The organism is Sphingopyxis sp. USTB-05, from assembly GCF_023822045.1.
GTDB lineage: Bacteria > Pseudomonadota > Alphaproteobacteria > Sphingomonadales > Sphingomonadaceae > Sphingopyxis.
Genome location: NZ_CP084712.1, coordinates 4,394,190 through 4,448,907 on the forward strand (window position 1 = coordinate 4,394,190; position 54,718 = coordinate 4,448,907).

A 54,718-nucleotide genomic window follows, 5' to 3' on the forward strand; every position below is an offset into this window, starting at 1 on the left:
GGGCAACGCCGCGCAATTGATGCTTTCGCGTTTACCGATTGGTATCAAGTCGCGGCTAGGGTTGTTGCACGATATCCGTCGGCATCCGGCTGGCGGAGGGTAGGGCGCGCCGGGGACAAGGCATGGATAGCGTAGGGGGGGCGCGGCTGGCGGTCGACCATTTCGGGACCGTCGCTGTTGACTCCATCGAGGACCAACTGCGTGAAATACGCCGGGAACGTGACGCATTGCGCCGCGAGAACCGCGTATTGAAGATCGCCGTCGCCGAGCTCGAACGCGTGTCCGAGCGCGATACGCTGACGCCTTTGTTCAATCGCCGCTATTTCCTGACCGCGATCCATCATCGCATGGCGCGTTTCGAACGCCACGCCGAACGCGCGGCGGTCGTCTTCATCGACGTCAACCAGCTCAAATATATCAACGACAGTTTCGGCCATGCCGCGGGCGACTTCGCGCTGATGGAGATCGCCAAGCGGCTCGCCAGCTCGATCCGCGCGACCGACGTCGCGGCGCGCATCGGCGGCGACGAATTCGGATTGATCCTCGACCAGTCGAGTGAGGATGGCGCGCGCGCGCAGGTCGACCGGCTGTGTGCCGTGCTGACCGCGGCCCCGGCCGAATATGACGGGCATGAAATTGCGCTGTCGGCGTGCTTCGGGATCGCGATGCTGCAGACGGGGATGACCGAATCGGACATATTGGCCGCCGCCGACCGCGACATGTATCGCAGCAAGCAGGGACTGGGCGGCCTTCCCGGCCATCGCTGACCGCCGCTAACCGCGCGTTAACCAAAAAAGCGCATCGTTCCCGATACGAACAGGGGGTGGACGATGCGGAACCAGACCGACCCATATCTCGATATTCAGAACCGGATTACCGGACAAATCGGGGCGCTCGCCGAAGCGTTGCCGCATTGCGCACTCGCGCAGATCGTGCAGGGGATCGACGACATCCGCTGCCTCGCGCGCGATAACGGCTTTGCCGCAGTGGAAACGCTCGCCAGCCGGCTCGAATCGGCGGTTGCGGGTGGCGGCTATCGCGCCGCGATCCTGACCTACCTCGACGCGATGAGCGATGCTGCGGCGGTGCCGCGGGGAACGCTTTCCACTGCGGCGCACGAGGCCTGGCTGGCATCGGTTGCGGTGCGCCTCGGTCATTGACCGCTTCCGCCTGACGCTTCAGACCTGCCGTCATGGATGCAATCATGCTTGCGCTGGTGGCGGTGCTGCTCGCCAATGCCGACGGGCGTAGCGGGATCGCGCTATCGCGGCTGCTCGGCGCGCGGGGCGACCGGCGCGTGACGGTCGTGATCGCTTTCGGGGCGTTTATCATCAATGCCGTCGTCGCGGCGATCGCGGGTGCGGTCGCCAATGCGATGATCGGCCAGGGCGTGGCCGCCTTGCTCGTCGCGCTGGCGATGCTGTCGGCGGCAGTCGCCTTGTTGTGGCGGATGAAACCGGCGGTCGATACGGGCGCCGTCGATGCGTCACCCGCGATGCTCGCGGGCCGGATGCTGGTGAACCAGTTTGGCGACCGCAGTCATTTCCTGATCGGCGCGCTCGCCGCGACGAGCGGTGCAGGACAATGGGCGGCGGCGGGCGGGTTCGTCGGTTGGGTGCTCGCAATGTTGCCTTTCCTCGCGTTCGGCCCAGCGCTCGCCGAACGCAGCATGGCGCGAAATCTGCGCTGGTTTGCGGCGGCGATCCTGACCCTCTGGGGAATACGAACCGCGCTGGGAGCGTTCGGACTGATCGGATAGATTGTCCGTACGAATGCGTTTCATCGTTTTTGTCGATGAAGCTTACCCAAAGGTTCAATGGGAAAGCGGCGCGCCGCTTCGCTATATCGGCGGGACAACAGAAAGGATGCTCCCATGTCCGACAAGAATAACAACGCTCCCGCCGTCGCCGATGCGCTGAACGCGCTGCTCGCTGACAGTTTCGCGCTCTATCTGAAGACGAAAAATTATCACTGGCACGTCCAGGGACCGCAGTTTCGCGAACTGCACCTGTTGTTCGACGAGCAGGCGGCCCAGATTTTCGCGACGACCGACCTTATCGCCGAGCGCGTGCGCAAGAATGGCGCGCCGACGCTGCGCTCGATCGGCGACGTCAGCCGCCGCGCGTCGATCCGCGACGATGATGCCGCGGGCGTGGGCGCCGAGGCGATGATCCGCGCGCTTGCAGGCGACAACAAAATCCTGCTCGCGCAATTGAAAGAGGTGAAGGCGGCCGCCGAAGCCGATGGCGATATCGCAACCAGCGGACTTGTCGACGGCTGGGCCGACGAGACGCAGCAGCGGATATGGTTTCTGGAGGCGACGCTGGGATATTGATCCCGGCCGTCACCTCTCTCGCTTGCGAGGGAGGGGGGGGCTTTGGGGTGGTGAGCGGTCATCCCGGCCCCCACTTCCGTCATCCCGGGCTTGACCCGGGATCCCGCTTTTACGCGCATCGACCGGCCTTCGAAATCAAGCGGGACCCCGGATCAAGTCCGGGGTGACGAAGTGTAATATCCTCCCTGTCGCGAAGCGATGGGGAGGTGGCAGCGCGCAGCGCTGACGGAGGGGCTTCTGGCGCACCGTCCCGGGCCCCTCCACCACCGCTTCGCGGCGGTCCCCCTCCCCACGGCTGCGCCGCAGGGAGGAGCTTAAGGTCAGCTTCCGGTCGATTTCCGCCGGTCGTTTCGGCCCGCGACTCCAAACAAAAAAGGGCGGCCCTAGAGCCGCCCTTTTCATTTGTCCGGTTGTCCGGCCGATCAGTCCTGATGCGGCTGGATGTTCACCGCCGCGAACTTGCCGCGGTCGTCGACTTCGATGTCGAACGCGACGCGGTCGCCTTCGTCGAGGCCCGCCATGCCGGCGCGCTGCACCGCGCTGATGTGGACGAAGGCGTCGGCCTGTCCGTCGTCGCGCGCGATAAAGCCGAAGCCCTTCGTCGTGTTGAAGAATTTGACGGTGCCCGAGGTGCGTTCACCGGTCAGCTGACGACGGCCGCGGGCGCCGCCGGGCGCACCGCCGGGGCCGCGATCGTCACGCTGGCGCGGAGCGAATTCCTCGATCGGCATCGGTTCGCCTTCGATCTTCAGATCGATGGCCGACACCTTGCCGTTGCGTTCGACGAGCGTGAAGCCCAGCGGCTGGCCCGAGGCGAGGCCCTGGAGACCTGCCTGTTCGACCGCGCTGATGTGCACGAACACGTCTTCGCCGCCGTCGTCGCGAGCAACGAAACCGAAGCCCTTCGCCGCGTTGAAGAATTTCACCGTGCCCTGGCCTTCGCCGACGACCTGCGCCGGCATGCCGCCGCCACGTCCGCCGCCGAAACCGCCGCCGCCGCCACGATCGCCGCCGCCAAAGCCGCCGCGGTCGCCACCGCCGAAGCCGCCGCCGCGATCACCGCCGCCAAAGCCGCCGCGGTCGCGATCGCCGAAACCGCCACGTCCGCCGCCGTAGCTGTCGCCGCCATAGGGTGCAGGTTCGAAGCTGTCGAAATTGCCAAAATCATCGCGCTTGCCGCGTCCACGCTGGCCGCGCCGATCCTTGTTGAAACTCATAGTCTATTAGTCGCTTTCGGTCGTCCACACCCCATTCAACCGGCTCATTGCGCCGGACGGGGACGCAGTTCACCACAGGCACGGACTCGCCCCATGCCACCAAGGGCGTAAGATATAGCCTAATAATCCACAGGCTGCGAACAGAAAATTTCACAAAGGTGATGCGGAATTTTGCACGGTTTGCCGCAGGCTGGAGGGGCCCCGGCACGGTCGCGAAAACCAGTCATTGAGCGGCAAGGCCGCTTGGCCTAAGGCGGGCTGCATGACAGTCTATTTCCACGAAGAAGATTTGCCCGAGGGCGCACTGGGTCCCGGTGCGGTCGCGATCGATACGGAGACCATGGGTCTGAACCCGCTGCGCGACCGTCTGTGCCTCGTCCAGATCAGCGACGGATCGGGCGACGAACATCTTGTCCGCTTCAAGCCCGGCAGCAGCTATGACGCGCCGGTGCTGAAGGCGATATTGACTGATCCCAACCGGTTGAAATTATTTCATTTTGCTCGCTTTGATATCGCGGCGATGCAACAGGCGCTCGGTGTCGTCACGGCGCCGGTCTATTGCACCAAGATCGCGTCGAAGCTGGTCCGCACCTACACCGACCGCCACGGGCTCAAGGAACTGGTCCGCGAACTTCTGGGGCAGGAAGTGTCGAAGCAGCAGCAGTCGAGCGACTGGGGCGCTGCCGAACTCAGCGACGCGCAGCGCGACTATGCCGCGAGCGACGTGCGCTTCCTGCACGCGATGAAGAATATCCTCGACGTGCGTCTGGCACGCGAGGGGCGCACCGAACTGGCGCAGTCCTGTTTCGACTTCCTGCCGACACGTGCCGCGCTCGACCTCGCGGGTTGGCCCGAAGTCGATATTTTTGCCCATACGTGAGAGTGATTCGCGAAGACCATGTCCGAACGCGCCGATCTTGACCGCACTATGCGCCGCATGTGGGCGGCGAGCGGGTCGAACCACGACCGCGTCGTGCGTATCCTGCGCTATGGATTGCCGCTCGTGATCGGTGTGGTCGCCGCGGTGCTCGTCTTCTCGCCCTTCACCCAGCGCACCGAGATCAGCTTCCTGCTAGCCAAGGACAAGGTCGATATGGCCAGCGAGCGAATGAAGGTGACGCGCGCCGAATATCGCGGCCAGGACGCAAAGGGGCAGCCCTTCGCCCTGCTTGCGGGAAGCGCGGTTCAGAAAAGTTCTGCCGAGCCGATCGTGCGCATGACCGATCTGTCTGGAGCGATCCGGCTCAACGACGGGCCGGCGACGATCGTCGCGAAAGAAAGCGCCTATAATATGGACACCGAAAAGGTCGCGGTGCCGGGGCTGGTGCAGGTGCGCAGCGCGAACGGATACCGGATCGATGCGAGCAATGTCGCGGTCGACCTAAAGACGCGCAGCCTTGTCGGGCAGGACGGTGTCAACGGCGCGTTGAACATCGGCCAGTTTTCCGCGAACCAACTGTCTGCCGACCTCGACCAGCGGGTCGTGCGCCTGCAGGGCAATGCGCGGCTCAGGATCAATCAGGGAGTGCTCAAATGAACCGGCTTTGGACGATGAAGAGCACGGCGCTTGCGGGCGCGGGCTTTGCGCTGACCAGCCTTGCGATCCTGTCGGCCGGCGGCGGCGATGCCGCGCAGGCGCAGGCGCTCGCCAATCACAATAGTAATGCGCCAGTCGATTTCGCGGCGGGCAGCATCGAGGTGCAGGATCGCGCCGACCGCGTCGTCCTTGCCGGTAATGTTCGCGTCACGCAGGCGGGGCTGACAGTCACCGCGCCGCGGATGACGGTCGCCTACACGCGCAGCGGGGGCACCGACGTCAACCGGCTCGACGCGACCGGCGGCGTGACGGTGGTCAAGGGCGACGAGACGGCGAAGGGCAATGTCGCGATCTATGATCTCGACCGGCGGCTGATCACGATGGTCGGCAATGTCGAACTGCGCCAGCGGGGCAATAATCTGCGCGGCGGACGGCTGGTCATCGACTTGAGCAGCGGCCGCGCGACGGTCGACGGGCGCGGTGCTGCGCGCGGCCCCGATGGCAATCCGGTGCAGGGCGGCACGGGCGGGCGCGTCACCGGCACCTTCACGGTACCGGAAAGAAAGCAGTAACCAACTGCTTTAACCCGGTTGCAACCACGCGCCTGCACCTAGGATTTGGGACCAGATCACCAGCGGAGCCGGGGGGCGACGCCGCATAGTCGAAAGCCGTCCCCATGCGCTTTTCCCCCATCGTCCCGCCCCGACGTCCGCTGTTCGGCCGCCGTCAGGAGCCCCCGGCCGCGATCGCGCCGACGCCGACATCCGAAGAACGCCGCCTGATCGACCGTATCATCCGTCACGCGGGGTATCGCGAGTCGCGGTAGTCGTCACCGAATTCACATCGCCGTGACGACGGATCAGTTGAAAAGCCCGTAAGCGCCAGGAGCCGCTTGGCGTTGCGGCGTCGCGCCCCTACATGGGGCGCGCATGCCGCCTGACACCTCCACTTCCGCCGAAGCCTCGCGCGAACCGCCCGTCCTTGCGACGCTGCGGCGTTTCTTCCCCTATTTGTGGCCGGCGGGGCAGGCAGAAGCGAAGGTTCGCATCGTCATCGCGGGGCTTGTCGTGCTCGCGTCAAAGGGCGTGCAGCTATCGATGGGCTTCCTCTATGGCGCCGCGATCGACCGGATGGCGCCGGGGATGGAAGAGGGCGTGGCGCTGGCGATCGGACTGGTGCTCGCCTATGCCGGTGCGCGCTTTGCAGGGGTGCTGTTCGACAACCTTCGCAATGTCGTGTTCGAACGCGTCGGGCAGGATGCGACGCGCGAGCTTGCGATCGCGACTTTCAGCCATCTTCACGCGCTGAGCCTGCGCTTCCACCTCGCGCGGCGGACGGGCGAGGTCACCAAGGTGATCGAAAGGGGCACGAAGAGCATCGACACGATGCTCTATTTCCTGTTGTTCAATATCGCGCCGACGATCGTCGAACTCGCCGCGGTGCTGATCATCTTCTGGACCAAGTTCAGCTTTGGCCTTGCGAGCGCGACCGCGCTGATGGTCGTCGTCTACATCATCTTCACGCGCAAGGTGACCGACTGGCGCAATGCGCTGCGTACGCGGATGAACGATCTCGACACGCTGACGATCGGGCGCAGCGTCGACAGCCTGCTCAATTACGAGACGGTCAAATATTTCGGCGCCGAGGAGCGCGAGGAAGCGCGCTATCGCGACGTCGCGGATCAATATGCGCGCGCCGCGGTGAAGAGCGAAAACAGCCTTGCCTGGCTGAATATCGGGCAGAGCCTGATTACCAATGCCGCGCTCGCGGGCGCGATGGCTTATACCGTGTGGGGCTGGTCGATCGGCGAATATAAGGTCGGCGACGTCGTGCTGGTGAACACCTTGCTTGCCCAGCTCTTCCGCCCGCTCGACATGCTCGGCATGGTCTATCGCGTGATCCGTCAGGGGCTGATCGACATGGAGGCGATGTTCCGCCTGATCGATACGCCGCCCGAGATCGCCGACGCGCCCGATGCGTGGCCGCTCGTCGTGAACGGCGGAGCGGTGGCGTTCGAGAATGTCGTCTTTGGTTACGAGCCCGACCGGACGATCCTGAACGGCGTCAGCTTTGCCGTCGGCGCCGGCGAGACGCTGGCGATCGTCGGCCCCTCCGGCGCGGGCAAGTCCACGATCGCGCGGCTGCTCTTCCGCTTCTATGATCCGCAGGGCGGACGCGTGCTGATCGACGGGCAGGATATCGCCAAGGTCACACAGAAAAGCTTGCGCGCGGAGATTGGCATCGTCCCGCAGGACACGGTGCTGTTCAACGACAGCATCGGCTATAATATCGCCTATGGCCGGGAGGGCGCGAGCGCCGACGCCATCGCGGCGGCGGCGGAGGGAGCGGCGATCGACGGCTTTATCGCGCTGCTGCCACAGGGTTATGATACCGAGGTGGGCGAACGCGGCCTCAAGCTGTCGGGCGGAGAGAAGCAGCGGGTGGCGATTGCGCGTACTTTGCTCAAGAACCCGCCGGTGCTGATCCTCGACGAAGCAACCAGCGCGCTCGACAGCCGGACCGAGGCGGCGATCCAGGATACGCTCGAACGCATCGCGGCGCGGCGCACGACGCTGGTGATCGCGCATCGCCTGTCGACCGTGGTCAACGCCGACCGGATCATCGTGCTGGAGCGCGGGCGCGTCGCCGAGACGGGGACGCACGACCAGTTGCTCGCGATGCACGGGCTTTATGCCGACATGTGGGCGCGGCAGCAGGCCGAGCGCGACGAGGGCACTGTCGACGCCTGAGTTTGCCGGTTACCGTCTTTACAATTTTGTAAGTGATTCCCGCCAATTGGCGCTTTTGGGGACCAGTCCGTCCCATGGGCGGACGTCAAGGCGAAAGGTGGGATTTTGATCAGGCTGGCGATGTGTATCGCGATCGACCACGATCCGTGGCTCGTTGCGCTGGCGGTCGCGATCTGCTGCGTCGGCGCCTTTGCGATCGTCCAGATGTTCGAACGCGCGCGCGACGCCGAGCGAAAGCAGGGGATCGCCTGGGCTTTCCTGGTCGCGGTCGCCGCCAGCGCGACGATCTGGTGCACCCATTTCGTCGCCATGCTGGCGTTTGAAGCGAAGGCGCCGGTGACGCTCGATCCCGTCTTGACCATCACCTCGCTGATGGTCGCGATGGTCGGCTCCTTCGTCGGGTTCGCGGTCGCGGCGTGGGGCAAGGACGAGGTTTATGGCACCATCGGCGGGGCGCTGTTCGGCGGGGCCATCGCGGCGATGCATTTTACCGGCATGACCGCCTATCGCGTCGATGGCATCGTCGCTTGGGACGATGCCTATGTCGCCGCGGCGGTGATTTGCGGCATGATCTTTGCTGCGGCCGCGCTGACGGTGCTCCGTACCAGCCGCGAGGTGCGATATCGTGTGCCGCTGGCCACGTTGCTGATCGTGCTCGCGATTGCCTCGCTTCATTTTCTGGCGATGACAGCGATGCGGATTACGCCAATGGCGCTCGATGAAACGCCCTTGCGTCCGGCGGAGTTCAGCGCGCTGGCGCTCGCGACGGTACTCGTCGGCGGGATTGTGATCTCGGCAGGCGTCTTCGCCGCGATGCTCGATCGCCAGACGCGCTCCGACGCGATGCGCGAGCTGACCCATATGGCGATGACCGACGCGTTGACCGGGCTTCCCAACCGTGTCGCTTTTCGCGCCGAACTGACGCGGCAGATCGGCGGGGCGATCGTGAAGGGAGAGCGCGTCGGATTATGCGCGATCGACCTCGACCGCTTCAAGGAAATCAATGACGTTCACGGCCACAAGGCGGGGGACGAGGTACTCGCGCGGATTGCGCAGCGGATGCGCGATACGCTGGGCCATAATGAATTTTTCGCGCGGCTCGGCGGCGACGAGTTCGTCGCGCTGACGCGCTTTACCGATCGCGCGCAGTTGGGGGCGTTCGCGGCCCGGCTCGACGCCGAGCTGAAGACGCCGATGATCTTTCCCGAATTCGAGGCGCGGCTGGGCGCAAGCATCGGCGTGGCAGTCTTTCCCGACGATGCGGCGACGGCCGAAATGCTCGCGAACAACGCCGACCTTGCGATGTATCGCGCCAAGGCCGACGCCGCGACCGCGCCGTGCCATTATGATTGGCAGCTCGACGAGGCGATCCGCGACCAGCGCGAGCTTGCCACCGATCTGCGCGGCGCGATCGATCGCAATCAGCTCGACGTCCATTATCAGGTCCAGACATCGGTCACGACGGGCGAGGTCACGGGTTACGAGGCGCTGCTGCGCTGGACGCACCCCGTGCGCGGGCCGATCCCGCCGACGGTGTTCATCCCGCTCGCCGAAGCGAACGGCTTTATCCTGACCCTCGGCGAATGGGTGATGCGGCGCGCCTGCGCCGATGCGGCGGCGTGGCCGCACGCCTCGAAGGTCGCGGTCAATGTGTCGCCGCTGCAGCTTGCGCATGTCGACCTGCCGCGGCTGTTCCACCAGATATTGCTCGACACCGGGCTTCCGCCGCGGCGGCTGGAGATCGAGTTGACCGAGACCGCGATCATCGCCGATCGCGAGCGTGCGCTGCACGTTTTGCGTCAGATCAAGGCGCTGGGCGTCGGAGTGGCGCTCGACGATTTCGGCACCGGCTATTCGTCGCTGGAGACGCTGCGCGCCTTTCCGTTCGACAAGATCAAGCTCGACCGCTTCTTTGCCGCCGAGCTGGAGGGCAATATCCAGTCGACAGCGATTCTGCGTGCGGTGCTTGCGCTCGGCAAAAGCCTGTCGATCCCGATCCTGGCCGAGGGGATCGAGACGGCAGAACAGCTCGAAGCACTTCGCCGCGAAGGCTGCGACGAGGCGCAGGGCTTTCTGATCGGCCGTCCGGGGCGCTCGGTTCCGGCTGGCGCCGAACAGAGTGACGCGCCCGGCCGGGAGTGCGCAGCCTGATTCGGACCACAAATCGTAACTAAATTACTTGCCTTGGGTTGACCCCTTGCGCCCGCGCCCTTTACGCAAGGGGCTATGCCGCATGACACCAGCCTGATCGGAACCATCGTCGCCGGTCTGGGCGTGGCGTTCCTGATGGGGGCGTTGGCGCACCGGCTGAAAATTTCGCCGATCGCGGGCTATTTGCTCGCGGGGGTGATGGTCGGGCCGTTCACCCCGGGGTTCGTCGCCGACACTGGGCTCGCGCTGCAGCTCGCCGAGATCGGCGTGATCCTGCTGATGTTCGGGGTCGGCCTCCATTTTTCGCTGAAAGACCTGCTATCGGTACGCAGGATCGCGGTGCCGGGGGCGATCGCGCAGATTGCGGTCGCGACCGCGCTTGGCATGATGCTCGGACTGTGGCTCGGCTGGTCGGTCGAGGGCAGCGTGGTGTTCGGGCTGGCACTGTCGGTGGCATCGACCGTCGTGCTGCTGCGCGCGCTGCAGGCGCGCGATATGGTCGAGACCGAAAAGGGGCGGATCGCGGTCGGCTGGCTGATCGTCGAGGATCTGGTGATGGTGCTCGCGCTCGTGCTGTTGCCCGCGATGTTCGGCGATCGCGGCGATGAGGGGGGCTCAGCTGGGCTGCTCCAGTCGGCGGGCATCGTGCTCGTCAAGGTCGTCGGCTTCGGCGCCTTCATGTTCGTGATCGCGCGGCGCGTGCTGCCGTGGGTGCTCCACTGGGTCGCGCATTCGGGGTCGCGCGAGCTGTTCCGGCTTGCGGTGCTGGCGATCGCGCTGGGAGTCGCATTTGGGGCGGCGGTGATCTTCGACGTGAGCTTCGCGCTCGGCGCCTTCTTTGCGGGCATGATCCTTGGCGAGACGCAATTGTCGCGACGCGCGGCCGAAGAAACGCTGCCGCTGCGCGATGCCTTCGCGGTGCTCTTCTTCGTTTCGGTCGGCATGTTGTTCGATCCCAAGGTGCTGATCGAGCAACCGGGACCGGTGCTCGCGACGGTCGCGATCATTGTCGTCGGCAAATCGGTCGCCGCTTTCGCGCTCGTCCGTGCCTTCGGTCACAATTCGGGGACCGCGCTGACGGTGTCGGTCAGCCTCGCGCAGATCGGCGAATTTTCGTTCATCCTCGCGGGGCTCGGCGTCGGACTGAAAGTGCTGCCCGAGACGGGGCGCGACCTGATCCTTGCGGGGTCGCTCTTGTCGATCCTGTTCAACCCGATCCTCTTTTCGCTCGCGGTAAAGCGCATGCGCTCCGAAGAGCCGGAGGAAGTCGAGGCAGAGGGCGAGGATGCGCCCGCGCCGTGCAACGCCGGGGTCGTGCTGATCGGCTATGGCCGCGTCGGCAGCCATATCGGCAGCCTGATCTGCGGGCGCGGTGAGGGGCTGACGGTGATCGAGGACCAGAAGGACATGGCGGCTTCGGCGCGCGAGGCTGGGGCGACGGTGATCGTTGGCGATGCGACGAAGGAAAGCATATTGCGACAGGCGGGGCTCGACACCGCGGCGACGCTGTTGATCGCGATTCCCGAAGGGGTCGAGGCGGGCGCAATCGTACGGCGCGCGCGGGCGATCAATCCGAAGCTGGTGATCGTTGCGCGCGCGCATTCGGACGAGGAAGTCGAGGATCTGGTGCGCCGCGGCGCCGACCATGTCGTGATGGCCGAGCGCGAGACCGCATCGCGAATGGCCGAGCGGGCGATGCTGACTTTGGCTTGATGCCTATTTTCGTCATTCCCGCTTTCGCGGGGATCGCGAGCAGGGCGTTTGCCGCCACAATAGATGAGTCCGGGGCTTCCCCCGATCGTCCAAACTTCCTATCGCCAACTTAATGTCCGCCGGCGCTCTCCTCCCGCTTCTCAAATCCACATTCGGTTTCGATGCCTTTCGCGGGCGTCAGGGCGAGGTTGTCGATCGCGTGATGGCGGGCGCGCGCACGCTCGCGGTGATGCCGACCGGGGCGGGAAAGTCGTTGACCTATCAGCTTCCCGCAGTCGCGCTGAATGGTTGCGTCGTTGTCGTGTCGCCGCTGATCGCGCTGATGCATGATCAATTGCGCGGCGCGCGTGCGGCGGGGATCCGCGCGGCGAGCCTTACCAGCGTCGATGCCGACTGGGCCGATACGCGGCAGGCATATCGCGACGGACAGCTCGACCTCTTGTACGTCGCGCCAGAGCGCGCGACGGGCGAAGGGTTTCGCACCCTTCTCGAAGCGCAGACGCCGGCGCTGTTCGCGATCGACGAGGCGCATTGCGTTTCCGAATGGGGGCATGATTTCCGCCCCGATTACCGCTTGCTGCGCCCGCTGCTCGATGCCTTTCCCGCGGTGCCGCGGCTTGCGCTCACCGCGACGGCAGACAAGCACACGCGCGAGGATATTCTCGTCCAGCTCGGGATTCCGGCCGACGGGCTGATCCTCGCGGGCTTCGATCGGCCGAATATCCGTTATGCGGTTCGCCCGCGGATCAGCCCGGCGAAACAGCTCGTCGATTTCATCGCTGCCAATCCGGGGCCGGGGATCGTTTACGCCCCGACGCGCAATGGTACCGAGCGGCTTGCCGAACAGATCGCGGCGGCGACGGGCCGCAGTGTCGCCGCTTATCACGCGGGGCTCGACCCCGAACGGCGCGCGCAGGTGCAGCATGATTTCGTCGCGTCGGAGGATGGTATCGTCACCGCGACGGTCGCCTTTGGCATGGGGATCGACAAGCCTGACGTCCGCTTCGTCGCGCACGCCGGCCTGCCGAAATCGATCGAAAGCTATTATCAGGAAACCGGCCGCGCGGGGCGCGACGGCGACCCTGCCGAGGCGATGATGCTATGGGGCGCCGACGATTTCGCGCGCGCGCGCATGCGGCTTTCTGAGTTGCCTGAGGTACGCGTTGCGGGCGAGCGAGTGCGATTGAATGCGCTCGCGGCGCTGGTCGAGACGGTCGAATGCCGCCGCGCGCTGCTGCTGCGGCATTTCGGCGAGAACCCGCCCGAACGCTGCGGCAATTGCGACAATTGCATCGAGCCCGGGCGCCAGGTCGATGCGACGGTGCTCGCGCAGAAATTGTTGAGCGCCGTCTATCGTACCGGGCAAAGCTTTGGCGCGGGGCATATCGAGGCGGTGCTGACCGGACGCAGCGACGAGCGGATCGCGAGCCGGGGACACGACAAATTATCGGTGTTCGGGATCGTCGCGGGCGAGGAGGCGCGGCTGATCAAGCCACTGGTGCGCAGCCTGATGGCGCGCGAGGCGCTCGATACGACCGAGCATGGCGGGCTGATGCTTGGCCCCGCGGCGCGCGCGATGATGAAGGGCGAGACCGCGGTGCTGATGGCCGAACCGCCGGTAAAGCGGACGCAGCGGGCGTCGCGCGGCGGTGCAAGCGCGACGCCTAATCCTGTCGGGGATCCCCTGTTCGACGCGCTTCGAGCCACGCGGCGCGAGCTCGCCGCCGAGGCGGGCGTCCCGCCCTATGTCATCTTCCACGACGCTGTGCTGCGCGCGATGGCGAGCGAACGTCCTGCGACGCGGAGCGCGCTCGCCGACATCCCGGGCGTGGGCGGCAAGAAGCTCGAGGCGTGGGGCGACGCGTTTCTGAACGTGATCCGGCAATATTGATGCCGGACCGGACCGGCGAGCATCGGTCAGGCGGGCGGCGAAATCACTGAAACGATGTCGCTGCGTAGCGTCCAGCCGAGCCGCTCGTAAAGCGCCTTGCCGTCTGCGGTGGCGACCAGCAGGCTTTCGGCGATGCCCCGGCGCGCGGCAAGGCGGCCTAGTTCCGCCATGATTGCCGAGCCGAGCCCGCGGCGGGCGAACTGCGGCTCGGTGACGATCTGGTCATAGACGGCGGTGGCGCCGTGGATGCCGAGGACGCCGCGCGCGGCGAGCGAGCCGTCGGTGTGCCGCGCCACCGCCTCGAGACGGTGAGCGCCTTCATCGACCTCAATCATGAAATCAGGCGTGGGCCGCTCTGCGGGTATTTCGGTTCCGGCCGCCATCAGCCACATCGGATCGCGCGGCTGCCAGTGCGGCGGAACGTGCGGCAGGATCGCGTCACGCGGGGCCGCGATGTCGACATAGATGTGCGGCGCGTCCACCGCGGCGAAGGCTGCGGCTGCGGCTTTGCCCGACGCATTCCCGAGGATGAAGCGGCCGGTCTGGTCGGGCTTGCCGGCATCGAACCACAGCGCCGAGGGAAGAGTGGCGGCAACCGGCTCTACGTATCCACGAGCCGCGCAATAGCCGAAGGCCCATTCGAAATGTTTGTTCATGGTCGTGACCATAGGCAATGCGCGAGGCAAGGAAAGCGACAACGCAACTTCATGCTCCACCTTCATGCTTGTCAGCAAGCGGGCGGCGGGAGTAGATCGCTGGCATGAGCGATTTTCGAACCCTGTCCGCCGACTTCAGCGTCGCCCCCCAAATCAGCATCGAGGATGTGGCCGAGGCCAAGGCCGCAGGCTTCGCAATGCTGATCAACAACCGCCCCGACGGCGAGGAGCCGTCGGCGCCGCAGGGTGACGAGATTGCGCACGCCGCCGCAGCCGAGGGGCTCGCCTATGCGGCGATCCCGATTGGCCATGCGGGCTTCAGCCATGCGCAGATCGACGTGCTCGACAAATTGCTGACCGATGCGACGGGGCCGATCCTCGCCTATTGCCGGTCGGGCACGCGTTCGACGCATTTGTGGGCGCTGACGCGCGCGCGCGCCGGCGACGATGTCGACGGCATCGTCGAGACCGCGGCGAAGGCGGGTTATGACCTGACGGCGTTGCGGCCGATGCTCGACGCACTTGCAGGCGAAAAATGAATCAGGCTGAGTTGATCCAGCTTGGCGCATCGCTCGCCGCCGTGCTTTTCGTTGCCTGGCTGGTCAGGAAAATAGGGCTCGGCGCCGATCCGCGGATCGAAGATGCCGACCATGCGATCCGCCTTGCCGAAGAGGCCGAAGCGGGGTTTCGCGGAACAGAAGTTGCGCGCGATCGCGCGGGCTTTGCCGCGATCGTGCGCAATGCCGAGGGGCGGATGATGCTGGTGCGCGCGCACGGCAATTTTTTCGCCGCGCGGCCGGTCGATGCCAGCGTGATCGGGCGGCTGGACAAGGATTTCCTGACACTGACGACGCCGGAGAAGACATTCGGCGCGGTGACGCTGCAATTGGGGAAGGAAGCGGGGATGTGGGCCAGCCGGATGCGCGAGTTCAGCCGTGGATAAATTGCCGGATCCCGTCGTCTATGCGGTGCCCGCCTTCATCCTGCTGCTGATCGCCGAGATGCTGATCTCGCTGCGTGCCGACAAGAGCAGGTATGAGGCGCGCGATACGCTGACCTCGCTGATGCTGGGGACCGTCAGCCAGGTTGCGGGTGCCCTCGTCGGCGCTGCGGTGATCGGCATGTCGGTGTGGGTCTATCAGTTTCGCCTGTTCGATATCGGTATCGAGTTCAAAAGCTGGTGGTGGGCGTGGATCCTCTGCTTCTTTCTCGACGACCTCGCTTATTACGCCTTTCACAGGAGCGCGCATCGCGTGCGCTGGTTCTGGGCGAGCCACGTCATTCACCATAGCTCGCAGCACTATAACCTCTCGACCGCGCTGCGGCAGACATGGACGGGCTTTTTCAGCCTGACCTTCCTGTTCCGCCTGCCGTTGTTCCTGATCGGCTTTCCGCCCGCGATGGTCTTTTTCTGCGCAGGGCTGAACCTGATCTACCAGTTCTGGATTCATACCGAGGCGATCAAGCGGCTGCCCAAATGGTTCGAGGCGGTGATGAACACCCCGTCGCATCACCGTGTCCATCATGGCGTGAACCCCCGCTATCTCGATGCGAACTATGCGGGTGTCTTCATCATCTGGGACAAGATGTTCGGCAGCTTCGTCGCCGAACGCGACGACGAGCCGGTCCGTTACGGCATCGTCAAGCAGCTCGGCAGCTTCAACATCCTCTGGGCCGCCGTGCATGAATGGGTGGGGATTGCGAAGGACGTGTGGCACGCGCCGTGGCAACACAAGCTTGATTATATGTGGCGCGAGCCCGGCTGGAGCCACGACGGCAGCCGGCAGACGAGCGCGATGATCAAGGAGCGCTGGGCCGCGGGCCGGCCGGTGGAAGAGCCGGCGGAGTAGAACTGGCCCATCTGGTAGCTTGCTTCGCCCTTTAATGACATTCATGTAAGCACTCGAGGTGACCGCCAGCGGGCGGCGCGAGGGAGAGTCGCAAGCATGGATCAGTTCGACATTATCGTTATCGGCGGCGGAAGCGCGGGGAGTGCGGCGGCGGGGCGGCTTGCAGAGGATGGCTTACGCACTGTCTGTCTGGTCGAGGCGGGCGGTCGCAATGATAATGTGCGGGTCAAGACACCGGGATTCATGCCCTTCATCCCGAAATCGTCGAACTATCGATACGACACGGTGCCGCAGCCGGGCCTGGGTGGCCGCATCGGCTATCAGCCGCGCGGGCGCGGGCTCGGCGGATCGAGCGCGATCAACGCGATGGTTTATATCCGCGGCCATGCTTTCGACTATGACCAGTGGGCCGCGCTGGGCGCGACCGGATGGAGCTATGCCGACGTGCTGCCCTTCTTCAAGCGCAGCGAGGGCAATGAGCGTGGCGACGACGAGTTTCACGGCGCGGGCGGCCCGCTGAACGTCATGGACCAGCGCTGGCCCAATGTGACAAGCAAGCGCTTCATAGAGAGCGCGGCGGCGCTGCAGCTGCCGCGCACCGCCGATTTCAACGGCGCGCAACAAGAGGGCTTCGGTCTCTATCAAGTAACGCAGAAGGGCGGCGAACGATGGTCGGCCGCGCGCGCTTATGTCGAGCCGCTGCGCGAACATGGGAATTTTGCGGTGCGGACCGGCGCGCTGGTCGAAAAGATTATCGTCGAAAACGGCCGCGCGACAGGGGTCGTGATCCGTCGCGGTTCGAAACGCGAAACGCTGCGCGCGCGCGGCGGGGTGATTCTGTCGGCAGGCGCCTTCAACAGCCCGCAGATATTGATGCTGTCGGGGATCGGGCCCGGCGCACACCTGAAGGACAAGGGGATCGACGTCACCCTCGATCGCGCCGGCGTCGGCGAAAACCTGCAGGACCATATCGATTATGTGTCGAGCTGGGAGACGCGCTCGACCGAGCCGTTCGGCGACAGCCTTGGCGGCACCTGGCGAATGGTGAAGGCAATCTTTGAGCATCGGACAAAGCGCAGCGGGATCATGACGACCTGTTTCGCCGAGGCAGGCGGTTTCTGGAAATCGCGCCCCGACCTGCCCGCGCCCGACATCCAATATCATTTCGTCCCCGCGATGCTTGAGGATCACGGGCGGACGAAGGTGAAGGGGCACGGTTTTTCGTGCCATGCCTGCGTGCTCCGGCCCGAGAGTCGCGGGTCGGTTCGGCTCGCATCGGGCGATGCCGCGGCTGCGCCCGCAATCGACCCGGGTTTCCTGACTGACGAGCGCGACATGGCGACCCTGCGTGCGGGCGTTCGGATGATGCACCGCATCGCGGCGGCGCCGCCGCTGGCGGACTATGCCGGGATCGACCGGCATCCCGTGAATCTGGAGGATGATGCCGCGCTCGACGCGCTGATCCGCGCTCGCGCCGATACCGTCTATCACCCCGTCGGTACGTGCCGGATGGGGAATGACGCGGCTGCGGTGGTCGATCCGACGTTGAAGTTCAACGGCGTCGACGGGCTGTGGGTCGCCGATGCGAGCATCATGCCGCGGCTCGTTTCGGGGAACACCAATGCGCCGAGCATCATGATCGGCGAACGCGCAGCCGATTTCGTGAAGGCGGCGCTGAACTAAGAACTCGTCATTGCGAGCGAAGCGAAGCAATCCAGGGTCGCGCAAACCGCTCTGGATTGCTTCGCTGCGCTCGCAATGACGAGGGTTAGAGGCATGCTTCGGCCAGCAACCGCCCGCTCCCCGTCAAATCATAGCGGCTTGCCGGCGGGCGCATGTCGACGATTTCGCGCGTCACCAGCCCGTGTTTGCCGAGCGCGGTCAGTCCCTGCGACAACGCACGCGGCGTCGCGGGGACCAGCAGGCGCGCGAGCGCGTTGAAGCGGTCGTGGCCCGCGCCGATCCCGGCGACGAGCGGCAGGCCCCAGCGCGTCGCGGCGCCGGGGGGCAGGCCGATTGCCTGCTGTGCGTCGGCGATCGTTGCAGCGCGCGTGGCGGCGGCAGCGCCCGCTTCGGTCAGGATATATTCGGGCCGCAGCGGGTGGCCGTGGCCGGGGTTGCGCTGGACCCATCCGGTCGCCTGTGCGGCCTCCAGCGTGCGCGTGAGACTGTCGCGCGACAGCCCCAGACGATGGATCAGCTCAACGAACCGCGCCCCTTTATGCGCCGCAAGATCGGCGAGCAACGGCACGAGCCAGCGATGGCTGCCGAGTTGCGCAAGCAGTGGGTCGGGTGTGGTTGACCGCATTTGCAACTAACTATACAAACCGGACTATAGGTGCAAGCGATATGGGCCGGGCGATTCTCGCTCGCGCTGGTCGTCTTGCGAAAAGGGAGACACGGCATGGCGCTTCAGATCGGATCCGAACTCACCTGTTCGATGGGTGTCAGGGATATGACCGCGGCGATCGCCTGGTACGAACGGGTGATGCAGTGCGAACTGCTCTATCGTGCGGACGAGATCGGCTGGTGCGAAATGAAGACACCGATGGCGGGGGTGAATATCGGGCTCAGCCAAGTGGAGAGCGTCGTTCAGGGTGGCGGCGCAACCAATGTGTTCGAAGTTGCCGACATCGACGAGGCGAAGGCCCATCTCGATGCAGAGGGTGTACGGCAGGACGGTGATATCCAGCATATCCCGGGGCTGGTGAAGCTCATCACCTTCTACGATCCCGACGGCAACGCCTTTATGTTCTCGCAGTCCGAGAGCGCGGCGTGACAGGCTTTTGGTGGGCGGTCGCGGCGCTGGTTGCGCCGGCCCCGCCCGCCACCCAGGCTCCGTCGCTTGCCGGCTGGCACGGGCGCTGGTCCGGCGAGGGCGAGGCTTTCGGCAAGCCCGCGACCGCGACGCTCGATATTACGGCGGGCGAAGGTGGGATGACGACGCTCGCCTATCGCCTCATTATCGGGGGAGCGCCGCCGGTCGCCTATTCGGCTGAGGCGGGTTACGCCCTCGACGCGAAGGGGCGCGTGCGCGGAAAATGGACCGATAGCTATGGCCGCACGCGCGCCCTTGTCGGCGGAGTGAATGCGACGAAATGGTGGACGCATTGGGGCAGCGCCGACGTCGAGATCGGCCGGTCGACCTATGTCCTTGAAGAGGGCGGCAGACTCGTCGTCAGCGATTCGATTTTGCAGGATGACGGAAGCTGGCGCGTCTTTGCCATGCTGCGCTACACGCGCACAAGCCGCTGAAAACTGCCGATTTTACGTTGGACTCGTGCTGCGCACAAAAAAAGAGGGCCGGGACTTTCGTCCCGGCCCAGCCTTTCAGGCTCTCCCCTCCTGAAACTGTTGACGCAATGAATGCCATATTAATGTCATGTTGGAAAGACTAAAATTGCGGCAATGCTGCGCAAATTTTGTGCAACATTTCAGCGCCTAAAAATGGGCCGGGCCGCGTTTGCGCCCGGCCCATTTCTCCCCCTCAGAAGCCCTTGCGAACCGTGACGCCGAATGTGCGTGGCTGGTTCGTCGCAAAGCCAAGGCGCGCGCGCCCGCCGCGCTCGCGATCGAAGGCGAGCAGCGCATTTTCGTCGAGCAGATTGTTCACATAGACCGAGATTTCGAGCTCATTGGGAAACTCGATTCCGGCGCCGATATTGACGAGCTGATAGTCGGGAAGCTTGAGGTCGAGTGTCGTGGTCGAGCCGATCGGCGCGCCGCCGAAAGTGAAGCCATGTTCGAACGTCCGCGGATTATTTTCCTGGTCGCCGGGCTGCGTGAATCGGCTGCCGACATGTTGGAAGGATGCGGTGACGAAGGCATTGGTGTCCGACGATGCGTCGAGCGGGAAGCTGTAGGTCGCGTTCGCCGCCATCTGGAACTTCGGTACCGATGGCAGGCGGTTACCGTTGCGGATTCCCTCGATCACCGTCCCGTTCGGGCGGGTGAGCGTCGAATCGAACTCGGCCTCGACATAACTGCCCGACAATCCCAGATCGAGCCCGGCGACGGGGCTGGCGGTGAGTTCGAATTCAAGCCCCATCGTGTGCGCGTCGGCGTTGAACACGATGCGCGACGAGCAACTGCCGGCGTCGGCGGTGACCTGCAGATTGTTGATCTTGGTGTAAAATCCCGCCGCGTTGAAGGTGATGCCACCGAACTGTGCCTTCACCCCACCCTCATAATTCCACAGCGTCTCGTCGTCGTAGCGCGGCCGCCCGCCGAAGGTTTCGGCATCGGGTCCCCCGGCATTGCCGCCGTCGCATAGCGGCAGGTTGAGCGGATCGTTGACCCCGCCGAGGCGGAAGCCCTTCGACGCCTGCGCGTTGAGCGTAATGCCGTCGGCGACGTCGTAACTCAGCAGCAGGCGCGGCGAGAAGCCGCTTGACGAAGTCTTGTCGCGCGCATTGTCGCCATTGGGGAAAAGTCCGCCCGACACGAACCGCCGACTTTCGTCGAAGGCATAATAGCGTCCACCGACAGTTGCGGTTAGCCGATCGGTGAAGTCGTAGCTGACTTCGCCGAAGATCGCGATCTGCGACAGGTCATAGGGAATGTCTGCGTTATATGGAGAATCGGGACCGAAACCGTTGGCGATATCGGCGGCGGTGAGTGGTACGCCTCCGGGCCCGCAATCATCAGGGTCGGCGTTACAGGCATTGATGAAAAACTGGTTGGTGAAGGCGTCGTAACCTGGCGTCGGCAAGCGCTGGGTATAGTCGCGTTTGACGTTGGCATAATAGCCGCCGATCAACCATTGGAACGGACCGGTGCCGGTCGAATTCAAGCGTATCTCTTGCGTGAACTGCTTGACCCCCGTCGTGTCGACAAGGTTCGACGGCAACAGGATGCCGGCGTCGGGAAAGCCGAGGTCGGACGATACGCTGCCGGTCAGCGCGCTCGCATCGCGGCTGACGAGGATGTCGCGGTCGGTGTAGGTCGTGACGGAGGTGACGCCGACGACGTCGCCCGCGAAGTTCATCGTCAGGTCGGCAAGCTTGACTTCGTCCTTGAAAGCTTCGTCGAGCAGCAGATATTGCTCGCGTTCCTTGAAGGCGACCTGCGGCCGCGTCGTCGTGAATTGATTGGCGTAGAGGTTGTAGACTTCCTGACGGTTGAAGCCGTCGGTCGTGACCTTCTGATAGAGGAAGCGCGGCGTAATCGAGAAATTCTCGGTGGGTTCGAGCCGGATTGCGATGCGTCCGCCATAGCGTTCGCCGCTGTTGACGTCCTCGCTGACGCCGCCGCCTTCGCGCAGCGCGTTGATGAATCCACCGTAGCGTGTGTAGTAACCGACCGCACGAACCGCGACGTTTTCGCTTATCGGCAGGTTGATCGCGCCCTTGAGGTGACCGCCGAAATCATCGCCGTCGACGAGGTTCACATTGCCTTCGACCTTGCCCTCGACGCGGTCTGTATTCGGCTGGTTGGTGATGTAGCGGAGCGTCCCGCCGACCGACCCCGAACCGAACAGCGTGCCCTGCGGCCCGCGCAGCGTCTCGACACGATTGAGGTCGAACAGGTCGAGATCGGGGGTGAAGAGCGACAGCGAGACGACCGATTCGTCGAGATAGACGCCGACCTGTTCCTTCACGCCCGGTTGGTCGCGCGCGATCTGGCCGGCCGACACGCCGCGCACGGATACCTGGCTCTGGCCCGGCCCGAGATTCTGGACGGTCAGGCCGGCGACGTTGCGCGACAGATCCTCGACCGTGCTCGCATTCGCGCGCTCGATCGCCCGCTCGGTTTGCGCGTTGATCGAAAAGGGAACGTCCTGAAGGCTCGCGTCGCGCTTTGTCGCGGTGACGATAATCTCGTTGCCGTCGTAGCTGTCTTTGGGCGCGTCCTGCGCCGCGGCGGGGGCCGTTGTCGCAAGTGCAAGCAACGAAAGGCCCGCCAGCATCTGTGAACGTGCAAGCATCCTTATTCTCCTCCTGAAAGCCAGCTCTTTGACTGGTCCGGCAGAGGAGTGCGCGGGCGGCGCCAAGGTTGCATGAAACGGGCGGGCCGGAAAAATCGTCGCGCGCTGTTGCATCCAGGCCACAGTAGAAATGGGCCTCAAGCAAGCCCCGGGCCCGTGGCCTTCGGCCACAATTGCAAAAAAGGCCGGGGACAAGCCCCGGCCAGTGGTTCGCAGGAGGAACCTCAGTAGGATCCCGTCGCCGCCGTTTGAAAGGAGAGAGAGCGAACGGCGACGGGTATCCTGTCTCTTGGATCAATAGTTGTAGGCGCGCTCCCCATGTTCGCCGAGATCGAGGCCTTCACGTTCGACCTCTTCCGAGACCCGGAGGCCGGTGAGGAGCTTTGCGACATAGATGGCGATCACGGTGCCGATGCTGGCCCAGACAATCGTTGCGGCGACCGCAGAGATCTGTGTCACGAGCTGCGGCCCGATCGCGAAATCGTCGCCGCCAGGGCCGCCGAGGCTGGGAGCATAGACGATGCCGGTGCCAATCGCGCCGACAATGCCACCGATGCCGTGGATGCCGAAGGCGTCGAGCGAGTCGTCGTAGCCGAGCTTGGGCTTGAGCACCGTCACCGCATAGAAGCAGATCAGCGAGGCGACCGCACCAAGGACGATGGCGCCGAAGGGCCCCGAATTGCCCGCGGCGGGGGTCACTGCGACGAGGCCGGCGATAATGCCCGAGCAGAAGCCCAGTGCCGAAGGTTTGTGGCCCGCAAGCTTTTCGGCGAGCATCCAGAACAGGGCGGCCGATGCGGTGGCAACGAAGGTGTTGATCATCGCAAGCGCGGCCGAACCATTGGCTTCGAGCGCCGAGCCGGCGTTGAAGCCGAACCAGCCCACCCAGAGCATGCCAGTGCCGACCATCGTGAGGGTCAGCGAGTGCGGCGCCATGATTTCCTTCTGATAGCCGATGCGCTTGCCGAGGATCAGCGCGGCGACGAGCGCCGAGACGCCCGCATTGATGTGCACCACGGTGCCGCCGGCGAAGTCAAGCGCGCCCATTTCGAAGAAGAGGCCGCCAGCCGCCCAAACCATGTGCGCGATCGGGAAATAGACGATCGTCAGCCAGATTGCGCCGAACACCATCACCGCGGCGAACTTCATGCGCTCGACCACCGACCCCAGAACCAGCGCGAGGGTGATCGCGGCAAAGGTCATCTGGAAGCTGATGAAGACATATTCGGGCAGCTTGAAGCCGTCGCTGAATGTGTCGGCGAGGCTGTCGGGCGTCACGCCGACGAGGAAGAATTTGCCCCAGGCGATGAAGGCATTGCCTTCTGGTCCGAAGGCGAGGCCGTAGCCGTAGATGACCCAGATGATCATCGCGAGGCAGGCGGCGGCGCCGATCTGCGTCATCGTCGACAGCATGTTCTTGGTACGCGTGAGACCCCCGTAGAAGAGCGCGAGGCCCGGCAGGATCATCAGCAGCACGAGGACGGTTGAGGTCATCATCCAGGCGGTATCGCCCTTATCGACTACCGGCTCGGGTGCCGCCGCGGCGGCTTCCTGCGCCCAGGCGGGCAGCGCGGCGAAAAGCGAGAGGCCGACGGCCCCGGCGCTCGCCGCAAATTTATTTGCGAACGTCATAGTTTCCCCCTTCGTCATTACAGTGCCGCCTCGCCGGTCTCGCCAGTGCGGATGCGCACGGCCTGACCCACGTCGAGGACGAAAATCTTGCCGTCGCCGATCGAACCGGTGCCGGCGCTTTGCTGCAGTGTTTCGACCACGCGCGGTGCGAGCGCATCGTCGCAGACGAGCTCGATCTTCACTTTCGGCACCATGTTGGTGGCATATTCGGCGCCGCGGTAGATTTCGGTCTGCCCCTTTTGCCGGCCGAAGCCCTTGACCTCGGTTACGGTCATGCCGGCAATGCCGAGACCGGTGAGCGCCTCGCGTACTTCGTCGAGCTTGAATGGTTTGATGATGGCCAGGATCAGCTTCATGACGCCCCCTTTTGCTAATGGCACCATGTTGCGGTGCAACAGCCGTGCCAGATTGCGCGGGGCGCGCGAAAGTTAACATTTTGTGACGGTTTTGAAGCGGCGACGCGAACAATCGTTCGTTCACTGGGCAGCCGAAGCAGTCGACTGCCTAATATTTGGGCAATGACGGTCGCCTTCGCGGGACGACGGTTTCTATTCGGCTGCCTTGAACCGGGCCCAGATCGGCAGATGGTCCGATGCGCGTGCGGCAAGGGCGCTGCGGTGAACCCCGGCGTCGACCGCTTCGAGGTCGGGGGTCGCGAAGATGCGGTCGAGCTTGGCGACCGGACGGCGGCTGTGGAAACTGTGGCCGGTGTCGACCAGCCGATGTTGTACCCCAAAATCGGTAAGGCAGCCGCCGGTCGCGCGCCATTCGTTGCAGTCGCCCATCAGGATCGTCGGCAGTTCCTCGCCCTCGGCGACATGATGGAGGATCGCGCGCGCCTGCTGGCGGCGGCGTAGCCCCGAAATATCGAGGTGCATGCCGACGACGCGGAGCCGTGTGTTGCCGATGCGCACCGTCGCCGCGACGGCGCCGCGCGGTTCGAGCGTCGGCAGGTGGAGCGCGTGGCTTTCCTCGACCTCGGCGCCCTTGCGCACGAGTAACGCATTGCCGTGCCAGCCGATCGCATAGGGTCGCCCGCTGAGCAGGTCGACGGGGACATAGTCGCTATGTTCTTCGAACATATGCGGCGGGATGGCGCTCGCCCGTGTGCCAAAGCGGCGGTCGGCCTCCTGCAGCGCGACGATATCGGCGTCGACTTCGCGCAGCACCGAAAGCACCCTCCCGGGGTCGCGGCGCCGGTCGAGCCCGATGCCCTTGCGCATATTGTAACTGGCGACCTTGATCATGGGTGAGATTTGAACTGGCCTATCTTCCGTTCGTGCTGAGCTTGTCGAAGCACTGTCCTTCTTTCATTCAAGGAAAAACGGTCCTTCGACAAGCTTAGGACGAACGGAGGTGGGGTTGGGTTGCTAACCGGCCTCGAATTCTGCGATCAGCGCCTGCGCTTCGGCGAGGTCCTCGTCGAGCACCATCACGCGCACGGGGATCAGAAATCCGACGCTTTCGGCGATGTTCATGCCGGCGTCGAAGCACACGGCATGTACGCCCGCGCTTTCCAATCGGCCGCGCAGCAACTCGGCCTCGGCCCCATTGGGAAGACGCACCAGCTCGACCAATGGCATCAGGCTTCGCCCGTAATGAAGCGGTCGGTCGGACGCGTCGGCAGGCCGTCGATGCTTTTCGTCCGGCCCTTGAACTTTTCGACCCACAGGTCGCGGTCGGCCTGGCGATGATATTTCTGCAGCGTGTCGCGCTCGTGCTGCAATTCCATCATCGGCACCCCCCAGCCACAACTCGTCTGGACGCTTTCGACGTCGATCACGAAGATCTGGCGCGTGCCGGGTATCAGGTTGAAGTTCGCGGCGAGCGCGTCCCATTCGGCATCCTGCGGCAGCACGGGACGCCCGCGGCCATAGATGCGCAGGATCAATGCGGTGCGGTCGAAGGCGCAGAACATGATCGTGATGCGCCCGTCGGCGGCGAGATGCGCGTGCGTTTCGTTACCCGATCCGCCGAGGTCGAGGTAGGCGACCTGGGCGTTCGAAAGGACACGGAAGCTATCCGCATAGCCCTTGGGCGACAGGTTTATCCGCGCATCGGCGGCGGCGGTCGCGGTGAAATAGACCGGCTGCCTTTCGATAAAGGCGATATGCTTGTCGGTCAGCGTATCGGTGAATTCGGCCATGGCTTTTCTCCGTATCGCGCGGTGCCTATCACCAATTTCTGCCCTCTTCTATCGCCGCGTCCTCGTCGGGCCGGGTCGCGCGGCCAAGCGCTTCGTTGCGGTGCGGGAAGCGGCCAAACCGGTCGACCACATCGAAATGCTTTTGCGCATAATCCTGGAACATCGGGTCGTCGAACTGCGCGAACAGGCGCAGCGATTCGCGCTGGTCGTCCATATTTTCGCTGTGCTGGAAGGGAAGACAGGCGAATTGGCGCCGTTCGTCCGGCAGGTTTTCGTGCCAGCCGCGTTCGACAATGCCGCGCGCGATCGCGCGCGCGAGATCGTCGGTCGCGAAGGCGTCGGCGTGGCCCCGATAGATGTTGCGTGGGACCTGATCGAACAGGATCGTCGCCGCAAGCGCAGTGTCGGGGTCGGTCAGGAAGGTCTCGGCAGGCTGCGAACGGAGCGCGTCGTGCCACCCTTCCGCCAGATTTCGCACGGCATCGTCGAAATCGGCACCGCCGCCATACCAATCGTCCATGCCATGGTCGTCAAACCAGAATGCGAGGAGTTGGCGGGGCCAGTCGGCGGGAGGCGGCATATTGTCGCGGACGTCTTGCAGATTATCGGTCATTCGCGAACCATAGCGCATTGTCATCCCGGCGAAAGCCGGGATGACAACACAAGGTCAGCGCCCGCTATTCGCCCTTGGCGCGCCGATAGGGAACGAATTCACCGAGCGACACGAAGCCGCTGTACATATGGCTCGTGCGGTCGTGCAGTTCGAGCGTATCGATGCTGCACAGCTGGCTTCCCGACGTTTTGAGGACGAGGATATCGTCGTCGTCGAGCGATTCGGCTCCACCTTTGGGCCGGTTTACCCACAGCGTGCTGCCGACCCGATAGACGATCGCCGTCTTGTCGATGATCTGCGAGCTTTGCGTCGTGGAAAGCGGGATGCAATTTTGCGGTTTGCCGGCGACGCGCCCTTCGAGCAGCTTGGCGAGCTGGTCCTCGGGCGCGAGCTTTTCGCGCGCGGTGGCGGGCACAGCGGCGAGCGCTGCGGCGACAAAAAGCGTCGGGATGAGGTGACGCATGGTTCGACTCCTGTCTTCATCATACCCTACCCGCGGCCGCCATAGGCGCACGCGGGTGAACAGGGGCTGACTCACCGCCGATTCAGCACGCCCCGTCGGGGAGGGGGATGCCAAGCGGACCCTTGCACTTCTTCTTTTTCGCCGGCTCGGCCGGGGTGCTGCCACCGGTCGACGCGCCTCCCATGCCGCCGAAATCGGCGCCGACCAGCAGCATCGTGTGCGAGCGGAAGCGGACTTTCGCGGTCCAGTCGATATTCCACACCGCATTGCCCGCGGGCTTGGGCGGATAGGAGAAATTCGCCTCGGGACCAAAGGCGTTCAAATTGCCGAGCAGCATCTCGCCCGATGCCTTTTTGACCTCGGCGGGGATCTGGCAGCTCGTCTGCGATGGCGGCATCACGATCTTCTTGGTGATCAGGTTCGCGACGACCGACGGAGGAAGCCAGTCCCAGAGCCCGCCGCCGAACTCCTTCGACGCGCTGCTCGTCCACCAGACGATATCGCCAAGGTCGTTCTTGCCGCCGCCATTGCCCATCCCGCCGATCGTCCAGGCAACATAGCCGGTGGCACCGGGCACCGAATTCCAGCGCACCATCACCGACTGATCGCCCTGGATCGCGGTCGAGGCGCTAAGCCCCTGCATATAGTCCTGCGCCAGCGTAAAGTTGATGTCGGGCCCAATATTGCTTGCGACACGGTGCGCGCCGAGCAGCGACGAGTCCGATCCGGGCTGCCGGCCGCCCTTCTTGTTCGGCCAGTCGATATAGGAACGGCTGTTCGCCTTGCTCACTTCGCGGATGACCGGCACCGCGCTCGAGAAGAGGTTCGGCGGGACCTGTCCCGCGGCGACCTTGGCGAAATCGATCACGACCGGCTGGCCGGGGCCCGCTTTCGCGCCGCAGCCCCAATAGAGGAGCAGGCGACCTTTCGGGCGTTCGAACGGCGTCGTGCCGGTTTCTTCCTTTCCTTCCTCCCAGAACAGGGGGACCGATTTGCCCATCTTGGCCTGCGGCTGGAAGAAATGATCGCCCTTCGGCGGCGGCGCGGTGGCTGCGTCGTTCGAGCCGAGGCGGAGGAGAAGCTGGTGCGCGACCTTGCTCGACGGATCGCCCCCGAACATCATCCCCATCGCGCCGCCGAGGCCGCCCTTGCCGCCCGCCATCGCAGCAAAGCCCGACATCGTGGCGACGTCCATCTCGTAACGCTCTTTGGGGCCGGTGGTCTTTTGCGCCGAGCCGGGAACGGCGGCGAGAATCGCGGCCACGGCGGCCACGGAAACGAAACGCAGACTCGAACGCATATTATCCTCCCTGTTGCAGGGAGTGCCCCCGCGGATGATGCGACCCGATTCTTCTTTTGTTGGGGAGAGCTATATGCGCGCGAGGGGCGAACGCCAAGTGAGCAGGGTCACAGGCCTTCGTCATTGCGATCGTAGCGAAGCAATCCAGCGCCCGCGTAAACTGCTCTGGATTGTTTCGCTACGCTCGCAATGACGAATTACTTGTGGATTTAAGCCGTGCCGCCGACGGTCAGCCCGCTCACCAGCAAGGTCGGCTGGCCGACCCCGGCGGGGACGCTCTGGCCGCCCTTGCCGCAGATGCCGATACCTTCGTCGATGGCCATGTCGTTGCCGATCCCCGTGACTTTGGTCAGCACGCTCGGCCCGTCGCCGATCAGGGTCGCGCCCTTGATCGAGTCGCCCAGCTTGCCATTCTCGATCTTATACGCCTCGGTGCAGCTGAAAACGAACTTGCCCGACACGATATCGACTTGTCCGCCGCCAAAGCTTTTTGCGAAAATGCCATTCTTGACGCGGCTCAGCAGTTCGGCAGGGTCGTCATTGCCCCCGCGCATGAACGTGTTGGTCATCCGCGGCATCGGCGCGTGCGCAAAACTTTCTCGGCGGCCGTTGCCGGTCGGCTCGACGCCCATCAGGCGCGCGTTGAGGCGGTCCTGCATATAGCCCTTCAAGATGCCGTCCTCGATCAGGATCGTCTCGCCTGTCGGAGTGCCTTCGTCGTCGATGCTGAGCGAGCCACGGCGGCCGCCCCCGATCGGGCTTTCCATCGCGCCATCGTCGACCACCGTGACGCCGGACGCGGCGACGCGTTCACCGATCCGGCCCGAAAAGGCGCTCGTGCCCTTGCGGTTGAAATCGCCTTCGAGCCCATGGCCGACGGCTTCATGCAACAGCACGCCGGGCCAGCCGGGGCCGAGCAGCACGGTGAATTCGCCCGCGGGCGCATCGACAGCGCGCAAATTGACGAGCGCCTGATTAAGCGCTTCGTCGATCGCACGGTTCCACTGCGCGGGTTCGAACAGATGATCGTACATGTAGCGGCCGCCGAGGCCGAAATAGCCGCTTTCGCGCCGCCCATTCTCCTCGACCACGATTGAGACGTTGAGGCGGACCAGCGGGCGGATATCGGTCGCGAGGAAGCCGTCGGCGCGGACGATCTCGACCACCGACCAACTGCCCGCGAGTGCGACCGAAACCTGGACGATGCGCGGATCGCGCGCGCGCGCGGCGGCATCGATTTCCTGACAAAGCGCGACCTTCTTTGCGAAGGGGATGAGGTCGAGCGGGTTCGCCTCGTCATAGAGGTGACGGTTGGTGCGTGGCGGGGGCGCGGCATGGGCTTGGTTCGACGGATCGAGCAGCGCGAGCGTTTCGGCAGCGCGGCGGATCGCGCCCGCGCTGATATCGCTTGCATGCGCAAAGCCGGTCATCTCACCCGACACGGCGCGGAGGCCAAAGCCGGCGTCGGTCGAATAGTCGGCAGTCTTGAGCCGGCCGTCGTCGAAGCCGAAGCTCTCCGTCGCGCGATATTGCAGATAAAGTTCGCCGTCGTCGGCCTTTGCCAGCGCTTCGCGCGCCAGCTTTTGCGCCAGATCGGGGTCGAGCGCGTCGGCGCGATAGAGGAAGCGGCGGGGATCGGTCGGGCTTGTCATGGAAGCGATATAGGCGCGGCGCCCGCCGACCGCAAAGATTCCTCAGAGATAATTGACGGTGAGCGTAAAGGTGCCGCTGTAGTCGCCCTCGGGCTGGTTCGCCGGGAGGGTGAGTGTTCCGCCGATATAATAGGTTTGCACCCCGCTCGGCAGCAATGTCCCGCCAAGCAGCGCGATGCCGCCGCCGCTGGTGCTCGCGGCGCGGACAAGGCTTGCGGTCATTGGTGCCGCGCCGCCGCCGGCACGCGTTAGGGTGACCGTGGTGCTACCCGACACGGTGATGAGCAAGATGCCGCCGGTGCCCTGAAACACCGCGCGTTGCGCGGCCGAGCCGACGGGGGTGACGCCGCCGCCGGTCGTGCGCGCATTGGTGATTGGGTTGATCGTCACCGTGCCGCCCGTTGCGCCGCTGATCAGCGTACCGAAATCGAGATCGTCGGTCTTGATCAGCGTATTCGGCCGAACGACCGCCGCGTTGGCGGTCCCGGGCATATCGGCTGCTTGCGCGGGTAAGCACAGCGCCGCGCTCGCCGCTGTCGCGGCGATCGTCAGGGCGCGAGTCGCTCCCCGACAGTTTCTGGTCCCTCGAATCCCCACAGATTCTGCTCCTGTCTGGCACATCTTATGCCAGTGGGACCTTCATCATCGATGCATGGGGTTGGTGAATCGAGCGTTTACTTCCGGCCGCGGAAATTCTGCTCTGATCGGCGATTCCGCCAGCGCCTAACCTTTATCGGCGATCCCGCCGATGAGAATGAAGCGGCGATCGCAATAGCCGCAATCGGCGAAGCCTTCGTCGGTGTCGATTTCAAGCCATACGCGGGGGTGGCCGAGCGCCGCATTGGCGAGGCCGTCGCCGGTGCCGTCGCAGGCGATGCGGGTCTTGGGCGTGCGAATGGTTTCGGGTGCGGGCTGGGTCATCGACCGCGCCCATAGCAAGGCCGCAAGGGCTCGGCAATCGGGTCCGCGCATGAGGGGAGGGCCGTGACGGCACCGGCGCATGCGCCCATCCGGGCGCAAGTGGTCCCCCGGTGCCGTCTTCCCCCCACAGGAAAGGCTAAAGATAGTTCAAGGTGATCGTGAATGTGCCGCTGTAGTCCCCGGGTACCTGGTTGGCGCCGACTTCGAGCGTCCCGCCGACCGGGAAGTTGTAATTGCCGAGCGCGCTGGCGATGCTGAAGCGCGTCGGCGTGGTCGAAAGGATCGCCGTCGGCGTGCTGCCGATCTCGAAGTCGCGCACGCGCATCCGCACTCCCGGGCCGGTGATCCAGATAGTGTTCGATCCGAGCGAGATGTTGACCTGACGGTTCGGGGTTCCGAGCCCCGCGAAGCGCGCGGGCTCGCCGCCGTTCCCTGCGAGCGTCACGCCGCCGGTCCGGGTGCGTGTGCCGTCGGGCGCAAGTCGCACGGTTCCCGACGTTCCCGACGCGATGATGCTGCCGAAATCGAGGTCGTTGACCTTGAAGAAGCTGAGTGGGCGAAGCACGATGGCTTCGGCTTCTCCTTGCGCGCTGTTCTGCGCCAGCGCCGGCGAAGCGGCAGTGGGCGCGATCAGGAGCGCAAAGATGGCTAGGCCGCGCTGCATCAGCAGCGGGCAAATGATGTGGCTGGTCCTCACAGATGTCGCTCTAGCGGCGAGTTTCCAATTTAGCGTTAACGCGGCGCAGAGGAAAAATTAGCAGGCTTTCGCACATCCGGGTGCGCGGCTATGGAGGCGGGCATGAGTGAAGCCGCCATCCGCATCGACGCCGTCTCCAAACTTTATGCCGGCGGCAAGCAGGCGCTCGACAATGTCAGTTTCGACGTGCCGCGTGGCCAGATCTTCGGCCTGCTCGGCCCGAACGGCGCGGGCAAGTCGACGTTGATCAATATCCTCGCTGGGCTGGTCAACAAGACGAGCGGCCATGCGAGCATCTGGGGCTTCGATATCGACGCCGACCCGCGCAACGCCAAATATTCGATCGGCATCGTGCCGCAGGAAATCGTCTTCGACCCCTTTTTCACGCCATATGAGACGCTGGAGAATCAGGCGGGGCTTTACGGCGTACCAAAGGACAAGCGTATTTCGGACGAACTGCTCGCGGCGGTCCATCTGTCGGACAAGCGCGACGCCTATGCCCGCACGCTGTCCGGGGGCATGAAGCGCCGTCTGCTCGTCGCCAAGGCGATGGTGCATTCGCCGCCGATCATTGTCCTCGACGAACCGACCGCGGGGGTCGATATCGAGCTTCGGCAACAGCTTTGGGAATATGTGCAGAGCCTCAACGACCGCGGCGTTACTGTCGTGCTCACGACGCACTATCTGGAGGAAGCCGAGGAGCTTTGCGATCGGATCGCGATCATCAACCATGGCAAGCTGATCGCGAACAAGCCGACGCGCGAGCTGGTCGATATGGCGCGCGAAAAAATCGTCGTCGTGACGCTCGATGCCGATGTCACGGTGCTGCCGACGCATCCGGCGTTCGAGAAGGTCGAGCGCGATGGGACACGCGGCCTTGCGATCAGCTACAACAAGGACCGGATGAACGCGGGAGAGGTTCTAGCCGCGGTCAATGCGATGGGGCATGGCATCGTCGACGTGTCGACGCGCGAGGCCGACCTGGAGGATGTGTTCCTTAACCTGACGCGCAGCGCAGCCTGAGCCTCAGCGGTGCGTCAGTTGCGCCGCAACTCCGAAATGGTCCGACGGATATTCGCCGTCCACGGCCTCGCTACCGATGATTTTCGCGGCGGCGATGACGAAATGCGCTGATTCAGCGAAGATATGATCGATCACGCGCGGCGCATGGCCTCGGGCCGGGTTCAGCGTGGTAGGCGCCGCGCCCGGCGCGAGCGCGGAGGCGAAGCGTGGTGGACCCAGCGCTGCAAGGCCGGGATCGTCCAGCGGCGCGTTGAAGTCGCCCATCACGACGAGCGGGGTGCCGTCCTGCGGCAGCCAGGCGAGGAGGTCGGCGACCTGTTCGGCCCGGACGGCGGCCGCCTCGGGCTGCCAGGCGAGATGCGTTGCGACGACATCGACCGGCCCGCCGCCGGTCCGCACCCGCACGCGGATCGCGGTGCGATAATCGGATAGGGGCTCGAGCTTGCGCCGCGCGACCTCGATCACCGGAAGCCGCGTCAGGATGGCATTGCCGAAACGCCTTGGCGCGCTTTCGGGATCGGGCGAGACGAAATGGACTTCCGCATAGCCGAGATCGCGCGCGATCGTTGCCGCCTGGTTGGGCAGGCCCTTGGCTGTATCCTCAAGCACCTCCTCGAGCGCGATGATATCGGCGTCGGCGCCGCGCAGCGCAGCCGTCAGCAGCGATAGCCGTTTCGGCCACTGGCCGCCGGCATCGTGCCATATGTTGAACGTCGCGACACCAAGCCGGCCCGCAGCGCCCGTGTCGATGCGATGCGCACAGGCCGCGAGCGGAAGCCCCGCAATCCCGGCCAGCAGGGCGCGCCGGGCAAGTTCAGATTTGAGCACGTCGACAAATTCCCTTGGCCGGTGTCTTCGATCCCCCTGTCATGCGGCGCCTTGCTGTGCAACAGAGGCGCCATGAGTGAATACGACGTCATCATCGTGGGATCGGGGGCGGCAGGTCTGACCGCTGCGATCGCGCTCGCCGACCATTGCCGCGTGCTTGTGCTGGCGAAAGGCGAACTCACCGGCGGGTCGACCGCGTGGGCGCAGGGCGGGATCGCCGCTGTGCTCGACGCCGGCGATACGTTCGAAAATCATATCGAGGATACGATGATCGCGGGCGGCGGCCTCAACCGGCGAGAGACGGTCGAGTTTGTCGTCGAGAATGCACCGCACGCGATCGAACGGCTTGTCGAGATGGGGGTGCCGTTCAACAAGGACGCCGAAGCGCTGCACCTGACGCGCGAGGGCGGTCATTCGCACCGCCGTATCGTCCATGTCGACGACGCGACCGGCTGGGCGGTGCAGGCCGCTCTGCTCAAGACGGCTGAAGCGCATCCGAACATCACTTTGCTACCAGGACAGGCGTGCATCGACCTCATCACTGGGCGGCATGAGGAACGTTACTCGGGATCAGGCCGTGTGTGGGGCGTCTATGCGCTCGATGAAAAGAGCGGCAAGGTTCACGCGCATGTCGGCCGCGCGACGATCCTCGCCAGCGGCGGCGCCGGGCGCGTGTACCAGTTCTCGACCGCGCCCAGAGGCGCGACCGGTGACGGCATCGCGATGGCCTGGCGCGCGGGCTGCCGCGTCTCGAACATGGAGATGATGCAGTTCCACCCGACCTGCCTCTACAATCTCGACGTCAAGAATTTCCTGATTACCGAGGCCGTCCGCGGCGAGGGGGGCATATTGAAGCACCCCGTTACCGGTCACCGCTATATGCCCGACTATGACGCACGCGCCGAACTCGCCCCGCGCGACGTCGTCGCGCGCGCTAACGACGACCAGATCAAGCGCTCGGGGCTCGACTATGTCCACCTTGACATCAGTCATCTCGATCCCGATTTCGTCGCGGGGCATTTCCCGAACATCTATGAAAAGCTGCTGACGCTGGGCATCGACATGACAAAGCAGCCGATCCCGGTGGTGCCCGCGCAGCATTATACGTGCGGCGGCGTGCTGATCGACCTCGACGGCCGCACCGACCTGCCCGGGCTCTATGCGGCGGGCGAATGCACCGAGAGCGGACTGCACGGTGCCAATCGTCTCGCGTCGAACTCGCTGCTGGAATGCTTCGTCTTCGGCGAGGCGGCGGCGAAGCATATCATTCAATGCTGGGACCAGCTCGACACGCCGCCCGCGATCCGTCCGTGGGATGCCAGCCGCGTGACCGATTCCGACGAAGAGGTCGTCATCAAGCAGAATTGGACCGAAATCCGCCGCTTCATGTGGAATTATGTCGGCATCGTGCGCACTACCAAACGCCTCGAACGTGCCCGCCACCGCATCGACATGATGACGCACGAGGTCGAGGATTATTACGGCCACTTCCGCGTCACGACCGACCTGATCGAGCTGCGCAACCTGCTGCAATGCGCCGAACTGATCGTGCGCAGCGCGCTCCACCGCAAGGAAAGCCGCGGGCTGCATTACACGCTCGACTATCCGGATCTGCTGCCCGAAGCGGTCGATACGGTGCTGGTGCCGTGATCGGTGGCTAAAGGGTCGCGGACGAAGCTTCCGCCGCCCTACCTGCGGCGCGTGTGGATGCGCGAACCCGCCCCGGATGCGGACACGCCCGCGATCGATCGAGATCAATATCCCTTCAACATCCCGCTGTTCGGCGACCCGGCATTCGAAATCCGGTTCGAGAAACCCGTCACGATATTGGTCGGCGAAAACGGATCGGGCAAATCGACGTTGCTCGAAGCCATCGCGGTGATCGCCGGTTTCAGCGAGGGCGGGGGCGGTTATGGCCATATGGCGGTCGAGCGGTCGGACATCTCGGGCAGCGACGGCGGCCTATTGGTCGATGCCCTGCGCGCAGCGTGGCTGCCCAAGGTCGGCAGAGGCTTCTTTTTTCGCGCCGAAACCTTCTTCACGCTGGCGCGCTACGTCGATCAGGCCGCCTTTGACTCGAACGCCGGGCGGCCCGATTATCTGTCCTGGTCGCACGGCGAAGGCTTTCTCCATTTTTTCGAGGAACGCGCCGATCAGCAGGGTATCTATATTTTCGACGAACCCGAATCGGCGCTCTCACCCTCGCGTCAGTTCGAATTCCTCAAGCTGCTCCGACGCATCCAGCGCGCGAACAACAGCCAGGTCATCATGGCGACGCACTCGCCGATCCTGATGGCGCTACCCGATGCGGATCTATGGCAGATCAGCCCGCTCGGGATCGAGCCTGTACAACTCGAAGACACGGCGCATTACCGGCTCTATCGCGAATTCATGCTCTACCCGCACGAAACGGTCGAGGCGATGATCGAATAAGCGTCAGCCGCCGACGCCGAGCAGGCGCCCAGCAAGGATCAGCACAATCGCCCCGATCACCGACGCGAGACATCCGGCGCGGTGGAAGTCGCCGCGGCCGCGCGAGGTGGCGAGGCCGGCGAGGAGCGAGCCGCCGATGCCGAGCAGGATCGTCGCGATCCAGCCCATGTGTACGGCACCCGGATAAAAGAAGCGCGCGAGCGCGCCGATGACCAGGCCCGAGATGATCGCGCCGACGATGTTGATCATGCGTTGAATCCTTCGTTGAGGAACCGTTCGGCAAGCGCCGCGTGCAGCGCGGCGCCGCGTGCCATCACGCTCTCGTCGAGCACCATATGGTTGCTGTGGAGCCCGCAGCATTGGCGCCAGTCGCTGCCTGCCTCGCTCGCACCGAGCCAGAACATCGCGCCGGGCACTTTTTCGAGGACGTAGGAGAAATCCTCGGCGCCCATCACGGGATTGTCCATCGTCAGCCAGGCTTGCTCGCCGAAGGTCTCCTCGACCACCGATTGGCCGAAGGCGACCGCGCGCGCATCGCAGATGGTGACTGGGAAGCCTTCCTCGATGGTCACCTCGGCCGTGCAGCCATGCGCCTCGGCGATTGCTGGGGCGAGGCGCTTCAACTCGCGCGCGACCATCGCGCGGCGTTCGGGCGACAGTGTGCGGATCGTGCCAAGCATTTCGGCGGTTTCGGGGATGATATTGTTCGTCGTGCCGGCGCTGATCTTGGCGATGGTGACGACCGCGGGGTCGAACACCGAGATGCGGCGCGTGACCATCGTCTGGATCGCGGTGACGATCGAGCAGGCGACCGGGATCGGGTCGATCGCGTCCTGCGGCATCGAGGCGTGGCCGCCCGCACCCTTGACGGTGATCGAGAGGACGTCGGACGAGGCGAGCAAGGGCCCCGCGCGCCCGGCGAAAATGCCGTGCGGCGCGTTCGGCATGATGTGGAGCGCAAAGGCCGCGTCGGGCAACGGGTCGATGATCCCGTCGTCGAGCATGAATCGCGCACCGTGATGGCCTTCCTCGCCCGGTTGGAACATGAACACCACGGTGCCGGGCAGCCGGTCGCGCGCGGCGCACAGCAGCTTTGCCGCACCGACGAGCATCGCGACATGCGTGTCATGCCCGCACGCATGCATTGCACCGGCGATCTCCGATGTGAAGTCGAGCCCGGTGTCCTCCAGCAAAGGCAGCGCATCCATGTCGCCGCGCAGCAGCACCGTGCGCCCGTTCGCCTGCCCACGCAGAACCGCGATCAGCCCGGTTGTCGACGGCCCCTCGCGAAACTCGAGCGGCAAGCCGGCGAGCGCCGCCTTTATCTTCGCGAGCGTCTTCGGGTTCTGAAGTCCCAGCTCAGGCTCACGATGAATCGCGCGGCGAAGATCGACGAGATCGTCGAGGAGCGTTTCGGCCTCAGCGGGCCAGCTTCGGGTGATTTCGTTCACTTCTTCCCTCCAAACAACTGCCGCCCCGCGAGGTCGAGCATGATTTCCTCGCTGCCGCCGCCAATGGCATTGACGCGGACTTCGCGGTAGATGCGTTCGACCTTGCTGCCGGTGATGTAGCTCGCGCCGCCGAGAACCTGCGCCGCCTCGCGCGCGACCGCCTCCAGCATTCGCGTGGCCTGCACCTTCAGCATCGCGAAGTCAGCGGGGCGGTCCTTGCCGGTCTTGACCTGCCAGGCGCAGAGGTCGACCCATGCCTGGGTTGCCTCGATCTGACGTTCCATGTCGGCGAGCTTGATGCGGATCGATTGGTGGCCGACGAGCGGCTTGCCGAAGGTCTCGCGGTTCTGCGCCCATTCGGCCGCTTCGGCCATCGCAACGCGGGCATAGGCGCAGCAGCCCATCGCCATGCCGAGCCGTTCGCTGTTGAAATTGCGCATGATCCCGATGAAGCCGCCATTTTCTGGGCCGATCAGATTTTCGGCGGGGACGCGGACATCGCTGAAATGGATCGCGGCGGTGTCGCTACAGCGCCAGCCCATCTTGTCGAGCCTTGTCCGTTCGACGCCGGGCGCGTCCATGTCGATCAGCAGCAGCGAGATGCCCGCCGCGCCCGGCCCGCCGGTGCGCACGGCACAGGTCAGCCAGTCGGCGCGCATACCGCTGGTGATGAACATCTTGCCGCCGTTGACGACGTAGGCATCGCCGTCCCTTGCCGCCGTGGTCTTTAGGTTCGCGACATCGCTGCCTCCGCCCGCTTCGGTGATGCCGAGCGCGATGATCTTCTCGCCCGCGAGGACGGGCGGCGCGACGCGCTGCTTCAACTCTTCGGAGCCGAGTGCGAGGATCGGGGGCAGGCCGATGCCGTGCGTCATCAGCGAGGCGCCGAGGCCCCCCGCGCCGACCGCGGCAAGTTCCTCGTTCAGCACGAGGCCGTGGAAATTGTCGAAGCCCTCAGAGTGCCCGCCATATTGTTCGGGGTAGCGCAGGCCCAGGATGCCCGCCTCGGCCGCCTTTTTGTGCAACTCGCGCGGCAATTCGCCCTCAGCCTCCCAACGGTCGATGTGCGGCGCGATCTCGCGCGTGACGAAGCGGCGGACGCTTTGCGCCAGCGCTTCATGCGTTTCATCATAATATGGCGATCGTGCGCGCCAGTCGTCGAATGCTGTCATGGGGCGATGCTGCGCGGCGTTGACGGGAACGTCAAGTGAGGCTTGCGCTGCGGCAACAAGCACTTAAGGTCGCGCGCCATGAACATGTCGCACCTGCTCGCCGGCTTCGCCGCTTTCGCCCTCATTTCCACCCCAGCCGTGGCACAGAAGTCGCCCGAAGCTGTTGCCGAAGCCGCGCTCAAGAAGGCGCCGGTGTTCGACGGGCATAATGACGTGCCGTGGGAACTCCGCGGGCAGGTCGGCAATGTGATCAACGACTTCGATTTTCGCGACACCACCAAGCCCAAGGCCGACGGAACTGTGATGCACACCGATATCCAGCGCCTGCGCAAGGGGCATGTCGGGGCGCAATTCTGGTCGGTCTATGTGCCGTCGAACACGAATGAGCAGCAGGCAGTACAGCAGACGATCGAGCAGATCGACGTCGCGAAGCGGCTGATCGCCCGCTACCCGAACGACCTTGGCTTCGCGTCGACCTCGGCCGAACTCGAAAGCCAAATGAAGGCGGGCAAGGTCGCCGGCATGCTGGGGATGGAGGGCGGCCAGTCGATCGGATCGTCGCTTGCCGTGCTGCGCCAGCTCTATGGCATGGGCGCGCGTTACATGACGCTGACCCACAGCAAGACCACCCCATGGGCCGACAGCGCTACCGACGCCCCGCAACATGACGGGCTTACCGATTTCGGCAAGCAGGTCGTTCGCGAAATGAACCGCATCGGCATGATCGTCGATTTGAGCCACGTAAGCGAAGCGACGATGAAGGACGCGCTCGAGGTGTCGCACGCGCCGGTCATGTTCAGCCATTCGGGCGTTCGCGCGGTCAACGACCATCCGCGCAACGTGCCCGACAGCGTGCTGCCCGCGGTGAAGGCGAATGGCGGCGTTGTGATGGTCGTGCTCTATGCCGCCTTTCTCGACCCGAAGCTGCGCGCGCATGGTCTGACGCGGACGGCGGAAAAGGCGCGGCTCGAAGCGCTGTACGTCGGCAATCCCGATGCTGTCGCCCCCGCGCTGAAAGCGTGGGACGCGGCGAACCCGGCGCCGCAGACGCCGATCGGGATTGCGGCGGACCATATCGACCACATCAAGGCGACGATCGGCGTCGATCATATCGGGATCGGTGGCGATTATGACGGGATGGACGCTACGCCAGTGGGGCTGGAGGATGTCACGGGCTATCCGCGGTTGTTCGCCGAACTCGCACGGCGCGGTTATACGCAGGCAGAGCTGGAGAAGATTTCGAGCGGCAATATGCTGCGCGTGCTGAAGGCGGTCGAGGCCTATGCTGCAAGCCAGAAGGGCCAGCCGCCGATCGAGACGCCAGTCGCGAAATAAGGGCTAGGGGCGGCGGCGAAACGGCCAGTCGGTCGCGCCGCCCGCCCACAGCGCCCACCAGATGATCAGCGGCTGCGCGGCGAGGCGCGGGCCGTGATACCACCAGCCCAAGGTTTCACCGCCGATCGCGACATTGGCAAACGCGTGGTGGAAGTTCGCCGGCCACACGCAGAGTGCATAGAGCGCAAGGCCCCAGCCCGCGGCCTTGCGCGTCGCGGGGATCATCAACCCGATCGCGCCTGCGATCTCGGCGATGCCTGTCGCTGCGACGACGGCTTCGGGTGCTGGCACCCACGGCGGCGTGATCGCCAGAAAGGGCGCCGGGGTGGCCAGATGGCGATAACCCGCATAGCCATAGGCAAGCACGAGCAACCAGCGCAGCGCGGTGCGGATGCGGGCCTTCACCGCCCGATGGCTTGGAGCATCGCCTCGATGCTGGTGAATTTCTCGCGCGGCCGGCCGTCGAGCGCGGCGGCGACCTCGGCCTCCTCGATACGGCGCCAGTCGCGGAAGGTGACGGGCACGATGTTGCGGCTCGCGAGCAGCGCGTCGAGTCCGGGGCGTCCCGCCTTGCCCGCCCCGCGCCCGATGTCCTCCAGCAGCATTTCGGCAATGCGCGCGCCGTCGGGCTTGTTCGTGCCGATGGTTCCCGACGGCCCGCGCCGTGCCCAGCCGACGGCGTAGAGGCCGGGCAGGACGCGCCCCTCGTCGCTCGCGAAGCGGCCGCGGCCATGTTCATAGGGGACGCCGGGGATCGGCGGGGTCTGATAGCCGATGCAGCTTACGACCAGCCCGGCATCGAGCGCGTAGGTTTCGCCCGTGCCGTGGCTCCTGAGGTCGGCGTCGAGCGTCGTGCGCTCGACGATCAAGCGTTGCACCCGGCCGTCTCCCTCGATGGCAATCGGCATGGCGAAAAAGTCGAAATCGATCGTCACCGGCTTGGCGACCGGGTTGGCGGAGAAGCTGCGCAGATGCGTTACCGACTTGCGCATGCCGGGTTCGAGCAATGCATCGTCGCCCTCGGGCGGCAGGTCTGCGGGGTCGACGCGTGGGCTCGCGCGTTCGAGATGGCTCAGTTCGCCCAGTTCCTTCGGCGTCATCGCGATCTGATGCGGGCCGCGGCGGCCGAGAATCTGGATGTGGCGTACCGCGCTTGCCGCCAGCGCGTCGCGGGCGTGCGCAACGATGTCGCTGCCCGCGAATTCCGCCGGCGTCTTGGCGAGGATGCGCGCCACGTCGAGCGCGACATTCCCGTTGCCGATCACCGCAACGCCGGGGGCGTCGAGCGGCGGGTTCAGGTCGGCGAAATCGGGATGGCCGTTATACCAGCCGACAAAGGCCGCGCTGCCGATCACCCCAGGCAGGTCGGCGCCCGGAATGTCGAGCGGCCGGTCGTTCGGCGCCCCCGTCGCCAGCACGACCGCGTCATAGAGCCCGACAAGTTCGTCGATCGTCACGTCGGTCCCGACCGACACATGACCGACGAAGCGGACATTGTCGGTGAGGGCGACGCCTTCGTAACGGCGCGACACCGCCTTGATCGATTGATGGTCGGGGGCGACCCCGGTGCGAATCAACCCATAGGGGACGGGCAGCCGGTCGATGACGTCGACCGCGATATCGCCCGCCTTCTGCAATGTTTCGGCGGTATAATAGCCCGCGGGACCCGACCCGACGATCGCGACATGACGCATCAACCCACTCCTTCGGGCCTCCGCGCGGGCGCGCGGCCCCCCTGTTTTGTTATGGGGGGATGCTAGCGGCGAATTGCGGCAGGGCAAGCGGGCTTGTACGACCCGCCGCTCCGGCCTTGACAGCCGGTCCCCGCAATCATATTGCGCGCGCCTCTGATGCCCCGTCGTCTAATGGTAAGACTACGGATTCTGATTCCGTCTATTGAGGTTCGAATCCTCACGGGGCATCCAAACTTCCGATATTGGTTGGCAAACGCGCCCAGGGCCCCGTGTCTTGGGCGGATGCTCTGCGATTCGATTATGGCCCCGGAATAACAATCGTCGGAGCCCGGCGGCGGCAACGCGCCTTCTGCTGGCAGTCTCTAGTCGAACGGCGGCCGGCCTATCCTTCATCGTCACCCCGGACTTGATCCGGGGTCCCGCTTGATGCCGAAGCCAACGAGTGCGTCGAAAGCGGATCTCGGGCCCAGCGCGGAATGACGAACGGAGAGATATCCGACATCGCTCTCCCCCGTACACAAAAAGGCCCGCCTTCCTTTCGGACGGCGAGCCTTTTGTTTTTCGGATTGTAGCCGTTCAGCCCTTTTCGGGCGGTGCCACCGTGATCCGCACCCGCTCGCCCGAATTGCCGGGGAAGCCGGTGAACATCGCTTCGACCAGGTTCGGGACCAGTGCCTGCAGATTATTGTCGCGCGACTGCGCCTCTGCATGGCCCTCGAACAGGCGCGAGCCGTCGGCGGCGCGGTTGATCTGGAGGTTCAGGCCGCTGGTGTAGACGGTATAGCTCGACACGTCGTTATAGCCGCCCCAGCCGGGTCCGAAACCGCCCCACAGGAACGGATCGCGATAGCCATAGACGTAACGGCGTCCGCCGCGTCCGCTGACGATCACGGGACGATAGAATCCGCGGCCGTAAAAGCCGCCATAGCTGCCGTACCAGGGGTCGCCGAAGCCGGGGCTCGACACGACGCGTTCGCGGCCCTTGTCGACGCCATAATCCATGCGGACGACCAGGTCGGCGCGTTCGCCGTTCGCCGCGGGGCGATAGCCGTAACGCGTCAGCTCGCCTGCGACGAGATTCGCATATTGGCCGAATTCGATACCGCCTTGCAGCGAGGGGTCGCTCGCCTCGACGACGAAGCTCTGGCCCTGCGGTGCGGGAAGCTGCGTCTGGAAACGCGCGACATCGGCCTTGAAAGGGGTCGCGCAGCCGGCCAGCGCCAGCGCCGCGCCGGTCATGGCGGCAAGGCTCAATCGCCGGAAATTCATCTTGCTCATCGTCCTGGCTCCGTGATTCGGGCGCGCATAACCCGCGCTTTCATACCATAGACTATACCGATGCGACTTAACCTTGGTTGAACTCGGTTCGTCGCAGGGCTGTTCCACCCCCTCAATATGGGGGGGCGGAAGCGCTTAACAAGATTTTTCGTACCAGGACGACGGTTTAACGGCAGAGCCCCAGCGCGGCATAGGCCGCGTCGAGCGTGGGCCGTGCAAGCGCCGATGCGCGCGCCGCACCGGCCTCCAGCGCGGCGTCGATCGCGGCGGGATCGGCCTTGAGCTCGGTCAGCCGCGTCGCGATCGGGCGCAGCGTTTCGACCAGCACCTCGCCGAGCGCGGGCTTGAACGCGCCGAATCCCTGTCCGGCAAAGCGTGCGAGCACCTGGTCGATGCTCTCGTCGGCCATCGCGGCATAGATGGAGACGAGATTCTTCGCCTCGGGCCGCCCTTCCAGCCCCGACGCTTCCGACGGCAGCGGCTCGGCGTCGGTCTTCGCCTTGCGGATCTTCGCCATGATCGTGTCGGCGTCGTCGACCAGGTTGATGCGGCTCGCGTCGCTCGGGTCCGATTTCGACATTTTGGCGGAGCCGTTGCGAAGGCTCATGATCCGTGCTGCGGCAGCCGGGATCGTCGGCTCCGGCAACGTGAAGGTTTCGGTCGCCGTATCGAGGTTGAACTTGGTCGCAATGTCGCGCGCGAGTTCAAGATGCTGTTTCTGGTCGTCGCCAACGGGGACGTGCGTCGTCTGGTAAAGCAGCACGTCGGCCGCCTGCAGCACCGGATAGGCAAAGAGGCCTACGCTTGCGCCCTCGCGGTTCTTGCCCGACTTTTCCTTGAACTGCGTCATGCGGTTCAGCCAGCCGATGCGCGCGGTGCAGAATAGCAACCAGGCGAGTTCGGCGTGCGCGGGGACGCGCGCCTGATTGAACAGGATCGCCTTTTCGGGGTCGATCCCCGCCGCCATCAACGCGGCCGCCATCTCCCGCGTGTTCGCGGTCAGCTCGGCGGGGTCGTTATAGACGGTGATCGCGTGCAGGTCGGCGAGGAAATAGAGCTTCTCGCCCGGCATCTCGTCCTGCATGCGCACCCAGTTGCGGATCGCGCCCAGATAATTGCCGAGATGCAAATTTCCGGTGGGCTGGATGCCCGATAGCGTCCGCATGTCTTACTCCTGTTCAACCGCCGGTTTGGCGCGCCGCCGCGTGAGCATGCGAACCAGATCCTTGTCAAGCGCGCCAACGAGGAAGGCGACCGCGAAGAAGGCCGCGCCGCCGGCTGCGCAGAGCGCGGCGAGCGACCAGATGCGTTCGAACACGTCGCCGCCATAATAGGGCGCCATCATCGGCATCATCCACCAGAGCAGCGCCGACATCGCTGCGACCGCGATCAGTTGGCGCGCAATCCGCCCGGCAAGCTTCGCCGTGAAATGGAACCAGCCGCGGCGGTGGAGCATGGTATAGAGCAGGATGCAGTTGAGCGACGCCGACGCCGCGGTTGCGCCCGCGAGTCCGACGATGCCATAATGTTCGACGACATAAAGATTGATCGCGATATTGACGATCAGCGCCGCGAGTGCGGTCCACACCGGAGTGCGCATATCCTCGCGCGCGAAAAAGCCCGGGTTCAAAATCTTGACGATGACATAGGCGGGAAGACCCGCGACGAGAGCTGCCACGATTTGCGCCATGATCGCGCCATCGGCATCGGTGAACCGGCCGCCGACGAAAAAGGCGGTGACGAAGGCAGGGGCGCAGATCGCGAGCGCGGCGGCGGCGGGCAGGGTGAGCAAGGTCGCGATCTCGAACGCATTGCCTTGGAGCCGCTGCGCCTCGTCGGCGTCGCCGCTGTGGATATGGCGCGACAGCATCGGCAGGATCGCGGTGCCCAGCGCGATGCCGACGATGCCGAGCGGTAGCTGGTTGAGCCGGTCGGCGAGTTTCAGCAGCGTGAGCGAGCCCTGCGCCAGCGAGGTCGCGAAGAAGGTGTCGACGAACTGGCTGACCTGATAAATGCCGGCGCCGAAGGTCGCGGGCAGGATCAGCATGCCGAGCTTTCTCACCTCGGGCGTGAATTTGGGCAGGTGCCAGTGGAGCTTCAGCCCGGCGCGGCGCACCGCCCACCACATATAGGCAAGCTGGACGACGCCCGCGAGACTCACCGCGACGCATAGCGCCTCTGCAACGATCCGGTCGTCGCCCCCCGGTCCGCGCAGCCACCAGCCGGTGATAATGCCGCCGATCAGCACGATATTGAGCAACACCGGCGCAAAGGCGCCCGGCGCAAAGCGCGAGCGAGCATTGAGCAGGCCCGACAACATCGCGACAAGGCTGACCAGCGCAAGATAGGGAAAGGTCACGCGGCTCAGGAAGACCGCGAATTCGAACTTGCCCGGCACCTGTTGGAAATCGCGCGCGAGTAGCCAGACGATGCCCGGCATCGCAAACATCATCACCGCCGAGAAGGCGAGCAATATCCAGAGGAAGACCGAGAGCACATCGTCGGCGAACTTCGCCGCCGCCTTTTCGCCGTCCTCCCCATGCAGCACGCGGCTGTATGTCGGGACAAAGGCGACCGAGAAGGCGCCCTCCGCGAACAGGCGGCGAAAGGTGTTGGGGAGAGTGAAGGCGAGCTGGAAGGCGTCGGCGGCGAGGCCCGCGCCGAGGACGCGGGCGAGCAGCATGTCACGCGCGAAGCCGAAAATGCGGCTGACCATCGTCAGGCCGCCGATCGTCCCCACGTTTTTGACGAGGCTGCTCAAGTCCTCAGCCCGCCCCCGTTAAGGTGCTCAGGCCTGGCCGACCGTGACTTCGCCGGCCGCTTCGGCCTGCGCGGCCTGAATCTGCTGCGCGAACAGGCCGTGGAAATCGATCGGTTCGAGCAGCAGCGACGGGAAGCCGCCGTCCTGGACGGCATCGGCGACGACGCGGCGGGCGAAGGGGAAGAGGATGCGCGGCGCTTCGGCCAGGAAGAAGGGCTGAAGCTGGTCGTCGGGGACGTTGCGCACGCCGAACAGACCGGCGTATTTCAGGTCGATGACGAAGCTCGTGCCCTGATCGGTTTTCGACGTGACGTCGATCTTCAGCAGCACTTCGTACAGATTCTCGCCCACGCTATCGGCGGCGATATTGAACTGCACATCGACCTGCGGGGCGTCCTGCCATTGATAGACGGCCGGTGCGTTCGGATTTTCGAACGACAGGTCCTTCACATATTGCGAAATCAGGCCGATCGCCGGGCTCGTGTCTTCGCCGTTCGGCTGCAGGGCGGGGTTGTTGAGGTCGGCGCTGGTCTCGTCAGCCATGATGATGAAGCTTTCACTGAAAAGATGGAAACAATATCCGCATCCGCGCACCCGTGTCGGAACCGCGGCGGACGGTTGTCGCGGCGCTTAGCAGCGCCCGGCAGCGAGCACAATGGGCGCCCTGTGCGGTGCTATAGTTAAGGTCGAATCGTTGACCCGCCGCGCCGTAGCGGCCATGGTCATTTGAAACCGGGGCGCGTATCGCCTATGTATCGACCATTATGTTTCCATTGCCCGCATTGGACTTTTGCCCGTGACCTCTTTTGCTATCGTCCTGCTCGCCATGATTGCCGCCTTCCTCGGCATGCGGCTCTACTCGGTGCTCGGCAAGCGCACGGGGCATGAGCAGGAGCCCGTGTTGCCGCGCGAACGCGCCGCCGCATCGCCGGTCCGGCTTGACGAGAAGGACGGATCGCAGGCTGGCGTTGCCGCCCCCGCCGATACGTCGGGCCTCGTTTACGAACCCGCTGCGGAGGCCGGCCTTCGCCAGCTTCTCGCGACCGACCGCAATTTCGACGCCGGCCGCTTCATGGAGGGGGCCGAGGCCGCCTACCGCATGATTCTCGAGGCCTATTGGAAGGGCGATCGCGATACGCTTCGTGATCTTTGCGACGACGACAGCTACGAAGCCTTTTCCGACGCCATCGCCGCGCGCGAGGGCCGCGGGGAAACGCTCGACAATCGCCTGATGGGAATCGATTCGGCCAAGATCACCGCGGTCGAGCTGAATCGTAGCGAGGCGCGCGTCACGGTTCGTTACCATGCGGATATCAGCGCGGTCACCCGCGACGCCGAAGGCAAGCTGATCGCCGGGTCGATGAGCGACGCGTCGCAGACCGACGACCTCTGGACCTTCCGCCGCCAGATCGGCAGCAACGACCCCAATTGGGTGCTCGACGAAGCCGAATCGGCCTGACCCCATGATCCTGACGGTGGGGGCGCCGCGCGCGCGGACTTTCGGATTCGCGCTGCTCGCTGCCCTGCCGCTGCTTTCGGGCTGCGCGTCAGTCATTCCCGCGGCGGATAGTGGCCGCCCTGCAACCACTACTCCTGCACCGACGCGGCCAGCAGGCACGCCGCGGCCCTATACGCCGCGCCCGTCAGAGGGCACCGATGCAGCTGCGCAGCCGATTCCCGCGACGCCGCGCGCGCCGCTCGCCGCGGCCGCCGTTCCGGCCGACGCGACGACGGCTGCCGCCAGCGGCGTTGTCGCGGGTCCCGATTTCTCGACGCTTGGCGTTACCGCCCAGCAGGCCGCCGCCGCGCTCGCGGCGTTCCGCATCAGTTGTCCGTCGGTCCAGCGCCGCACCGACACGAGCGGCCTGACGCAGGGCACCGACTGGACCGAAAGCTGCAACGCGGCGAAAAGCTGGAAGGACAGCGATGCGGCGGCCTTCTTTGCCCGTTATTTCGGCACCGTGCAGGTCGGCACCGGCACGACCTTTGTCACCGGCTATTACGAACCCGAAATCGCTGGCTCGCGCACGAAGCAGCCGGGTTATGACGTCCCCATCTATCGCCGCCCCGCCGACCTGGTCGAAGTCGACCTTGGCCAGTTCGCCGACGATCTGAAGGGCCGCAAGATCCGTGGCCGCGTCGATGGCGGCAATTTCACCCGCTATTACGACCGCGCGGCGATCGAAAGCGGCGCGCTCGACGGGCGCGGGCTCGAAATCGCTTATGCCGCCGACGCCGCCGAATTCTTCTTCCTGCAGGTACAGGGTTCGGGTCGCCTGCGCCTCCCCGACGGCGGCATCATGCGCATCGGCTACGACACGCAAAACGGTCGCGGCTATGTCGGTATCGGCAAGCTGCTGCTCGATCGCGGCGAATTGCAGCGCGGGCAGGCGTCGATGCAGGGCATCCTTGATTATCTTCGCGCCGACCCCGTGCGCGGCGCTGCGGTGATGAACGAGAATCCCAGTTGGGTCTTTTTCCGTGAACTCACGGGCCCCGGCCCGCTCGGCGCGCTCGGGGTTCCCGTCACCGGCCGCGCGAGCGTCGCTGCTGATCCCCAATATGTGCCGCTCGGTGCTCCGGTCTTTCTTTCGCTCGACCGCGCTGAACCGAACGGGCTCTGGATAGCGCAGGACACCGGCGGCGCGATCAAGGGCGCCAACCGCTTCGACAGCTTCTGGGGCGCGGGCGACGCGGCGCGCGCGATTGCGGGCGGCATGTCGGGACGCGGTTCGGCGCTGCTGCTGCTCCCGCGCGCCAGCATCGCGCGGCTGATCCCGGCGCCCTGACATGCCCCGGCGCCTCGCCCCCGAGGAAACGGCGCTGTGGAAAAAGGTCGCAGCGACCGTAAAGCCGCTGCCCCAGGCGAAAGCGCCGCTCGCGCCCACCGCGCCGCCGACCGTCAGTCCGCCAAAGCCGACGCCGCGCAACATTGCGGCTCCCGCTGCCGCACCGCGACCCGCGACGAAACTTCCGCCCCCGCGCCGCACTCATCAGGCTGCAACGCTCGACGGCCATTGGGACCGCCGCCTGCGCAAGGGACTTGTTCGCCCCGATCTCAGCATCGACCTTCACGGTCACACGCTCGCTTCTGCGCAGGTTTTGCTCGATGAAGCGATCGGGCGCGGGCTGATGCGCGGCGCGCGCGTGTTGCTTGTGGTGGCGGGGCGCCTCCGCCCCGGTGCCGACCGTCTGCCCCAGATGCATGGCGATCCGCGCCCGCGCGGCGCGATCCGCGCTTCGCTGCCCGACTGGCTCGCCTATTCGCCCTACGCCGACCAGATCGTCGCGCTCCGTCCCGCGCATGTCAGCCACGGCGGCGCGGGGGCGGTCTATGTGATCCTGCGCCGTAGCCGCGAGGATTAGACGAAGGCGCGCACCAATATGCCGCGATAGATGGCGGTCAGCGTGTGCAGATCGTCGACCGCCACGGCCTCGTCCAGCTTGTGCATCGTCGCATTGGTCAGCCCGAATTCGACCACCGGGCAGAGCGCGTGAAGAAAGCGTGCGTCCGATGTGCCGCCGGTGGTCGACATTTCGGGGGTCAGGTCGGTTTCGGCGTGGATCGCCTCGGCGACCAGCCCTGACAGATCGCCCGGCGGGGTGAGGAAGGCTTCGCCCGAAATCTTTCCCAGTATTTTCGCATTTGGTTCGACGTCGTGCGCGAGGCGCTCGATAAGCGCGACAAGGTCGGCGCCCCTGTGCTGGTCGTTGAAGCGGATCGACAGCCGCGCCCGCGCTGAGGCGGGGATGACGTTGGTCGCGCCATTGCCGACCTCGATATCGGTGAACTCGATGTTCGACGGCTGAAACCAATCATTGCCCTCGTCGAGCGCCACCGCATCGATCGCCGCCATGATCCGCACCAGTTTCGGGATCGGATTGTCGGCAAGGTGCGGGTAGGCGACATGCCCCTGCGTCCCCGGCACGTCGATCCAGATATTGACCGATCCGCGCCGCCCGATCTTCACCATGTCGCCGAGCCGGTTCACCGATGTCGGCTCGCCGACGACGATCATGTCGGGCTTCACCCCGCGCGCATCCATATGCTCCATCAGCGCGCGCGTCCCAAAGATCGCGGGCCCCTCCTCGTCGCCGGTGATGATCAGGCTGATCGTGCCGGCCTCAGTGGGCGTGGCTGACGCGGCGGCGACAAAGGCCGCGATCGAACCTTTCATGTCGACTGCCCCGCGCCCATAAAGCAGGTCGCCGCGTACCTCGGGGGCAAAGGCATCGCCGGTCCAGCCGACGCCCGGCGGCACCACATCGAGATGCCCGGCAAAGCCGAAATGCCTCGGCCCCTTGCCCGTGCGCACGGCGAGCAAATTTTCAACGGGGCCATCGGGTTCGATCCCGTCGATGAATCGCTCGACGGCAAAGCCGAGCGGCGTTAGCGCCGCTTCCAGCACGTCGAACACGGCGCCCATGGCCGGGGTGATGCTCGGCGCGGCGATCAACGCCTTTGCCAGTTCTACGGGATCGACGGTGATGCTCATGCCGCTCCCTTACCCCCTTGCGCGGCAGCAAGTCGAGGCTTTGCATCAAGGCGCCTTTGTGCGAAACAAAGGAGGAACAAACTCCACGAGGACTGCCATGCCCAAGCTCGATCTTGATGCGATCCCGCAAACCAATGCCACCGGCTATCCCGCGCCCTATGACGCACCCGTGCAGGGGCGCTGGTACCGCCGCCTCGCCCCCGTCACGGGGCTCAGCGATTTCGCCGCGAGCCATGTCGTGCTGAGGCCCGGCGCCTGGTCGTCGCAGCGTCATTGGCACGACGGCGAGGACGAGATGCTGGTGATGATCGCGGGCGAAGCGGTGTTGATCGAGGATAGCGGGCGCTGGCCGATGCGACCCGGCGATATCGCGGTGTGGCCGAAGGGCAGCACGAACGGCCACCATCTCGTCAACGAATCGGATGTCGATTGCATCTTCGTCGCGCTCGGCGGCGGCAAGAAATACGATACCGGCGGCGGCTATTCGGACATCGATATGCTCTTCACGCCCGACGGCTATTTCCACAAGGACGGCACGCCCTATCCAACGACGCGGATTCCGTGATCCGTTGACGGGGAAGGCTAGCTACGGGGTGGGGAGCGGCGTTGGCCCCCATCATCGTCATCCCGGGCTTGACCCGGGATCCCGCTTCTTTGACGCAACCGCTGGCCCCGGCAGCAAGCGGGACCCCGGATCAAGTCCGGGGTGATGATGATGTAGGGTCCGCTATCGGTCGAAACCGGCTGGTCAGGCAAATATTGCCCTTATCCCTCGACCGGCCCCTCGAACTTCTCGATGATCCAATCCTCGGCCTGCGCGCCGCCGATCCATTCCTGCATGCATGGATGGCTGATGACCGCCTGTGCATAAGCGGCGGCGAAACGCGGCAGCGGGATCGAGTAAGTGATGAAGCGCGTCACGACGGGCGCGAACATGATGTCGGCGGCCGACCAGCTGCCAAAGAGGAAATCGCCTTCGCCGCCGAACCGCGCGCGTGCCTCGGCCCAGATCTGGAAGATGCGGACGACATCGGCCTGCACTTCGGGAAGCAGCTCGGCCGGTGGGTAGATGCGGCGGATATTCATGCTGTGGTTGCGGCGAAGAGCGGCAAAGCTCGAATGCATTTCCGCCGCCATCGACCGCGCCATCGCGCGCGCTGCCATATCTTCGGGCCAGAATCCTTTGGTCCCGCCGGTCTTTTCGTTGAGATAATCGATGATCGCCAGGCTGTCCCACACGACGATATCGTCGCCGTCCCAAAGGATCGGCACCTTGCCGCCCGACGGCGCGAACTCGTCGCCCTCGCGGCGGTTCGACCAATCTTCGTCGTAAAGCGGGACGGTGACTTCCTCGAACGGCAGGCCGCTATGCTTGACCGCCAGCCAGCCGCGCAGGCTCCAACTCGAATACGCCTTGTTACCGAGAAACAGTTTCATAGGGTCTCCTTGGCCCCACCCTCAAGGGGAGGGAGGAAAAGGTCAACTCTCGACCGCCTCCAGCACCGCGGTGCGAAGTTCGGCGATGCCCATGCCCTTTTCGCTGCTCGTCGCGATCACCTGCGGATGCGCGGCGGGATGCTTGCGTGCTTCGGCTTCGGTCGCGGCCTGCACCGCTTCCAGCTCAGTCGCTTTGATCTTGTCGGCCTTGGTCAGCACGATGCGATAGCTGACCGCCGCGGTGTCGAGCATTTCGAGCACGTCGCGGTCGACATCCTTGATCCCGTGGCGGCTGTCGATCAGCACCAGGGTGCGTTTCAGCACCGCGCGGCCGCGGAGGTAATCGTTGATCAGGAAGCGCCATTTCTTGACGACATCCTTCGGCGCCTTGGCAAAGCCATAGCCGGGCATGTCGACGAGCCGGAAGATCAGCGGATCCTGGCCGACATCGAAATAGTTGAGTTCCTGCGTCCGCCCCGGCGTCACCGACGTGCGCGCGAGCCCGTTGCGGTTCGTCAGCGCGTTGAGCAGCGACGATTTGCCGACGTTCGAGCGGCCCGCGAACGCGATCTCGGGCACGCTTGGGCTTGGCAGGTGCTGGAGCGCGGGCGCCGATTTCAGGAACGTGATCGGTCCCGAAAACAGCTTGCGTGCGCGCTCCGCCCGTTCGGGGTCGGCCCCCGGATCGATGTCTTCGTTGTCGCTCACTTCGCCGGTGCCGCCTTGAGCTGCGGGAACTTGCGATACATCCACTGCTGCTGCGCGATCGACAGCAGGTTGTTGGTGATCCAGTAGAGCAGCAGGCCGGCCGCGAACGGCGCCATGATGAACATGAACAGCCACGGCATGATCTTGAATACCTGCTGCTGCACGGGGTCGGTCGCCTGCGGGTTCAGGCGGAACTGCAGGAACATCGTGATGCCCAGGATCACCGCGAGGATGCCGATCGACAGGATCGACGGCGGGGTGAAGGGTAGCAGGCCGAACAGGTTGAGGATGTGCAGCGGGTCGGGCGCCGACAGATCCTTGATCCACAGGATGAACGGCTGGTGCCGCATTTCGATCGTCAGCATCAGCACCTTGTACAGTGCATAGAAGATCGGGATCTGGATGACGATCGGCAGACAGCCGGCGAGCGGATTGATCTTCTCGTCCTTATAGAGCTTCATCAGCTCCTGCTGCTGCTTCGGCTTGTCGTCCTTATAACGTTCCTGCAGCGCCTTCATCTTCGGCTGCACAAGACGCATCTGCGCCATCGATCCGAACTGGCGCTGCGCGATCGGGAACATCAGCGCGCGGATGATCAAGGTCAGCACCATGATCGCGACGCCGAAATTGCCGACCTGCTTGAACAGCCAGTCGAGCAGCTTGAAGATCGGCACCTCGAAAAATTCGAACCAGCCCCAATCGATCGCGTTCGACAGGCGCGTGATGCCCTGGTCGTCCTGATAGTGCGAGAGCGTGCTGACTTCCTTGGCGCCCGCGAAGACGCGGCTGGTGGTCGTGACCTGCTTGCCCGGCGCCACTTCGACGAGGTCGCGGGCGAAAGCGGCGCGATAGGCACCGCCCGGCAGGGCGTTGAACGCGGCCGAGACTTTTTCGCCCTTGGCGGGGACGACCGCGGCGAGCCAATATTTGTCGGTGAAACCGAGCCAGCCGGCCGCCGTGTAGGAGACGGTACCGTTCGAGGCCTCTTCGACCTCGTCATAATTGGTGAAGTTCGATTTGCCGTCGAGATAGCCGGTCGGCCCGACATGGATCGTCCAGCTATCCTGCTCGTGCGGGTCGGTCGGTTTGCCGGTGCGGTCGATATAGGTGCCGCTGCGCACTGCGACGGGCGTGGCGCCCGTGTTGGCGATCGTCTGTTTCGCGGTGATCAGATAATCATCGTCGATGCTGTATTCGATACGGAAGGTCTGGCCGGTCGTGTTCGACCAGCTCAGGGTCACGGGGGTCGATGGGGTCAGCTTGGTGCCGCTCGCGGTCCAGACCGTGCTGGCGCCGGGAACCACGATGCCCTGCGCCGACCAGCCGATGCTCGCGAAATAGGCGGCTTTGGTGCCGGCGGGCGCGAACAGGCGGACGGCGGGCGAATCCTTCTTGATCGTCTGACGATATTTGCTGAGCGTGATGTCGTCGACGCGCGCGCCGACGAGGTTGATCGACCCCTTGATCGCCGGAGTGTCGATCGGAATGCGGTTGCCTTCGCCCAGCACGGCCTCGACCGGGCGGATCGCCTGCGGCGCGGTGGCGGGCACGCCGGGGGCGGGCAGCGCGGCGGGCTGGCCCGGCGTTGCCGCGGGCGCTGCGCCATCCGGACCCGCGACCGTCCTGGTCACATCGGGCTTGTCGGGCGTGGGAAAGAATTTCTCGGAGACGAAATTCCAGCCGATCAGGATTGCCACCGACAGCAGGATGGCCGTGATCATGTTACGCTTGTCGTCCACGCTCGTTGGTCTCTCTTCGTATCAAATGTCGGGAAGTGCCGCGCCTAAGGCACGGGGTCGTAGCCGTGACCGCCCCAAGGATGGCAGCGCAATAGCCGCTTTGTCGCCAGCCAGCCACCCTTGATCGCACCATGACGCTGGAGCGCGGTGATCGCGTAGCTGCTGCATGACGGCGAGTAACGGCAGGTGGGCGGAAGGATGCGCGAGGGGCCGATTTGCCACCCGCGGGCGATCAGGATGAGCAATTTTGCAATCATGCAAAAAGCCCGAAAAACTGCGCAACTTCACGCGCGATTGATGCTTTTTCCTCTTCGTCACCCCGGACTTGATCCGGGGTCCCGCTCAGCGACGTTGAAAAGCGGGACCCCGGATCAAGTCCGGGGTGACGAGAAAGGGGAAGGGCGACGCTCATGACGGCTTTGCTGCCAGCTTCTTCGCTGCGCGCTTCAGCGCCGAATCGAGATGCTCGCCAAGCTCGGCAAAGACGATGTCGTTGCCGCCCGGCCGGCCGATCAGCACATGGTCGGCGCCGACGATCCCCGATTCGGGCAGCGCGGCGCGGCACAGTTCACGCAGCCGGCGCTTCATCCGGTTGCGGGTGACGGCGTTGCCGACCTTCTTGCTGACGGTATAGCCGATGCCCAGCGAATCGTCGCCGTCGCCGCGCTGGCGGACGAGCAGGACAAAGCCGGGCATGGGAAAGCGAAGGCCGCGGTTGGCGGCCAAAAATTCGCTACGTTTTGAAAGCGTTCGCACCAGACGGGCTGGCGCAGAAGCGTCAGCGATCAGGCCGACAGCTTCTTGCGGCCCTGGGCGCGGCGGTTGGCGAGAACCTTGCGGCCGCCGACAGTCGCCTTGCGGGCGCGGAAACCGTGGCGACGCTTGCGAACGAGGCGGCTCGGTTGATAGGTAC

Annotated in this window: 59 protein-coding genes and 1 tRNA gene (1 of these 60 running past the window's edge); 27 read left to right on the top strand and 33 right to left on the bottom strand. The window is 64.8% G+C overall.

Features of this window, described 5'->3' with window-relative positions; all coding sequences use genetic code 11:
- Positions 1-122: 122 nt before the first annotated feature.
- The 4 genes from KEC45_RS20410 (at position 123) to KEC45_RS20425 (ending at position 2,335) form a co-directional block, all read left to right on the top strand.
- Positions 123-767, top strand: coding sequence for a GGDEF domain-containing protein (locus KEC45_RS20410; protein WP_252171267.1), 645 nt, complete (start codon positions 123-125; stop codon positions 765-767).
- Positions 768-830: 63 nt separating this feature from the next.
- Positions 831-1,160 carry a hypothetical protein gene (locus tag KEC45_RS20415; RefSeq protein WP_062185841.1) on the top strand — a complete coding sequence of 110 codons (330 nt, stop codon included), beginning with the start codon at positions 831-833 and terminating at the stop codon, positions 1,158-1,160.
- A gap of 44 nt (positions 1,161-1,204) precedes the next feature.
- Positions 1,205-1,759 (top strand): hypothetical protein, encoded by a 555-nt coding sequence (locus KEC45_RS20420; protein WP_252171268.1) that lies wholly within the window; start codon positions 1,205-1,207, stop codon positions 1,757-1,759.
- Positions 1,760-1,873: 114 nt separating this feature from the next.
- Positions 1,874-2,335 carry a Dps family protein gene (locus KEC45_RS20425; protein WP_062185837.1) on the top strand — a complete coding sequence of 154 codons (462 nt, stop codon included), beginning with the start codon at positions 1,874-1,876 and terminating at the stop codon, positions 2,333-2,335.
- A gap of 422 nt (positions 2,336-2,757) precedes the next feature.
- On the opposite strand, the gene KEC45_RS21905 is transcribed toward KEC45_RS20425, so the two are convergent.
- Positions 2,758-3,552: a cold-shock protein gene (locus KEC45_RS21905; protein ID WP_062185836.1), complete on the bottom strand. Its 795-nt coding sequence runs from the start codon at positions 3,550-3,552 to the stop codon at positions 2,758-2,760.
- A 262-nt stretch (positions 3,553-3,814) separates the two neighbouring features.
- Here KEC45_RS21905 and KEC45_RS20440 point away from each other — a divergent pair, with 262 nt between their 5' ends.
- The 8 genes from KEC45_RS20440 to recQ all read left to right on the top strand — a co-directional run bounded on the left by KEC45_RS20440 (position 3,815) and on the right by recQ (position 13,594).
- The gene (locus KEC45_RS20440; protein ID WP_062186983.1) at positions 3,815-4,432 is read left to right on the top strand and encodes a ribonuclease D; all 618 of its coding nucleotides are present in this window, start codon (positions 3,815-3,817) and stop codon (positions 4,430-4,432) included.
- An 18-nt stretch (positions 4,433-4,450) separates the two neighbouring features.
- Positions 4,451-5,089 carry an LPS export ABC transporter periplasmic protein LptC gene (gene lptC, locus KEC45_RS20445; RefSeq protein ID WP_062185834.1) on the top strand — a complete coding sequence of 213 codons (639 nt, stop codon included), beginning with the start codon at positions 4,451-4,453 and terminating at the stop codon, positions 5,087-5,089.
- On the top strand, positions 5,086-5,661 hold the full coding sequence (locus KEC45_RS20450) for an LptA/OstA family protein (protein WP_193749221.1): 576 nt from the start codon (positions 5,086-5,088) through the stop codon (positions 5,659-5,661). The genes lptC and KEC45_RS20450 overlap by 4 nt, the downstream gene beginning before the upstream one ends.
- Positions 5,662-5,765: 104 nt before the next feature.
- Positions 5,766-5,915 carry a hypothetical protein gene (locus tag KEC45_RS20455; protein WP_193749220.1) on the top strand — a complete coding sequence of 50 codons (150 nt, stop codon included), beginning with the start codon at positions 5,766-5,768 and terminating at the stop codon, positions 5,913-5,915.
- A 103-nt stretch (positions 5,916-6,018) separates the two neighbouring features.
- Positions 6,019-7,839 carry an ABC transporter ATP-binding protein/permease gene (locus KEC45_RS20460; RefSeq protein ID WP_062185832.1) on the top strand — a complete coding sequence of 607 codons (1,821 nt, stop codon included), beginning with the start codon at positions 6,019-6,021 and terminating at the stop codon, positions 7,837-7,839.
- 105 nt (positions 7,840-7,944) lie between these two features.
- Positions 7,945-9,990, top strand: a complete 2,046-nt coding sequence (locus KEC45_RS20465; protein ID WP_252171269.1) for a bifunctional diguanylate cyclase/phosphodiesterase — start codon at positions 7,945-7,947, stop codon at positions 9,988-9,990.
- A gap of 75 nt (positions 9,991-10,065) precedes the next feature.
- Positions 10,066-11,703 (top strand): YbaL family putative K(+) efflux transporter, encoded by a 1,638-nt coding sequence (ybaL, locus tag KEC45_RS20470; RefSeq protein WP_062185830.1) that lies wholly within the window; start codon positions 10,066-10,068, stop codon positions 11,701-11,703.
- A 112-nt stretch (positions 11,704-11,815) separates the two neighbouring features.
- The gene (gene recQ / locus KEC45_RS20475) at positions 11,816-13,594 is read left to right on the top strand and encodes a DNA helicase RecQ (protein WP_062185827.1); all 1,779 of its coding nucleotides are present in this window, start codon (positions 11,816-11,818) and stop codon (positions 13,592-13,594) included.
- Positions 13,595-13,620: 26 nt separating this feature from the next.
- Here recQ and KEC45_RS20480 read toward each other — a convergent pair whose 3' ends face one another.
- Complete coding sequence (locus KEC45_RS20480) at positions 13,621-14,250, bottom strand: GNAT family N-acetyltransferase (RefSeq protein ID WP_252171270.1); 630 nt, start codon at positions 14,248-14,250, stop codon at positions 13,621-13,623.
- Positions 14,251-14,354: 104 nt separating this feature from the next.
- On the opposite strand from KEC45_RS20480, the gene KEC45_RS20485 reads away from it, so the two are divergent.
- The 4 genes from KEC45_RS20485 to KEC45_RS20500 all read left to right on the top strand — a co-directional run bounded on the left by KEC45_RS20485 (position 14,355) and on the right by KEC45_RS20500 (position 17,783).
- Positions 14,355-14,789: a TIGR01244 family sulfur transferase gene (locus KEC45_RS20485; RefSeq protein WP_062185822.1), complete on the top strand. Its 435-nt coding sequence runs from the start codon at positions 14,355-14,357 to the stop codon at positions 14,787-14,789.
- Positions 14,786-15,193 carry a hypothetical protein gene (locus KEC45_RS20490; RefSeq protein WP_062185820.1) on the top strand — a complete coding sequence of 136 codons (408 nt, stop codon included), beginning with the start codon at positions 14,786-14,788 and terminating at the stop codon, positions 15,191-15,193. The genes KEC45_RS20485 and KEC45_RS20490 overlap by 4 nt, the downstream gene beginning before the upstream one ends.
- A complete protein-coding gene (locus KEC45_RS20495; protein ID WP_083435992.1) occupies positions 15,186-16,100 on the top strand; it encodes a sterol desaturase family protein in 915 nt (304 codons plus the stop codon). Before KEC45_RS20490 ends, KEC45_RS20495 begins: the two co-directional genes overlap by 8 nt.
- A 96-nt stretch (positions 16,101-16,196) precedes the next feature.
- Entirely contained in the window at positions 16,197-17,783 is a 1,587-nt protein-coding gene (locus tag KEC45_RS20500; protein WP_062185816.1) for a GMC family oxidoreductase, read from the top strand.
- An 85-nt stretch (positions 17,784-17,868) separates the two neighbouring features.
- On the opposite strand, the gene KEC45_RS20505 is transcribed toward KEC45_RS20500, so the two are convergent.
- Positions 17,869-18,408 (bottom strand): winged helix-turn-helix transcriptional regulator, encoded by a 540-nt coding sequence (locus KEC45_RS20505; protein WP_062185814.1) that lies wholly within the window; start codon positions 18,406-18,408, stop codon positions 17,869-17,871.
- A 96-nt stretch (positions 18,409-18,504) separates the two neighbouring features.
- Between KEC45_RS20505 and KEC45_RS20510 the strand changes: the two genes are divergently transcribed.
- Complete coding sequence (locus KEC45_RS20510; protein ID WP_062185812.1) at positions 18,505-18,879, top strand: VOC family protein; 375 nt, start codon at positions 18,505-18,507, stop codon at positions 18,877-18,879.
- The gene (locus tag KEC45_RS20515; protein WP_062185810.1) at positions 18,876-19,355 is read left to right on the top strand and encodes a hypothetical protein; all 480 of its coding nucleotides are present in this window, start codon (positions 18,876-18,878) and stop codon (positions 19,353-19,355) included. Before KEC45_RS20510 ends, KEC45_RS20515 begins: the two co-directional genes overlap by 4 nt.
- A 232-nt stretch (positions 19,356-19,587) precedes the next feature.
- Here KEC45_RS20515 and KEC45_RS20520 read toward each other — a convergent pair whose 3' ends face one another.
- The 13 genes from KEC45_RS20520 to KEC45_RS20580 form a co-directional block, all read right to left on the bottom strand.
- A complete protein-coding gene (locus KEC45_RS20520; RefSeq protein ID WP_062185808.1) occupies positions 19,588-22,026 on the bottom strand; it encodes a TonB-dependent receptor in 2,439 nt (812 codons plus the stop codon).
- Between the two features lie 294 nt (positions 22,027-22,320).
- The gene (locus tag KEC45_RS20525; RefSeq protein ID WP_062186977.1) at positions 22,321-23,658 is read right to left on the bottom strand and encodes an ammonium transporter; all 1,338 of its coding nucleotides are present in this window, start codon (positions 23,656-23,658) and stop codon (positions 22,321-22,323) included.
- Positions 23,659-23,675: 17 nt separating this feature from the next.
- Positions 23,676-24,014 carry a P-II family nitrogen regulator gene (locus tag KEC45_RS20530; RefSeq protein WP_003043080.1) on the bottom strand — a complete coding sequence of 113 codons (339 nt, stop codon included), beginning with the start codon at positions 24,012-24,014 and terminating at the stop codon, positions 23,676-23,678.
- Positions 24,015-24,206: 192 nt separating this feature from the next.
- The gene (locus tag KEC45_RS20535; protein ID WP_062185806.1) at positions 24,207-24,905 is read right to left on the bottom strand and encodes an endonuclease/exonuclease/phosphatase family protein; all 699 of its coding nucleotides are present in this window, start codon (positions 24,903-24,905) and stop codon (positions 24,207-24,209) included.
- A gap of 123 nt (positions 24,906-25,028) precedes the next feature.
- The gene (locus KEC45_RS20540) at positions 25,029-25,241 is read right to left on the bottom strand and encodes a DUF2007 domain-containing protein (RefSeq protein WP_062185804.1); all 213 of its coding nucleotides are present in this window, start codon (positions 25,239-25,241) and stop codon (positions 25,029-25,031) included.
- The gene (locus tag KEC45_RS20545; RefSeq protein ID WP_062185802.1) at positions 25,241-25,804 is read right to left on the bottom strand and encodes a pyridoxamine 5'-phosphate oxidase family protein; all 564 of its coding nucleotides are present in this window, start codon (positions 25,802-25,804) and stop codon (positions 25,241-25,243) included. Before KEC45_RS20545 ends, KEC45_RS20540 begins: the two co-directional genes overlap by 1 nt.
- Positions 25,805-25,832: 28 nt before the next feature.
- The gene (locus KEC45_RS20550; protein WP_062185800.1) at positions 25,833-26,417 is read right to left on the bottom strand and encodes a DUF924 family protein; all 585 of its coding nucleotides are present in this window, start codon (positions 26,415-26,417) and stop codon (positions 25,833-25,835) included.
- A 64-nt stretch (positions 26,418-26,481) separates the two neighbouring features.
- Complete coding sequence (locus tag KEC45_RS20555; protein ID WP_062185799.1) at positions 26,482-26,880, bottom strand: hypothetical protein; 399 nt, start codon at positions 26,878-26,880, stop codon at positions 26,482-26,484.
- Positions 26,881-26,962: 82 nt separating this feature from the next.
- Positions 26,963-28,180, bottom strand: coding sequence for a hypothetical protein (locus KEC45_RS20560; protein WP_062185796.1), 1,218 nt, complete (start codon positions 28,178-28,180; stop codon positions 26,963-26,965).
- A 209-nt stretch (positions 28,181-28,389) separates the two neighbouring features.
- Complete coding sequence (gene tldD, locus KEC45_RS20565) at positions 28,390-29,832, bottom strand: metalloprotease TldD (RefSeq protein ID WP_062185794.1); 1,443 nt, start codon at positions 29,830-29,832, stop codon at positions 28,390-28,392.
- Positions 29,833-29,874: 42 nt separating this feature from the next.
- Complete coding sequence (locus KEC45_RS20570; protein WP_062185792.1) at positions 29,875-30,324, bottom strand: DUF4402 domain-containing protein; 450 nt, start codon at positions 30,322-30,324, stop codon at positions 29,875-29,877.
- Positions 30,325-30,555: 231 nt separating this feature from the next.
- Positions 30,556-30,753 (bottom strand): zinc-finger domain-containing protein, encoded by a 198-nt coding sequence (locus tag KEC45_RS20575; RefSeq protein WP_062185790.1) that lies wholly within the window; start codon positions 30,751-30,753, stop codon positions 30,556-30,558.
- A gap of 136 nt (positions 30,754-30,889) precedes the next feature.
- The gene (locus KEC45_RS20580) at positions 30,890-31,450 is read right to left on the bottom strand and encodes a DUF4402 domain-containing protein (protein ID WP_238586777.1); all 561 of its coding nucleotides are present in this window, start codon (positions 31,448-31,450) and stop codon (positions 30,890-30,892) included.
- A gap of 102 nt (positions 31,451-31,552) precedes the next feature.
- Here KEC45_RS20580 and KEC45_RS20585 point away from each other — a divergent pair, with 102 nt between their 5' ends.
- A complete protein-coding gene (locus tag KEC45_RS20585; RefSeq protein ID WP_062186974.1) occupies positions 31,553-32,473 on the top strand; it encodes an ABC transporter ATP-binding protein in 921 nt (306 codons plus the stop codon).
- Between the two features lie 3 nt (positions 32,474-32,476).
- On the opposite strand, the gene KEC45_RS20590 is transcribed toward KEC45_RS20585, so the two are convergent.
- Complete coding sequence (locus tag KEC45_RS20590) at positions 32,477-33,301, bottom strand: endonuclease/exonuclease/phosphatase family protein (RefSeq protein WP_062185786.1); 825 nt, start codon at positions 33,299-33,301, stop codon at positions 32,477-32,479.
- A 72-nt stretch (positions 33,302-33,373) separates the two neighbouring features.
- On the opposite strand from KEC45_RS20590, the gene nadB reads away from it, so the two are divergent.
- Both nadB and KEC45_RS20600 read left to right on the top strand, forming a co-directional pair.
- A complete protein-coding gene (gene nadB, locus KEC45_RS20595) occupies positions 33,374-34,951 on the top strand; it encodes an L-aspartate oxidase (protein ID WP_062185784.1) in 1,578 nt (525 codons plus the stop codon).
- 57 nt (positions 34,952-35,008) lie between these two features.
- A complete protein-coding gene (locus KEC45_RS20600) occupies positions 35,009-35,734 on the top strand; it encodes an AAA family ATPase (protein ID WP_062185783.1) in 726 nt (241 codons plus the stop codon).
- 3 nt (positions 35,735-35,737) lie between these two features.
- On the opposite strand, the gene KEC45_RS20605 is transcribed toward KEC45_RS20600, so the two are convergent.
- From KEC45_RS20605 to KEC45_RS20615, 3 genes are read right to left on the bottom strand one after another with little or no spacing between them, the layout of a single operon-like run.
- Positions 35,738-35,983, bottom strand: a complete 246-nt coding sequence (locus KEC45_RS20605; protein WP_062185781.1) for a GlsB/YeaQ/YmgE family stress response membrane protein — start codon at positions 35,981-35,983, stop codon at positions 35,738-35,740.
- Positions 35,980-37,185: a M20 family metallopeptidase gene (locus tag KEC45_RS20610; RefSeq protein WP_252171271.1), complete on the bottom strand. Its 1,206-nt coding sequence runs from the start codon at positions 37,183-37,185 to the stop codon at positions 35,980-35,982. The genes KEC45_RS20605 and KEC45_RS20610 overlap by 4 nt, the downstream gene beginning before the upstream one ends.
- Positions 37,182-38,357 carry an acyl-CoA dehydrogenase family protein gene (locus KEC45_RS20615; protein ID WP_252171272.1) on the bottom strand — a complete coding sequence of 392 codons (1,176 nt, stop codon included), beginning with the start codon at positions 38,355-38,357 and terminating at the stop codon, positions 37,182-37,184. The genes KEC45_RS20610 and KEC45_RS20615 overlap by 4 nt, the downstream gene beginning before the upstream one ends.
- Positions 38,358-38,435: 78 nt before the next feature.
- Between KEC45_RS20615 and KEC45_RS20620 the strand changes: the two genes are divergently transcribed.
- Complete coding sequence (locus KEC45_RS20620; RefSeq protein ID WP_062185779.1) at positions 38,436-39,692, top strand: dipeptidase; 1,257 nt, start codon at positions 38,436-38,438, stop codon at positions 39,690-39,692.
- A 3-nt stretch (positions 39,693-39,695) separates the two neighbouring features.
- On the opposite strand, the gene KEC45_RS20625 is transcribed toward KEC45_RS20620, so the two are convergent.
- Together KEC45_RS20625 and KEC45_RS20630 are read right to left on the bottom strand one after the other, a co-directional pair.
- Positions 39,696-40,097, bottom strand: coding sequence for a DoxX family protein (locus tag KEC45_RS20625; protein WP_083435989.1), 402 nt, complete (start codon positions 40,095-40,097; stop codon positions 39,696-39,698).
- Entirely contained in the window at positions 40,094-41,386 is a 1,293-nt protein-coding gene (locus tag KEC45_RS20630; RefSeq protein ID WP_252171273.1) for an FAD-dependent oxidoreductase, read from the bottom strand. Before KEC45_RS20630 ends, KEC45_RS20625 begins: the two co-directional genes overlap by 4 nt.
- A 157-nt stretch (positions 41,387-41,543) precedes the next feature.
- On the opposite strand from KEC45_RS20630, the gene KEC45_RS20635 reads away from it, so the two are divergent.
- Positions 41,544-41,617 (top strand) — tRNA-Gln (locus KEC45_RS20635).
- A 345-nt stretch (positions 41,618-41,962) separates the two neighbouring features.
- On the opposite strand, the gene KEC45_RS20640 is transcribed toward KEC45_RS20635, so the two are convergent.
- The 4 genes from KEC45_RS20640 to secB form a co-directional block, all read right to left on the bottom strand.
- Positions 41,963-42,664 carry a DUF4136 domain-containing protein gene (locus tag KEC45_RS20640; RefSeq protein WP_083435988.1) on the bottom strand — a complete coding sequence of 234 codons (702 nt, stop codon included), beginning with the start codon at positions 42,662-42,664 and terminating at the stop codon, positions 41,963-41,965.
- Positions 42,665-42,830: 166 nt separating this feature from the next.
- Entirely contained in the window at positions 42,831-43,829 is a 999-nt protein-coding gene (gene trpS, locus KEC45_RS20645; RefSeq protein WP_062185775.1) for a tryptophan--tRNA ligase, read from the bottom strand.
- 3 nt (positions 43,830-43,832) lie between these two features.
- Positions 43,833-45,380: a murein biosynthesis integral membrane protein MurJ gene (murJ, locus tag KEC45_RS20650; RefSeq protein WP_062186964.1), complete on the bottom strand. Its 1,548-nt coding sequence runs from the start codon at positions 45,378-45,380 to the stop codon at positions 43,833-43,835.
- Between the two features lie 72 nt (positions 45,381-45,452).
- Positions 45,453-45,968, bottom strand: a complete 516-nt coding sequence (secB, locus tag KEC45_RS20655) for a protein-export chaperone SecB (protein ID WP_062185773.1) — start codon at positions 45,966-45,968, stop codon at positions 45,453-45,455.
- Positions 45,969-46,251: 283 nt separating this feature from the next.
- Between secB and KEC45_RS20660 the strand changes: the two genes are divergently transcribed.
- The 3 genes from KEC45_RS20660 to KEC45_RS20670 are packed head-to-tail and all read left to right on the top strand — an operon-like array spanning position 46,252 to position 48,791.
- Positions 46,252-46,884, top strand: a complete 633-nt coding sequence (locus KEC45_RS20660) for a Tim44/TimA family putative adaptor protein (protein ID WP_062186962.1) — start codon at positions 46,252-46,254, stop codon at positions 46,882-46,884.
- A 4-nt stretch (positions 46,885-46,888) separates the two neighbouring features.
- The gene (locus KEC45_RS20665) at positions 46,889-48,214 is read left to right on the top strand and encodes a murein transglycosylase A (RefSeq protein WP_252171274.1); all 1,326 of its coding nucleotides are present in this window, start codon (positions 46,889-46,891) and stop codon (positions 48,212-48,214) included.
- 1 nt (position 48,215) lies between these two features.
- Positions 48,216-48,791 carry a Smr/MutS family protein gene (locus KEC45_RS20670; protein ID WP_062185768.1) on the top strand — a complete coding sequence of 192 codons (576 nt, stop codon included), beginning with the start codon at positions 48,216-48,218 and terminating at the stop codon, positions 48,789-48,791.
- Here KEC45_RS20670 and dapE read toward each other — a convergent pair.
- On the bottom strand, positions 48,788-49,921 hold the full coding sequence (gene dapE, locus KEC45_RS20675) for a succinyl-diaminopimelate desuccinylase (RefSeq protein WP_062185767.1): 1,134 nt from the start codon (positions 49,919-49,921) through the stop codon (positions 48,788-48,790). The two genes, KEC45_RS20670 and dapE, sit on opposite strands and share 4 nt — an antisense overlap.
- Before the next feature lie 97 nt (positions 49,922-50,018).
- On the opposite strand from dapE, the gene KEC45_RS20680 reads away from it, so the two are divergent.
- Positions 50,019-50,486, top strand: a complete 468-nt coding sequence (locus KEC45_RS20680; RefSeq protein ID WP_062185764.1) for a cupin domain-containing protein — start codon at positions 50,019-50,021, stop codon at positions 50,484-50,486.
- Positions 50,487-50,686: 200 nt separating this feature from the next.
- Here KEC45_RS20680 and KEC45_RS20685 read toward each other — a convergent pair whose 3' ends face one another.
- From KEC45_RS20685 to rpmH, 6 genes are all read right to left on the bottom strand, one after another.
- Entirely contained in the window at positions 50,687-51,358 is a 672-nt protein-coding gene (locus KEC45_RS20685) for a glutathione S-transferase family protein (RefSeq protein ID WP_062185762.1), read from the bottom strand.
- Positions 51,359-51,400: 42 nt separating this feature from the next.
- Positions 51,401-52,066 carry a ribosome biogenesis GTP-binding protein YihA/YsxC gene (yihA, locus tag KEC45_RS20690; RefSeq protein WP_238586776.1) on the bottom strand — a complete coding sequence of 222 codons (666 nt, stop codon included), beginning with the start codon at positions 52,064-52,066 and terminating at the stop codon, positions 51,401-51,403.
- Positions 52,063-53,805, bottom strand: a complete 1,743-nt coding sequence (gene yidC, locus KEC45_RS20695) for a membrane protein insertase YidC (RefSeq protein WP_062185760.1) — start codon at positions 53,803-53,805, stop codon at positions 52,063-52,065. The genes yihA and yidC overlap by 4 nt, the downstream gene beginning before the upstream one ends.
- 44 nt (positions 53,806-53,849) lie before the next feature.
- A complete protein-coding gene (yidD, locus tag KEC45_RS20700) occupies positions 53,850-54,062 on the bottom strand; it encodes a membrane protein insertion efficiency factor YidD (RefSeq protein WP_062185757.1) in 213 nt (70 codons plus the stop codon).
- 151 nt (positions 54,063-54,213) lie between these two features.
- Positions 54,214-54,501, bottom strand: coding sequence for a ribonuclease P protein component (gene rnpA / locus KEC45_RS20705; protein ID WP_238586775.1), 288 nt, complete (start codon positions 54,499-54,501; stop codon positions 54,214-54,216).
- An 89-nt stretch (positions 54,502-54,590) separates the two neighbouring features.
- Positions 54,591-54,718, bottom strand: partial view of a 50S ribosomal protein L34 gene (gene rpmH / locus KEC45_RS20710; protein WP_054586364.1) — the 3' portion only. It continues 7 nt past the right edge of the window; only the last 128 of its 135 coding nucleotides appear in the window; the start codon falls outside the window, past its right edge; it ends in the stop codon at positions 54,591-54,593.

Bases quoted from the DNA above. Each gene is read 5' to 3' on its own strand.
- KEC45_RS20410 (WP_252171267.1), top strand. From the start codon at position 123: ATGGATAGCGTAGGGGGGGCGCGGCTGGCGGTCGACCATTTCGGGACC.
- KEC45_RS20415 (WP_062185841.1), top strand. From the start codon at position 831: ATGCGGAACCAGACCGACCCATATCTCGATATTCAGAACCGGATTACC.
- KEC45_RS20420 (WP_252171268.1), top strand. From the start codon at position 1,205: ATGCTTGCGCTGGTGGCGGTGCTGCTCGCCAATGCCGACGGGCGTAGC.
- KEC45_RS20425 (WP_062185837.1), top strand. From the start codon at position 1,874: ATGTCCGACAAGAATAACAACGCTCCCGCCGTCGCCGATGCGCTGAAC.
- KEC45_RS21905 (WP_062185836.1), bottom strand. From the start codon at position 3,552: ATGAGTTTCAACAAGGATCGGCGCGGCCAGCGTGGACGCGGCAAGCGC.
- KEC45_RS20440 (WP_062186983.1), top strand. From the start codon at position 3,815: ATGACAGTCTATTTCCACGAAGAAGATTTGCCCGAGGGCGCACTGGGT.
- lptC (WP_062185834.1), top strand. From the start codon at position 4,451: ATGTCCGAACGCGCCGATCTTGACCGCACTATGCGCCGCATGTGGGCG.
- KEC45_RS20450 (WP_193749221.1), top strand. From the start codon at position 5,086: ATGAACCGGCTTTGGACGATGAAGAGCACGGCGCTTGCGGGCGCGGGC.
- KEC45_RS20455 (WP_193749220.1), top strand. From the start codon at position 5,766: ATGCGCTTTTCCCCCATCGTCCCGCCCCGACGTCCGCTGTTCGGCCGC.
- KEC45_RS20460 (WP_062185832.1), top strand. From the start codon at position 6,019: ATGCCGCCTGACACCTCCACTTCCGCCGAAGCCTCGCGCGAACCGCCC.
- ybaL (WP_062185830.1), top strand. From the start codon at position 10,066: ATGCCGCATGACACCAGCCTGATCGGAACCATCGTCGCCGGTCTGGGC.
- recQ (WP_062185827.1), top strand. From the start codon at position 11,816: ATGTCCGCCGGCGCTCTCCTCCCGCTTCTCAAATCCACATTCGGTTTC.
- KEC45_RS20480 (WP_252171270.1), bottom strand. From the start codon at position 14,250: ATGAACAAACATTTCGAATGGGCCTTCGGCTATTGCGCGGCTCGTGGA.
- KEC45_RS20485 (WP_062185822.1), top strand. From the start codon at position 14,355: ATGAGCGATTTTCGAACCCTGTCCGCCGACTTCAGCGTCGCCCCCCAA.
- KEC45_RS20490 (WP_062185820.1), top strand. From the start codon at position 14,786: ATGAATCAGGCTGAGTTGATCCAGCTTGGCGCATCGCTCGCCGCCGTG.
- KEC45_RS20500 (WP_062185816.1), top strand. From the start codon at position 16,197: ATGGATCAGTTCGACATTATCGTTATCGGCGGCGGAAGCGCGGGGAGT.
- KEC45_RS20505 (WP_062185814.1), bottom strand. From the start codon at position 18,408: ATGCGGTCAACCACACCCGACCCACTGCTTGCGCAACTCGGCAGCCAT.
- KEC45_RS20510 (WP_062185812.1), top strand. From the start codon at position 18,505: ATGGCGCTTCAGATCGGATCCGAACTCACCTGTTCGATGGGTGTCAGG.
- KEC45_RS20520 (WP_062185808.1), bottom strand. From the start codon at position 22,026: ATGCTTGCACGTTCACAGATGCTGGCGGGCCTTTCGTTGCTTGCACTT.
- KEC45_RS20525 (WP_062186977.1), bottom strand. From the start codon at position 23,658: ATGACGTTCGCAAATAAATTTGCGGCGAGCGCCGGGGCCGTCGGCCTC.
- KEC45_RS20530 (WP_003043080.1), bottom strand. From the start codon at position 24,014: ATGAAGCTGATCCTGGCCATCATCAAACCATTCAAGCTCGACGAAGTA.
- KEC45_RS20535 (WP_062185806.1), bottom strand. From the start codon at position 24,905: ATGATCAAGGTCGCCAGTTACAATATGCGCAAGGGCATCGGGCTCGAC.
- KEC45_RS20540 (WP_062185804.1), bottom strand. From the start codon at position 25,241: ATGCCATTGGTCGAGCTGGTGCGTCTTCCCAATGGGGCCGAGGCCGAG.
- KEC45_RS20545 (WP_062185802.1), bottom strand. From the start codon at position 25,804: ATGGCCGAATTCACCGATACGCTGACCGACAAGCATATCGCCTTTATC.
- KEC45_RS20550 (WP_062185800.1), bottom strand. From the start codon at position 26,417: ATGACCGATAATCTGCAAGACGTCCGCGACAATATGCCGCCTCCCGCC.
- KEC45_RS20555 (WP_062185799.1), bottom strand. From the start codon at position 26,880: ATGCGTCACCTCATCCCGACGCTTTTTGTCGCCGCAGCGCTCGCCGCT.
- KEC45_RS20560 (WP_062185796.1), bottom strand. From the start codon at position 28,180: ATGCGTTCGAGTCTGCGTTTCGTTTCCGTGGCCGCCGTGGCCGCGATT.
- tldD (WP_062185794.1), bottom strand. From the start codon at position 29,832: ATGACAAGCCCGACCGATCCCCGCCGCTTCCTCTATCGCGCCGACGCG.
- KEC45_RS20570 (WP_062185792.1), bottom strand. From the start codon at position 30,324: ATGCCCGGGACCGCCAACGCGGCGGTCGTTCGGCCGAATACGCTGATC.
- KEC45_RS20575 (WP_062185790.1), bottom strand. From the start codon at position 30,753: ATGACCCAGCCCGCACCCGAAACCATTCGCACGCCCAAGACCCGCATC.
- KEC45_RS20585 (WP_062186974.1), top strand. From the start codon at position 31,553: ATGAGTGAAGCCGCCATCCGCATCGACGCCGTCTCCAAACTTTATGCC.
- nadB (WP_062185784.1), top strand. From the start codon at position 33,374: ATGAGTGAATACGACGTCATCATCGTGGGATCGGGGGCGGCAGGTCTG.
- KEC45_RS20600 (WP_062185783.1), top strand. From the start codon at position 35,009: ATGCGCGAACCCGCCCCGGATGCGGACACGCCCGCGATCGATCGAGAT.
- KEC45_RS20605 (WP_062185781.1), bottom strand. From the start codon at position 35,983: ATGATCAACATCGTCGGCGCGATCATCTCGGGCCTGGTCATCGGCGCG.
- KEC45_RS20615 (WP_252171272.1), bottom strand. From the start codon at position 38,357: ATGACAGCATTCGACGACTGGCGCGCACGATCGCCATATTATGATGAA.
- KEC45_RS20620 (WP_062185779.1), top strand. From the start codon at position 38,436: ATGAACATGTCGCACCTGCTCGCCGGCTTCGCCGCTTTCGCCCTCATT.
- KEC45_RS20630 (WP_252171273.1), bottom strand. From the start codon at position 41,386: ATGCGTCATGTCGCGATCGTCGGGTCGGGTCCCGCGGGCTATTATACC.
- KEC45_RS20640 (WP_083435988.1), bottom strand. From the start codon at position 42,664: ATGAGCAAGATGAATTTCCGGCGATTGAGCCTTGCCGCCATGACCGGC.
- trpS (WP_062185775.1), bottom strand. From the start codon at position 43,829: ATGCGGACGCTATCGGGCATCCAGCCCACCGGAAATTTGCATCTCGGC.
- murJ (WP_062186964.1), bottom strand. From the start codon at position 45,380: ATGGTCAGCCGCATTTTCGGCTTCGCGCGTGACATGCTGCTCGCCCGC.
- secB (WP_062185773.1), bottom strand. From the start codon at position 45,968: ATGGCTGACGAGACCAGCGCCGACCTCAACAACCCCGCCCTGCAGCCG.
- KEC45_RS20660 (WP_062186962.1), top strand. From the start codon at position 46,252: ATGATTGCCGCCTTCCTCGGCATGCGGCTCTACTCGGTGCTCGGCAAG.
- KEC45_RS20665 (WP_252171274.1), top strand. From the start codon at position 46,889: ATGATCCTGACGGTGGGGGCGCCGCGCGCGCGGACTTTCGGATTCGCG.
- KEC45_RS20670 (WP_062185768.1), top strand. From the start codon at position 48,216: ATGCCCCGGCGCCTCGCCCCCGAGGAAACGGCGCTGTGGAAAAAGGTC.
- dapE (WP_062185767.1), bottom strand. From the start codon at position 49,921: ATGAGCATCACCGTCGATCCCGTAGAACTGGCAAAGGCGTTGATCGCC.
- KEC45_RS20680 (WP_062185764.1), top strand. From the start codon at position 50,019: ATGCCCAAGCTCGATCTTGATGCGATCCCGCAAACCAATGCCACCGGC.
- KEC45_RS20685 (WP_062185762.1), bottom strand. From the start codon at position 51,358: ATGAAACTGTTTCTCGGTAACAAGGCGTATTCGAGTTGGAGCCTGCGC.
- yidD (WP_062185757.1), bottom strand. From the start codon at position 54,062: ATGATTGCAAAATTGCTCATCCTGATCGCCCGCGGGTGGCAAATCGGC.
- rnpA (WP_238586775.1), bottom strand. From the start codon at position 54,501: ATGCCCGGCTTTGTCCTGCTCGTCCGCCAGCGCGGCGACGGCGACGAT.